This window comes from Flavobacterium sufflavum (assembly GCF_004016525.1).
Lineage (GTDB): Bacteria > Bacteroidota > Bacteroidia > Flavobacteriales > Flavobacteriaceae > Flavobacterium > Flavobacterium sufflavum.
This window is the reverse complement of the sequence record NZ_SACJ01000002.1, coordinates 115,344-173,014: the sequence shown is the minus strand read 5'-3', so window position 1 is coordinate 173,014 and position 57,671 is coordinate 115,344. Positions and strand designations below refer to the sequence as shown.

General features: G+C 35.5%; 49 protein-coding genes and 2 tRNA genes (2 of these 51 cut by a window edge). 23 read left to right on the top strand and 28 right to left on the bottom strand.

Features of this window, described 5'->3' with window-relative positions:
• The 4 genes from EOD40_RS03690 to EOD40_RS03675 all read left to right on the top strand — a co-directional run.
• On the top strand, nucleotides 1-191 hold the final stretch of the coding sequence (locus tag EOD40_RS03690) for a patatin-like phospholipase family protein (protein ID WP_128193556.1). 595 nt of this gene lie to the left of the window's left edge; 191 of the gene's 786 nt are visible here — the last part of the coding sequence; the start codon falls outside the window, past its left edge; its stop codon occupies nucleotides 189-191.
• Nucleotides 192-252: 61 nt separating this feature from the next.
• Complete coding sequence (pyrH, locus tag EOD40_RS03685) at nucleotides 253-960, top strand: UMP kinase (protein ID WP_128193555.1); 708 nt, start codon at nucleotides 253-255, stop codon at nucleotides 958-960.
• A 72-nt stretch (nucleotides 961-1,032) separates the two neighbouring features.
• Nucleotides 1,033-1,596 (top strand): ribosome recycling factor, encoded by a 564-nt coding sequence (gene frr, locus EOD40_RS03680; RefSeq protein WP_128193554.1) that lies wholly within the window; start codon nucleotides 1,033-1,035, stop codon nucleotides 1,594-1,596.
• A 114-nt stretch (nucleotides 1,597-1,710) separates the two neighbouring features.
• Entirely contained in the window at nucleotides 1,711-4,203 is a 2,493-nt protein-coding gene (locus tag EOD40_RS03675; RefSeq protein WP_128193553.1) for a DUF5686 family protein, read from the top strand.
• Nucleotides 4,204-4,317: 114 nt separating this feature from the next.
• Here EOD40_RS03675 and EOD40_RS03670 read toward each other — a convergent pair whose 3' ends face one another.
• The 5 genes from EOD40_RS03670 to EOD40_RS03650 all read right to left on the bottom strand — a co-directional run bounded on the left by EOD40_RS03670 (nucleotide 4,318) and on the right by EOD40_RS03650 (nucleotide 10,768).
• On the bottom strand, nucleotides 4,318-6,588 hold the full coding sequence (locus EOD40_RS03670) for a cation:proton antiporter (protein ID WP_128193552.1): 2,271 nt from the start codon (nucleotides 6,586-6,588) through the stop codon (nucleotides 4,318-4,320).
• Between the two features lie 111 nt (nucleotides 6,589-6,699).
• Nucleotides 6,700-7,419, bottom strand: a complete 720-nt coding sequence (locus tag EOD40_RS03665; RefSeq protein WP_128193551.1) for a LytR/AlgR family response regulator transcription factor — start codon at nucleotides 7,417-7,419, stop codon at nucleotides 6,700-6,702.
• The gene (locus tag EOD40_RS03660) at nucleotides 7,385-8,143 is read right to left on the bottom strand and encodes a sensor histidine kinase (RefSeq protein WP_128193550.1); all 759 of its coding nucleotides are present in this window, start codon (nucleotides 8,141-8,143) and stop codon (nucleotides 7,385-7,387) included. The genes EOD40_RS03665 and EOD40_RS03660 overlap by 35 nt, the downstream gene beginning before the upstream one ends.
• A 21-nt stretch (nucleotides 8,144-8,164) precedes the next feature.
• On the bottom strand, nucleotides 8,165-8,494 hold the full coding sequence (locus tag EOD40_RS03655; protein WP_128193549.1) for a DMT family transporter: 330 nt from the start codon (nucleotides 8,492-8,494) through the stop codon (nucleotides 8,165-8,167).
• Between the two features lie 3 nt (nucleotides 8,495-8,497).
• The gene (locus EOD40_RS03650; RefSeq protein WP_128193937.1) at nucleotides 8,498-10,768 is read right to left on the bottom strand and encodes a cation:proton antiporter domain-containing protein; all 2,271 of its coding nucleotides are present in this window, start codon (nucleotides 10,766-10,768) and stop codon (nucleotides 8,498-8,500) included.
• A 193-nt stretch (nucleotides 10,769-10,961) separates the two neighbouring features.
• Here EOD40_RS03650 and EOD40_RS03645 point away from each other — a divergent pair, with 193 nt between their 5' ends.
• The 8 genes from EOD40_RS03645 to rpoN all read left to right on the top strand — a co-directional run bounded on the left by EOD40_RS03645 (nucleotide 10,962) and on the right by rpoN (nucleotide 22,710).
• Nucleotides 10,962-13,385 (top strand): efflux RND transporter permease subunit, encoded by a 2,424-nt coding sequence (locus EOD40_RS03645; RefSeq protein ID WP_128193548.1) that lies wholly within the window; start codon nucleotides 10,962-10,964, stop codon nucleotides 13,383-13,385.
• A 16-nt stretch (nucleotides 13,386-13,401) separates the two neighbouring features.
• Nucleotides 13,402-14,238: a mechanosensitive ion channel family protein gene (locus EOD40_RS03640; protein ID WP_231129575.1), complete on the top strand. Its 837-nt coding sequence runs from the start codon at nucleotides 13,402-13,404 to the stop codon at nucleotides 14,236-14,238.
• Between the two features lie 413 nt (nucleotides 14,239-14,651).
• The gene (locus EOD40_RS03635) at nucleotides 14,652-15,512 is read left to right on the top strand and encodes an MORN repeat-containing protein (protein ID WP_128193547.1); all 861 of its coding nucleotides are present in this window, start codon (nucleotides 14,652-14,654) and stop codon (nucleotides 15,510-15,512) included.
• A 216-nt stretch (nucleotides 15,513-15,728) separates the two neighbouring features.
• Entirely contained in the window at nucleotides 15,729-18,347 is a 2,619-nt protein-coding gene (locus tag EOD40_RS03630) for an MGH1-like glycoside hydrolase domain-containing protein (RefSeq protein ID WP_128193546.1), read from the top strand.
• 138 nt (nucleotides 18,348-18,485) lie between these two features.
• Complete coding sequence (locus tag EOD40_RS03625; protein WP_128193545.1) at nucleotides 18,486-18,731, top strand: DUF2281 domain-containing protein; 246 nt, start codon at nucleotides 18,486-18,488, stop codon at nucleotides 18,729-18,731.
• Nucleotides 18,731-19,009, top strand: a complete 279-nt coding sequence (locus EOD40_RS03620) for a type II toxin-antitoxin system RelE/ParE family toxin (protein WP_128193544.1) — start codon at nucleotides 18,731-18,733, stop codon at nucleotides 19,007-19,009. The genes EOD40_RS03625 and EOD40_RS03620 overlap by 1 nt, the downstream gene beginning before the upstream one ends.
• A 712-nt stretch (nucleotides 19,010-19,721) precedes the next feature.
• Nucleotides 19,722-21,155 carry an asparagine--tRNA ligase gene (asnS, locus tag EOD40_RS03615; RefSeq protein WP_128193543.1) on the top strand — a complete coding sequence of 478 codons (1,434 nt, stop codon included), beginning with the start codon at nucleotides 19,722-19,724 and terminating at the stop codon, nucleotides 21,153-21,155.
• Nucleotides 21,156-21,249: 94 nt separating this feature from the next.
• Nucleotides 21,250-22,710: an RNA polymerase factor sigma-54 gene (gene rpoN / locus EOD40_RS03610; protein WP_128193542.1), complete on the top strand. Its 1,461-nt coding sequence runs from the start codon at nucleotides 21,250-21,252 to the stop codon at nucleotides 22,708-22,710.
• Between the two features lie 77 nt (nucleotides 22,711-22,787).
• On the opposite strand, the gene EOD40_RS03605 is transcribed toward rpoN, so the two are convergent.
• Both EOD40_RS03605 and EOD40_RS03600 read right to left on the bottom strand, forming a co-directional pair.
• A complete protein-coding gene (locus EOD40_RS03605) occupies nucleotides 22,788-23,225 on the bottom strand; it encodes a YMGG-like glycine zipper-containing protein (RefSeq protein WP_128193541.1) in 438 nt (145 codons plus the stop codon).
• A 124-nt stretch (nucleotides 23,226-23,349) separates the two neighbouring features.
• Entirely contained in the window at nucleotides 23,350-23,940 is a 591-nt protein-coding gene (locus EOD40_RS03600; RefSeq protein WP_128193540.1) for a thymidine kinase, read from the bottom strand.
• 216 nt (nucleotides 23,941-24,156) lie between these two features.
• Between EOD40_RS03600 and EOD40_RS03595 the strand changes: the two genes are divergently transcribed.
• The 7 genes from EOD40_RS03595 to EOD40_RS03565 all read left to right on the top strand — a co-directional run bounded on the left by EOD40_RS03595 (nucleotide 24,157) and on the right by EOD40_RS03565 (nucleotide 30,978).
• Nucleotides 24,157-25,188 (top strand): hypothetical protein, encoded by a 1,032-nt coding sequence (locus EOD40_RS03595; protein ID WP_128193539.1) that lies wholly within the window; start codon nucleotides 24,157-24,159, stop codon nucleotides 25,186-25,188.
• Between the two features lie 45 nt (nucleotides 25,189-25,233).
• A complete protein-coding gene (gene rsmI / locus EOD40_RS03590) occupies nucleotides 25,234-25,950 on the top strand; it encodes a 16S rRNA (cytidine(1402)-2'-O)-methyltransferase (RefSeq protein WP_128193538.1) in 717 nt (238 codons plus the stop codon).
• 12 nt (nucleotides 25,951-25,962) lie between these two features.
• Nucleotides 25,963-26,307, top strand: coding sequence for a HopJ type III effector protein (locus EOD40_RS03585; protein WP_128193537.1), 345 nt, complete (start codon nucleotides 25,963-25,965; stop codon nucleotides 26,305-26,307).
• 73 nt (nucleotides 26,308-26,380) lie between these two features.
• Nucleotides 26,381-28,069, top strand: coding sequence for a single-stranded-DNA-specific exonuclease RecJ (recJ, locus tag EOD40_RS03580; protein WP_128193536.1), 1,689 nt, complete (start codon nucleotides 26,381-26,383; stop codon nucleotides 28,067-28,069).
• On the top strand, nucleotides 28,069-29,352 hold the full coding sequence (locus EOD40_RS03575) for an MFS transporter (protein WP_128193535.1): 1,284 nt from the start codon (nucleotides 28,069-28,071) through the stop codon (nucleotides 29,350-29,352). The genes recJ and EOD40_RS03575 overlap by 1 nt, the downstream gene beginning before the upstream one ends.
• Before the next feature lie 131 nt (nucleotides 29,353-29,483).
• Nucleotides 29,484-30,530 carry a glycosyltransferase family 9 protein gene (locus EOD40_RS03570; protein ID WP_128193534.1) on the top strand — a complete coding sequence of 349 codons (1,047 nt, stop codon included), beginning with the start codon at nucleotides 29,484-29,486 and terminating at the stop codon, nucleotides 30,528-30,530.
• 91 nt (nucleotides 30,531-30,621) lie between these two features.
• A complete protein-coding gene (locus EOD40_RS03565) occupies nucleotides 30,622-30,978 on the top strand; it encodes a hypothetical protein (protein WP_128193533.1) in 357 nt (118 codons plus the stop codon).
• Here the strand turns inward: EOD40_RS03565 and EOD40_RS03560 are convergent.
• From EOD40_RS03560 to EOD40_RS03550, 3 genes are all read right to left on the bottom strand, one after another.
• Nucleotides 30,975-31,718: a UDP-2,3-diacylglucosamine diphosphatase gene (locus EOD40_RS03560; RefSeq protein ID WP_128193532.1), complete on the bottom strand. Its 744-nt coding sequence runs from the start codon at nucleotides 31,716-31,718 to the stop codon at nucleotides 30,975-30,977. The two genes, EOD40_RS03565 and EOD40_RS03560, sit on opposite strands and share 4 nt — an antisense overlap.
• Nucleotides 31,719-31,767: 49 nt before the next feature.
• Nucleotides 31,768-32,220 (bottom strand): 6-pyruvoyl trahydropterin synthase family protein, encoded by a 453-nt coding sequence (locus EOD40_RS03555; protein WP_071184587.1) that lies wholly within the window; start codon nucleotides 32,218-32,220, stop codon nucleotides 31,768-31,770.
• A 169-nt stretch (nucleotides 32,221-32,389) separates the two neighbouring features.
• Nucleotides 32,390-33,157 carry an enoyl-CoA hydratase/isomerase family protein gene (locus tag EOD40_RS03550; RefSeq protein ID WP_128193531.1) on the bottom strand — a complete coding sequence of 256 codons (768 nt, stop codon included), beginning with the start codon at nucleotides 33,155-33,157 and terminating at the stop codon, nucleotides 32,390-32,392.
• A gap of 101 nt (nucleotides 33,158-33,258) precedes the next feature.
• Here EOD40_RS03550 and EOD40_RS03545 point away from each other — a divergent pair.
• Nucleotides 33,259-33,332 (top strand) — tRNA-Ala (locus tag EOD40_RS03545).
• Nucleotides 33,333-33,405: 73 nt separating this feature from the next.
• On the opposite strand, the gene EOD40_RS03540 is transcribed toward EOD40_RS03545, so the two are convergent.
• The 5 genes from EOD40_RS03540 to mtgA form a co-directional block, all read right to left on the bottom strand.
• Nucleotides 33,406-35,892, bottom strand: coding sequence for a glycoside hydrolase family 31 protein (locus EOD40_RS03540; protein WP_128193530.1), 2,487 nt, complete (start codon nucleotides 35,890-35,892; stop codon nucleotides 33,406-33,408).
• A 108-nt stretch (nucleotides 35,893-36,000) separates the two neighbouring features.
• Entirely contained in the window at nucleotides 36,001-40,005 is a 4,005-nt protein-coding gene (locus tag EOD40_RS03535; protein WP_128193529.1) for a hybrid sensor histidine kinase/response regulator transcription factor, read from the bottom strand.
• A gap of 79 nt (nucleotides 40,006-40,084) precedes the next feature.
• The gene (locus EOD40_RS03530; RefSeq protein WP_128193528.1) at nucleotides 40,085-41,149 is read right to left on the bottom strand and encodes a formylglycine-generating enzyme family protein; all 1,065 of its coding nucleotides are present in this window, start codon (nucleotides 41,147-41,149) and stop codon (nucleotides 40,085-40,087) included.
• Nucleotides 41,150-41,164: 15 nt separating this feature from the next.
• The gene (locus EOD40_RS03525; protein WP_128193527.1) at nucleotides 41,165-42,118 is read right to left on the bottom strand and encodes a lipid A deacylase LpxR family protein; all 954 of its coding nucleotides are present in this window, start codon (nucleotides 42,116-42,118) and stop codon (nucleotides 41,165-41,167) included.
• A complete protein-coding gene (mtgA, locus tag EOD40_RS03520) occupies nucleotides 42,119-42,862 on the bottom strand; it encodes a monofunctional biosynthetic peptidoglycan transglycosylase (RefSeq protein ID WP_128193526.1) in 744 nt (247 codons plus the stop codon).
• Nucleotides 42,863-43,093: 231 nt separating this feature from the next.
• Between mtgA and EOD40_RS03515 the strand changes: the two genes are divergently transcribed.
• The gene (locus EOD40_RS03515; RefSeq protein WP_231129574.1) at nucleotides 43,094-44,947 is read left to right on the top strand and encodes a S9 family peptidase; all 1,854 of its coding nucleotides are present in this window, start codon (nucleotides 43,094-43,096) and stop codon (nucleotides 44,945-44,947) included.
• 64 nt (nucleotides 44,948-45,011) lie between these two features.
• On the opposite strand, the gene accC is transcribed toward EOD40_RS03515, so the two are convergent.
• From accC to pdxA, 6 genes are all read right to left on the bottom strand, one after another.
• Nucleotides 45,012-46,358, bottom strand: coding sequence for an acetyl-CoA carboxylase biotin carboxylase subunit (gene accC, locus EOD40_RS03510; protein WP_128193524.1), 1,347 nt, complete (start codon nucleotides 46,356-46,358; stop codon nucleotides 45,012-45,014).
• A 120-nt stretch (nucleotides 46,359-46,478) separates the two neighbouring features.
• Nucleotides 46,479-46,961, bottom strand: a complete 483-nt coding sequence (gene accB, locus EOD40_RS03505; protein ID WP_128193523.1) for an acetyl-CoA carboxylase biotin carboxyl carrier protein — start codon at nucleotides 46,959-46,961, stop codon at nucleotides 46,479-46,481.
• 24 nt (nucleotides 46,962-46,985) lie between these two features.
• Nucleotides 46,986-47,984, bottom strand: coding sequence for a beta-ketoacyl-ACP synthase III (locus tag EOD40_RS03500; protein WP_128193522.1), 999 nt, complete (start codon nucleotides 47,982-47,984; stop codon nucleotides 46,986-46,988).
• Between the two features lie 174 nt (nucleotides 47,985-48,158).
• The gene (gene rpmF, locus EOD40_RS03495) at nucleotides 48,159-48,356 is read right to left on the bottom strand and encodes a 50S ribosomal protein L32 (protein WP_035659528.1); all 198 of its coding nucleotides are present in this window, start codon (nucleotides 48,354-48,356) and stop codon (nucleotides 48,159-48,161) included.
• A gap of 9 nt (nucleotides 48,357-48,365) precedes the next feature.
• Complete coding sequence (locus EOD40_RS03490) at nucleotides 48,366-48,908, bottom strand: YceD family protein (RefSeq protein ID WP_128193521.1); 543 nt, start codon at nucleotides 48,906-48,908, stop codon at nucleotides 48,366-48,368.
• 90 nt (nucleotides 48,909-48,998) lie between these two features.
• On the bottom strand, nucleotides 48,999-50,042 hold the full coding sequence (gene pdxA, locus EOD40_RS03485) for a 4-hydroxythreonine-4-phosphate dehydrogenase PdxA (protein WP_128193520.1): 1,044 nt from the start codon (nucleotides 50,040-50,042) through the stop codon (nucleotides 48,999-49,001).
• A 56-nt stretch (nucleotides 50,043-50,098) separates the two neighbouring features.
• Here pdxA and EOD40_RS03480 point away from each other — a divergent pair, with 56 nt between their 5' ends.
• Complete coding sequence (locus EOD40_RS03480; RefSeq protein ID WP_128193519.1) at nucleotides 50,099-50,689, top strand: riboflavin synthase; 591 nt, start codon at nucleotides 50,099-50,101, stop codon at nucleotides 50,687-50,689.
• 28 nt (nucleotides 50,690-50,717) lie between these two features.
• Here the strand turns inward: EOD40_RS03480 and EOD40_RS03475 are convergent, their stop codons facing one another.
• From EOD40_RS03475 to mce, 3 genes are all read right to left on the bottom strand, one after another.
• A complete protein-coding gene (locus EOD40_RS03475) occupies nucleotides 50,718-50,936 on the bottom strand; it encodes a hypothetical protein (protein WP_128193518.1) in 219 nt (72 codons plus the stop codon).
• Between the two features lie 166 nt (nucleotides 50,937-51,102).
• Nucleotides 51,103-51,176 (bottom strand) — tRNA-Ile (locus EOD40_RS03470).
• Between the two features lie 140 nt (nucleotides 51,177-51,316).
• Nucleotides 51,317-51,715 (bottom strand): methylmalonyl-CoA epimerase, encoded by a 399-nt coding sequence (mce, locus tag EOD40_RS03465; RefSeq protein ID WP_128193517.1) that lies wholly within the window; start codon nucleotides 51,713-51,715, stop codon nucleotides 51,317-51,319.
• A 145-nt stretch (nucleotides 51,716-51,860) separates the two neighbouring features.
• Here mce and EOD40_RS03460 point away from each other — a divergent pair, with 145 nt between their 5' ends.
• The gene (locus tag EOD40_RS03460; protein ID WP_128193516.1) at nucleotides 51,861-53,522 is read left to right on the top strand and encodes an Ig-like domain-containing protein; all 1,662 of its coding nucleotides are present in this window, start codon (nucleotides 51,861-51,863) and stop codon (nucleotides 53,520-53,522) included.
• On the opposite strand, the gene EOD40_RS03455 is transcribed toward EOD40_RS03460, so the two are convergent.
• From EOD40_RS03455 to EOD40_RS03440, 4 genes are all read right to left on the bottom strand, one after another.
• Nucleotides 53,519-54,283 carry an amidohydrolase gene (locus EOD40_RS03455; protein WP_128193515.1) on the bottom strand — a complete coding sequence of 255 codons (765 nt, stop codon included), beginning with the start codon at nucleotides 54,281-54,283 and terminating at the stop codon, nucleotides 53,519-53,521. The two genes, EOD40_RS03460 and EOD40_RS03455, sit on opposite strands and share 4 nt — an antisense overlap.
• Before the next feature lie 117 nt (nucleotides 54,284-54,400).
• Nucleotides 54,401-55,147: a succinate dehydrogenase/fumarate reductase iron-sulfur subunit gene (locus EOD40_RS03450; RefSeq protein ID WP_128193514.1), complete on the bottom strand. Its 747-nt coding sequence runs from the start codon at nucleotides 55,145-55,147 to the stop codon at nucleotides 54,401-54,403.
• Between the two features lie 51 nt (nucleotides 55,148-55,198).
• A complete protein-coding gene (locus EOD40_RS03445; protein WP_128193513.1) occupies nucleotides 55,199-57,199 on the bottom strand; it encodes a fumarate reductase/succinate dehydrogenase flavoprotein subunit in 2,001 nt (666 codons plus the stop codon).
• Nucleotides 57,200-57,211: 12 nt separating this feature from the next.
• Nucleotides 57,212-57,671: the 3' portion of a succinate dehydrogenase cytochrome b subunit gene (locus tag EOD40_RS03440; RefSeq protein WP_128193512.1), read on the bottom strand. Its footprint extends 206 nt past the window's final position; 460 of the gene's 666 nt are visible here — the last part of the coding sequence; its start codon lies beyond the right edge, outside the window — the gene reads right to left on this strand; the stop codon is at nucleotides 57,212-57,214.

Genomic DNA, 57,671 nt, shown 5'->3' with positions numbered 1-57,671 from the left:
CTAGGGCTTTTGACATACTTTCAGAAAATTCGAATGTTGCTAAATTCATTCAATGCGACTGGATAATTCAACCCAAAGAACTTAGCATTTATAGCACCTTTGAAACCAATAAAATCAAAATGGATGCTATTTTCAATTTGGGCTATCAGGCGGCAAAATACAGTTACGAAAACAAAATTTATAAAATTTAAGTCGTCCTATTTCAGAAAAAAAGAATATCCCTATATTTGCACCAATCAACGCAACAAACACATGAAATACAAAAGAATTCTTCTAAAATTAAGCGGAGAAGCTTTAATGGGAGATCGTCAATATGGAATAGATCCTGAACGATTAGCTGAATATGCTGAAGAAATCAAAAAAGTTCACGCCAAAGGAGTAGAAATTGCCATCGTAATAGGTGGAGGAAACATCTTTAGAGGAGTTGCAGGAGCAAGCAGCGGAATGGATAGAGTACAAGGAGATTATATGGGAATGCTTGCTACGGTTATTAACGGAATGGCATTACAGGGAGCTCTTGAAGATAAAGGCATGAAAACGCGTTTGCAAACAGCCTTAAAAATGGAATCTATTGCTGAACCTTATATCAAAAGAAGAGCCGACAGACACCTTGAAAAAGGAAGAATCGTAATCTTTGGAGCAGGAACAGGAAATCCTTATTTCACTACTGATACAGCCGCTGTTTTACGTGGAATTGAAATCAATGCCGATGTAATCCTAAAAGGAACCCGCGTAGACGGTGTGTATGATTCAGATCCGGAAAAAAATGCTTCGGCAGTAAAATTTGACTTTATCTCATTTGATGATGTCATCAAAAAAGGACTAAATGTAATGGACACTACCGCTTTTACATTAAGTCAGGAAAACAAATTACCTATCCTAATTTTTGATATGAACCAAAGCGGAAATCTGGAAAGAATCTGCGATGGAGAAAACGTAGGAACTGTAGTAAATATATAAATAGCAGATAGCAGTTTACAGATAACAGGAAATCTGAAATCTGAAATCTGAAATCTAAAATCTGAAATAAAAATGACTGAAGAAATTGATTTTATATTAGATAGCACACAGGAATCTATGGAAGGTTCTATTGCTCACCTTGAAAAAGAGTTTCTAAATATTCGTGCCGGAAAAGCATCTCCTGCTATGTTAGGAAGTGTTTTTGTAGATTATTACGGTTCGTCAACAGCTCTTAACCAGGTGGCAAAAATCAGCACTCCTGATGCCAGAACGATTACTTTGCAACCTTTTGAAAAAAACATGTTGCAAACCATTGAAAAAGCCATTATGATTGCTAATCTTGGGTTTAACCCAATGAACAATGGAGATCTAATCATTATTAGTGTTCCGCCTTTGACAGAAGACCGTCGCCGTGAATTAGCTAAACAAGCTAAATCAGAGGCTGAAGACGCTAAAATCGGGATTAGAAATGCCCGAAAAGAAGCCAACACTGATATTAAAAAGTTAGAAAAAGAAGGAACTTCGGAAGACATTTGTAAAAGCGCCGAAGAAGAAGTTCAAAATCTGACTAATACTTTTATCAAAAAAGTAGATGAACTTCTTTCTCAAAAAGAAGCTGAAATAATGAAAGTATAACTTTCAAAAAGCACATTCAAAAATCCGTCTTATTAAAATAATGGGACGGATTTTTTATTCTTACTTTTGCCATACCAAATTGAGTTTAGCAGCGTTTTGATTCAAACAGCAACCATGAAGCATCTCTTTCTATTTTTCTTTTTCACGCTTTCGCTTCAGGCTCAATTTCGCATCACAGGCATTGTAAAAGAAAACAGTTCAAACAAAGCCCTACCATTTGCTACAATCACCACAAACAATGGCATTAATAGCATTACTGATGTAGATGGAAAATTCAACATCAACTCAAGCAAGCCAATTTCTTTTTTTTATGTTTCTTACATTGGTTTCAGCAAAATAAAAATCGATGTTCAAAAAAACAATCAGTTTTTCAATCTGAAACTGACTCAAACAACCAACAATCTGAACGAAGTTGTAATTGCTACCGAAAACGCAGCTTTATCAATTATCAAAAAAACAATTGCCCTCAAAGACAATAATAATCCTCAAAAAAGACTTCATAGTTTTTCGTTTAAAAACTATAATAAATTAATTGTTTCGGCTAATCCCGATTCTATTTCAGGAAAAATAGACTCTGTTTTCATTAGGAAATACAAGCAAGGGACATTGTATAAAATTGACTCAACCAATTATAAATTTAAAAACACGGTAAGCAAACGCCACTTATTTCAAACCGAAAAAATATCCCAATATCAATTTAGTGACAACAAACTAAAGGAAACTATTTTGGGAACAAAAATGGCAGGATTAAAACAGCCGCTGTACGAAATCATTGCCTTCAACCTGCAATCTTTTTCTATTTACGACCCAAAATACGAACTCTTCGAAACCAAATACAACAGCCCAATAGCTGATGATGCTACCAAAGAATACAACTATAAACTACTGGATACCGTAGCCATTAACGGCAGGAGTTCCTATATGATTTACTTTAAAAACAAAAAGAAAAGTAAAGCCAAAGGACTCGAAGGCATCTTGTACATTGACCAAAGCAATTTTGCCATTTCTAAAGCCATTATGCGCATTAGAGGATTACTCAACATCAGCGGAACCCATGAGTTTGAATACTTTCCCGAAGAAAACATCTGGTTCCCGGCGCATAAAACCTTCCAGATTATAAAAGGTCAAAATGACGATGATATCACTATTTTTGGCGGTACCATTCAATTTGATGGCGATATGGAACAAGATTTCAGCTCCAGGAAAAAGCAGCCTTCGGATTATATTTATTTGCGTTCTGAAAGTCATATTTTTGATATTCAAAAAAACAGCCTTCCTATTGAAAACCCTTCTTTTGCTGTCGAAATTGAGAAAAATGCCTTCAACAAAGACGAATCTTTTTGGGAAAGCTATCGAAAAGACAACTTTGATATTCGCTCTAAAAAAACATATAGTGAGCTGGACAGCATAGCTATTAGAAAGAAGATTGCCAATCGTGTTCGCATTGGAAAAAAAATCATCAACGGCTATTTACCAATTGGTTTTTTCGACATGGATTTGCGAAAAATTTTTAGCTACAACAACTACGAAGGTTTCCGCTTGGGATTAGGTGGTGTAACCAATGAAATTCTTTCTAAAAATTTCAGAATTGAAGGCTACTATGCTTATGGCACTAAAGACGGAATGTTTAAAGGGAGTATTGGCACTGCAGCAAGAATCAGCCAGCAAGCCAACTCATGGCTTGGAATTTCTTATACTGATGATGTTCGGGAAATTGCGAGTACTTCTTTTGCAATAGAAAAAAAGCCGTTTAAAATATACGATCCCAGACCCATCAACATCAGTACATTTTACAATTATGTGAGCTGGAAAAGCTATTTTGAAACCAATCAGATTCCAAAAACAGAAAGTATCTGGGAAATAGCCCATTCTGAAATCCAACCTAAATTTGATTACGCTTTCAATAAAAACAATAAATTGTACACCAATTATACCATGACAACCGCTATGGTTTCGCTGCAATGGAGTCCTTTTAGTGATTTTATGCAAACACCAACAGGGCAAATTGAGATTGAGAAACGCTTTCCTAAATTCAGCTTTCAATACACCCAATCTCTGGGCAGCTTATGGAACAACGATTTTAATTTTAGCAAGTTTGACTTCAAGACCGAATATGAAAAAAAATATCTAAATGGTCAAAAAACTTCCTTGCTTTTCCAGGCCGGCTATGCTCTGGGCGATGTTCCATTGACGCATTTGTATAATAGTTCGCCTAACAATATCACCAAAGAAACGATTATTCAAAGAATTACTTTTGGCGGAAAAAACAGTTTTGAAACCATGTATTTCAATGAATTTTTCTCCAGCAAATATGCTTTCTTCCAATTCAAGCACGCCTTTAACAGAGTAACAATATTCAAAAAAATAAAACCTTCTTTAGTTTTAGTTTCCCGAATGGCCTGGGGAGATTTAGACCATCCTGAAGAACATGTGGGAATCAATTTCAAAACCCTGAACAATGGTTATTTCGAATCGGGAATCGAATTGAATCAAATTTTTAATGGCTTAGGATTAACTACTTTTTTCCGTTACGGACCAAATCAATTACCCAAATTTGAAGACAATATTGCCATCAAGCTAAGTTATGTTTTGAATTTAGGATTTTAAAATCAAAAGCTAAATTAAATAACCGCAAATTCACAAATTATTAAAAGACATAAATAATTTGCGAATTTGCGGTTATTTTAAACTTTTGTAAGCTTAGGGTTCCTCTTTATTATTTTAAGGTTTTATAATCAAAACAGATGAAACATCCACCAGCCAATCTGTGTCAGCCTCTATAATATGTTTCCAGCTTTCTAAACTTATAATCATCAGATTCTGACTTTGTAAAAACTCTTTTCTAATGGTTCTGTCATTCATAATCATAATGTGATTTGGAGCAATTTGTTCAATAGAACGAATCGTTTCTTCAATATCGCGGGTCTTTTTCACTTCTCCAACAGCATCCAAAACCGTTATTTGAGAACCGTTATTATTGATTAATTTTTTAGCATACTCAATCAGGAAAGCATCTTCCTTGCTGAAAATAGGCATAAAAACCTGATCAATATCCTCTAAATCCTTGTCAATAAAAATCCCGACAGGCATTTTACTTTTGGCAATAATATGACGTGTTCTTTCATCAAAAGGGGAATTCTCAAACAGCCCTTCTTTTCCAGTAAACTTATCTATCAATCGGTCAGGATTCACAATTTGGGTAGTAAAACCAAGAATACGACCCAAGAAAGTTTCGTCAAAGATAGAGCGTCCCAATCCTACCAATAACAAATCGTATTCACCCTGATTAGCCGTATCAATAATATCGGTATCAATATCGTTAGTTACTTTAAAAACACTCAGCACTTCCTGATTAAGATGTTGTGATTCTTTAAGAATAGGCGCCAGCATTTTTCGTTCATGATCTTTTACATCAAAAGAATGTATCTCAGAACTTAACGAACAGTGCATCGCAGCAACAATAGAACTATCAGCTTGTTTTTTAACCAGGCTATTAGCAATCTTCAACAATTTCTTTCCTTTATCGGGAGTAGAAAACGAAAACAAAATCTTGTATTTGCTTTTATTACCAATTTCCAGCGGAACCGCCGTTGTCTTATCTTTAAAAATGAAGTTAAGAAAATCCAGGGCCGGTCCTGTCATAAAAGTGGTTACCAAGGCCATAATTACCATCATAGTGAAAATTTCGGTAGATAAAACACCTAAATCATAACCAATATTTAAAACTACCAATTCCATTAAACCACGGGTATTCATCAAAGCACCAATAGCCAAACTGTCTTTCCAGCTTTGTCCCACAAATTTGGCAGCCAAAGCACTTCCGAAGAATTTCCCAACTACCGCAACGGCTATAATCAACCCTGTAACTTTCCATAAATACGGATCATTCAACAAACCTATTTGGGTACGCAAACCTGTAAATACAAAAAACAAAGGCAGCAAAACAATAATAGAAACATCTTCTACTTTTTCGATAAAAATATTTCTGAACTTATTGTTTTCCGGCATAATCGCTCCGGCTAAGAATGCTCCAAACAAAGCGTGAATCCCTATTAATTCGGAAGCATAAGCAGAGAATAAAAGAGTCAAAAAGAAAATAGCAACTACAGGTTTATTCAAACTCTCACGGGTTGAATTCAAATCGCCCACACGTTTTAAAAACGGACGAACTATTTTCAACATGATAATCACATACAAAACGGCCATACCAATTACATATAACGAACTGGCAAACGAACCCGCTTTTACAATAGCAATTACTACTGCCAGAATACACCAGGCCGTGATATCATCAGCAGCTGCACAGGTTATAGCAATGGTTCCAAGTTTTGTTTTTTGCATTTCACGTTCCTGAACAATTCGAGCCAAAACAGGAAATGCCGTAATACTCATTGCGATTCCCATGAACAATCCAAAAGAAGAAAATTCAACACCCATTGGTGCAAAAATTGGATAAATGAAAAAAGCCAACGTTAATCCTAAGGCAAACGGGATGACAATACTGGCATGACTAATTACGACTGCATCATGGGCTTTGTTTTTAAGCACCTTCAAGTCTAATTCCATTCCGATGACGAACATGAAAAATATCAATCCAATCTGGCTTAAAAACTGCAAATTCCCCAAAGACTCTTTTGGAAATAAAGCGGCTGAAAATTCAGGAAAATACATCCCGACCAATGAGGGTCCTAAAACAATTCCGGCAATCATTTCTCCAATTACTGAAGGCTGTCCAATTTTCCTAAAAAGCCAGCCAAACAAACGCGCCACTAAAATAATAGTAACAATTTGGGCTAATAAAATAGCTAAGGGATGTTGTAAATTTTCGACCATAGAATGCAGAAAGTCATTCCAATGATCGCTTTCTATTTCTCTATGAACAATTTGACGACCTATTTCAAGCGAAGCTCCCTGGGAAATTACCCAATAGATTAACGCTGTGAAACCACCAATAACAGAAACATAAAACAAAGAATTTTTAATACTAGTCATACGCCATTTTTTAAATTTATTGGCAAATATCAGAAGTGATTTTTAAGCAAAAAAAGAAATTTAAACCTAATTTTTAATCTATGTAACAAGAGGGAAAAACTTTGTAATAAGTTATATTTTTATCTTTTTCAAAAAGTCGGCGCGATAGGTTTCACTCAGGCTAAGACTGGTGTTTTTATCATTTTCATCTAAATGATGCAGTACAATTTCGTTATGATTGAAAAACTTTATCGCTTTTAAAGACACTATTTCTTTCTTGTTGATGCGACAAAAATCAGCTTCTGGTAATTCATTCAAAAGCGTATCAAATTTAACATTTTTCAAATTCAAAAAACTGCCATCGGTCAAAAGTACCGTTTTATCACGGCTGTCGCCCAAAGCGGTTTTGATGTATAGAATTTGATTAAAATACAACAAACTCTTTCCCTTATCGGTATTGAAATGAAAAAATCTTTTAGCACTAGCAGCATTCTCGAAACGCTCAAAAGCTTTAGAAATGGCTTTTTGCAAACGTTCTAATTTTACCGGTTTTGTAATATAATCGACTGCATCAATAGTAAAAGCATCGGCTGCATAATCTTTGTATGCTGTACAAAAAACAACTAATTTGTCCTTTAACAAACCAGCCAGATGCAAGCCGTCAATTCCGGGCATTTCGATATCTGAGATTAATAAATCAAAGTCGAGATTTGGAATTTCAGTCAGCAGTTTTTCAGGATTATTAAACGTTTTTACGATTTCTACTTCAGGAATTTGTTCGCAAAGCATTTTCAGGTACGTTAATCCCGGTAACTCATCATCTAGAAGTAAACATTTCAGTTTTGTATTCAAGTAAGTTAATCTTTAAGTGGGCTATATAAATATCGTTTTCTACAAACCTATCGAGCTTGAAATTGTTTTTATAAATAATTCGCAAACGATTCTCTAAAGTGGCGTTTCCAATACCGCTTTTTTCTTTTTTTAATACTTTTTTATCCGAAATCTTATTCGAAACCGTCATAGCAAAAGCATTGTCCTTAAACTCAAAAATAACCGAGATAAAAGCGTCCGGATTTTGCAAATCGGCGTGTTTGAAAGCATTTTCAATCAAATCAATAGAAATTAACGGCGCTAATAAAGGCTCTAAATACAATTTATCCTCTACATCGATATTCTTTTTTATCTTCAGTTCAAAAAGCGGGCTGATTTTAATTTTGTTGATTTCGATTAAATTCAGTGCAAAATCAATTTCTTCCTTAGCTGTGACAAATTTCTTCTTGCTCTCGTACAAAATATAATCCAGCACATTGGCCAATTTATCTAAAGCAAAATAGGTTTGATAAGCATGAGATTGAATCGAATTCAAAATATTCTTAAAAAGATGCGGATTTAATTTGGACTCTAAAGTTTCTAACTGCAAATCATTGACTTTCATTTCCAACGCATAAAAATTCTTATCAACCTCATTCTTCGCTTTTCTGACTTGTACTAATTGGTAAACCATAAAACCAATAATAACAACCAAAAGTAAGATGATGATTAAAAAGATATACGTAATGTTATTGCTTTCCTGCATGATACTAAGCTAGTAAATTCATTAATGGCTCGACACAAACTTTAATCCGATGATAGAGGCAATCAACGTCATTATAAAAAACAACCTCCAAAAACTAGCCGGTTCTTTAAACACCAAAATCCCAACAAGAACGGTACCTACAGCACCTATTCCCGTCCAAACCGCATAAGCAGTTCCAATGGGTAATTCCTGAGTGGCTTTATATAAAAAAAACATACTCGCTGTTAAACTCAATAAAAAACCAAGCATCCAATAAGCTGATTCCACTCCTGCTGTTTCTCTGGCTTTGCCAAGACAAGAAGCAAAAGCTACTTCAAACAAACCGCCTATTATCAACAAAATCCAACTCATAATCTATGCCTTAATTATTAAAACTGATGAAACATCCACAAGCCAAGCCTTATTAGCATCAATAATGCATTTCCAACTTTCCAGACTGATTAACATTAAATCCTGTTGTTTTAAAAAAGCAGCTTTCAGTTCTTTATCTGAAATTACATTGATGTTATTAGGAAATTTTTGCAACAAAACCGATACTGCACTTTGAATCACAAAATTGTTTTTCAACAGACCATTCATGTCTAAAATATTAATTTTAGAATTGTTGTTGTAAATCATCTTCTGAACGTAATCAATCAAATCAGCGTCATCCGATTTTAGAATTGGCACAAAAACCTGATTCAATTCTTCAAAATCATTGTCTATTAAAATTCCTAAAGGAGTTTTAGTCCTGGCAACAATTTGTCTTGTTCTTTCATCAAAAGGCGAATTTTCAAACAAACCTTCTTTCCCTTTGAATTTATCTATCAAGCGATCGGGATTGATAATTCGGGTAGTAAAACCGAGCACTTTACCCAGCAAACTTCCCTCAAAAATAGACTTGCCTACTCCTACTAAAAGCAAATCGTAATCTCCATTATTAGCAACATCAGCAATCTCGGTTTCGATATCATTGGTTACTTTAAAAACGGTAAGCAACTTTACGCCTAAATGATCAGACTCATCAAAAATAGGTTCAAAAGTCTCTTTTTCGATTTCTTCCATATTAAACGAATGCAATTCATCGCTTTGGGACAGGTGCATCGCGGTAATGACCGAAGTCTTTTTTTGTTTTTTAGTCAAACTATTGGCCAAACGCAGTAAAGATTTTCCTTTTTCATTGCTTCCAAAAGAAATCAAGATTCGGTATTTATCTTCCTCAATTGCCTCAACTGACTCTGCATGACTCTTATTTTTGAAAATAAATCCAAGTAAATCCAAAGCGGGTCCTGTCATAAAAGTGGTTACCAAAGCCATAATAACCATCATGGTAAAAACTTCGGGAGTCAATACTTTTAACTCTAAACCAATGTTCAACACAATCAATTCCATCAAACCACGGGTATTCATCAAGGCACCAATAGTTAAACTATCATGCCAATTCTGTCCCACAAATCGGGCGGCCAGCGCACTGCCTAAAAACTTACCTATCACGGCTACTGCAATAATTCCACCGGTAACTTTCCACAAATAAGCATCATTAATCAAACCTACCTGTGTGTTCAAACCCGTAAAAACAAAAAATAACGGCAGTAATAATATCACCGAGACGTCTTCTACTTTTTCGATAAATATCATTCGGAATTTAGCAATATCGGGCATGATGGCTCCCATCATAAAACCACCAAATAACGCATGAATCCCAATAACCTCGGTAGCATAAGACGAAATAATCAGCAATAAAAAGAAAATAGCCATAACAGGTTTTCCTATATTTTCTTTTTCGGCATACAAATCACCTATTCGTTTCAGGAAGGGTTTTACAATAAAAAGCATCGCTAAAACATACATCAAAGCCAGCGAAATCACATATAACGAACCTACAAAATCGCCCGCTTTTACAATGGCAATTACCACCGCCAGCAAGCACCAGGCGGTAATATCATCGGCAGCAGCGCAGGTAATAACAATAGCACCTAAGCGGGTTTTATGAATCCCTCTTTCCTGCACAATGCGAGCCAGAACAGGAAAAGCCGTAATACTCATGGCAATACCCATAAATAAACTGAAAGAAAGAAATTCGACACCTGAAGGGGCAAACTGATTATACACAAAATAAGACAAACCAATTCCCATAGAAAAAGGAATGATAATACTGGCATGACTAATTACAATAGCCTCACTTGCCTTATTTCTCAAGACTTTTATATCGAGTTCCATCCCAATGACAAACATGAAGAGAATCAAACCTATCTGGCTCAAAAACTTTAAATTCCCAAGAGATTTCACCGGAAATAATGCCGCTGAAAATTCAGGAAAATACATTCCTACCAAAGAAGGCCCGAGGACAATTCCTGCTATGATTTCCCCAATTACTGTTGGCTGACCAATTTTTTTAAAAAACCAACCAAAAATGCGGGCCACCAAAATAATCATGACTATCTGTGCCAGAAGAATAGCCAAAGGATCCTGAAGATTATGTAACATCGAATTTACAAAATCAGTAAACGAATCATTGGCTGCATGAGCAACAAGGTTAGCTTTTTTTAATTCGAGTAACTTTCCCCGTCCGATAATCCAATAAATCAATACTGAAAAACCTCCCGTTACCCCTAAATAAAACAAAGTATTCTTATATTTTTTCAAAACCATAGCTCAAAATCAATTGATTTAAATTTTACACAAAGATGCTAAATTCTTTCATAGTATTCACATTCCCAAAATTAACTTTCAACCTGTAAAAACAAAACCAAAAAACCCTAAAATTAATTTAAAATTTACAAATAAACCGCTCCTTTACTGTGGTTTTTAATACATTTGCAGCCTTTAAACATCAATTATGATCAAGTGGTTTAGTTTAGGATTTTGGGAGTTAATTGCTCGCGTTGTTCTTCGAAATAAAATTTTAATGTTGTCGATTATTGTGGCGATAACTGTCTTTCTGAGTATGCAATGGAAATACATCCATTTCACTTTTACGGAAGCCAATATGTTACCTGATGATAATATTGCCAATGTAGAATATAATGCGTTCCTGAATAAATTTGGCGAAGAAGGAAATCTGATCATCATTGGTGTGAAAGACAAAACTTTTTTTACTCCAAAAGCTTTTAAAGCCTGGAATAATTTAATGAACGGTCTTAAAAAAGACAAAGCCATCGATTTAGTAGTTTCCATAAACGATTTAAAAAAACTTCAAAAAAACGATTCGCTTCAAAAATTTGAATTGGTTCCTTTTGTTGACCAAAGCAAAACCGTAGACAAAGCCTATTTAGAAAATATCCAGAAACAGCTTTTTAACGACATGCCTTTTTACGAAGGATTGTTGTTTAATAAAAAATCCGGAAGCATTCGTTCTGCCGTTTACATGGACAAGAAAATTGTAAACACTAAAGCCCGTAAAGAATACATTCTGGAAAAATTAGTTCCGGCTATAGAGAAATTTGAAAAAGAAACCAATATCGATTTGCGCGTTTCGGGTATGCCTTACATCCGAACCCTTAATGCCAAAACCATTACCGACGAAATAAGTCTTTTTATTGGAGCTTCATTATTAGTAACTTCATTATTATTCTTCTTCTTTTTCAGAAGTTTCAGAGCCACTTTAATTTCGATTATCATTGTGATTATTGGTGTAATGTGGTCGTTTGGTGTTTTAGGATTATTGAATTACGAAATCACCGTTTTAACAGCTCTAGTTCCTTCGTTGATTATTGTTATTGGGATTCCAAACTGCATTTTCCTTACCAATAAATACCATCAGGAATACAAAGTACATCGCAATAAAGTCAAAGCTTTACAAAGGGTAACTACCAAAATTGGAATGGCAACATTGATGACTAATGTTACCACAGCCATTGGTTTTTTCACCTTCATTTCATCAAATAACAAATTACTGATAGAATTTGGAAACGTGACTTCCATCAACATTATGTTGTTATTCTTTTTGTGCATTGTAGTAATACCTATTTTCCATAGTTATATTCCCGCACCAAAAGACCGCCACATTGAACATTTAGACAGGGGCTCGGTAAAAAGATTCATGGATTGGATTCTTCACAATGTGAAACACAGCCGTTTTTCTATCTATGTTGTCGCTATTTCGCTTCTTGTTATCAGTATCATCGGAATTTACAAAATGCGTATTTCCGGCAGTTTAATTGAAGACATGCCTAAAAAAGAAGCATTTTTCCAGGATATCGTTTTCTTCGAAAATGAATTCGACGGCGTAATGCCATTAGAGATTATGATTGACACCAAACACAAAAAAGGCGTAATGAAACTATCAACGCTAAAACGAATGGACGAATTTGAACAGGCTATCAATGAAATCCCTGAGTTATCTAAACCTATCTCGATTGTCAATTTGGTAAAATATTCAAAACAGGCTTACTATAACGGAAATCCGGAATATTACGAATTACCAACTTCTCAGGAACAAGGTTTTATCTTGACGTATGCTAAAAATGCCACCAAGAATTCCAAAGAAAATCTGATGAAAAGTTATGTGGATTCTACAGGCCAATTTGCCAGAATTACAACTTTTATGCGAGATGACAATGGAGGAGCTATCCAAAAAATTGAAGCTGAAGTCCGCAAAGAAGCCGATAAAATATTTCCACCGAATCGTTACAAGGTAACCATCACAGGAAAAGCATTGGTTTTCCAAAAAGGAACAGGTTATTTACTGGACAACTTGCTTTCGTCACTGGTTTTTGCCTTTTTCTTAACGGCACTTTTAATCGGATTTATGTTCCGTTCGTTCAAAATGATTTTGGTTTCCATCATTCCAAATTTATTACCATTATTGCTAACCGCAGGAATTATGGGCTTTTTAGACATTCCGTTAAAACCATCAACAATATTGGTATTCGGAATCGCGTTTGGACTTTCGGTAGACGATACTGTTCGATTCCTTGCACAATACCGCGAAGAATTAAAGAAAAACAACTGGAAAATCCGCAAGTCGGTTTACGCTACTTTTAACGATGCCGGTTTGAGTATGTTTTATACTTCTATCGTATTGTTCTTTGGATTTTCGGTATTCATGTTGTCTAGTTTTGGTGGAACCATCGCCCTTGGCGGATTGATTTCATTGACTTTATTATTCGGAATGCTGTCTAATTTAATGTTACTGCCTGCTTTGGTTTTAACCCTAAACAAAACATTGGCAAACGAACAGGAATTTATCGAACCAAAAATTGACATCATCGAACACAGCGATGAAGAAATCGATGCTTTGAAAAAAACGAAATTATTATAAAGGAAAAACAATTAAAATGTTAATAGATCAACAAGTTACACTAGTAAATAAGTACATAGAAAAATCAATCGATTTTGGTTTTGAATACGCACCCAAATTAGTAGGTGGAATTATAGTTCTGGTAATTGGTTTATGGTTTACTAAATTAGTTACCAAAGGAGTCGGGAAATCATTAGAAAAATCAAAAATCGATCAATCCCTGATTCCGTTTTTAAGAAGCTTAACAAACATCACCCTAAAAGTTTTAGTTGCCATCACCGTAATGGGAATGATAGGTATCCAAATGACTTCGTTTGTCGCTATTCTGGGAGCGGCAGGTTTGGCCGTAGGTATGGCATTATCAGGCACACTTCAAAATTTTGCCGGTGGTGTAATTATCCTGATTCTAAAACCGTTTAAAATAGGCGATACTATCGAAGCTCAGGGATTTTCGGGAACAGTAAAGGAGATTACTATTTTTTCAACATTACTCAACACTGCCGATAAAAAATTAGTCATAATCCCTAACGGACCACTTTCAACAGGTGCTCTGACTAATTTCTCTGCCGAATCGACACGAAGAGTGGACTGGACATTTGGAATTTCCTATGGCGATGATGTAGAAAATTTCAAAAAAGCCCTTAATGATTTTATTGCCGCAGACAGTCGAATTTTAAAAGAGCCTGCTCCTTTTATAGGACTTTCGGCTCTTGCAGCCACCTCTGTTAATTTTACCGTAAGAGTATGGGTTAAAAGTCCCGATTATTGGAGCGTATTCTTTGACATGAATGAAAAAGTATATACTAAATTTTCAGACTACAACCTCAACATTCCTTTCCCTCAAACGGATACTCAAACCAAAAACACCAAATAAGAACTATTTTAAAATTCTTATTCATCATACAAACTTCCCTCTTAAATTAAGACGGGAAGTTTTTTTTAAAAACCATTATTATCTTATTAATTTAAGAAAAAAAGGCTCAATCAGCTGTAGCTTTTAACTAATCATTACTGTTCTCTACAAACATTTCGCTCCGCTGGAGCTATAAACCCGCCAAATGTTTTTCACTAAAAACATTACGCCACTCTGTGGCTCAGTTGAACATAAATTACAACCCGATTAAGCTCCGTTAGGAGAGAAATGTTTGTAGAAGTTATAGTTCATTAGAATCGAAGCTCCGTAAGAGCGGGCTATTTTTGCGTAGCCTATTAAAATAGCTTTTTCTTACAAGTTATTTTATAAATCAATATATTTGAAATAGATTAAAACTATAAATCTAATTCCAAATGACCAAAAAATTAATTTTTCTATTTCTATTAATTGGCATTATTTGCAATGCGCAAAACACAACAAATGAAAAAAAAGCACTAACTACAACTGAAAAAGACTCCATCTTAATTTGTCCGTTCCCTAATAATTGTGGATACTACAAAGGAGCTATTCTAAACGGCAAAGCCAATGGAAAAGGAAAAGCAAATCTAAAACAAGGTATAGCTAAAGGAGAATGGAAAGACAACCAATTAAATGGCAAAGGAAAATTTAGTGATATTGATGGAAATATATATGTTGGCAAATGGATAGATGGTTTACTAAATGGGCAAGGTCGTAAAACATTCAAAAATGGTATTAAATATGTTGGAGAATGGAAAAACCAAAAATTTAATGGACAAGGAACCTTAACTTTTACAGATAAAACAAAATACACAGGTCAATTTATAAATGATAAATTTAATGGGCAAGGAACACTTAAAACTCCAGAGGGAACGATTTATGAAGGTGAATGGAAAGAGGACAAAGAAAATGGAGCTGGCAGTTTAACTTATGCTAATGGAGCAAAATACATTGGTCAATTTGTAAATCGTAAATTTAATGGCAAAGGAACAATGAAATTTCCAAATGGAGACCATTATACTGGTGAATGGAAAGATAATTACAGAACAGGACAAGGCACTTATATTTGGCCAAATGGCGATAAATACATTGGTGCTTTTATAAACAACAAACAAAACGGTCAGGGAACTATGTTTTATGCCAACGGAGAAAAATTTGTTGGCGAATGGAAAGACATGAAAGAATTTAATGGAATCCTTTATAAAAGCAATGGAGAAAAAAAATCCAGCTATCGTGATGGTGTTTTAATACAATAAAACCATACTACTTCATCAAAAAAATCACTCCTTTTTTTTCGAAAAGCAAAAAGATTCTTCACAATACAAACAATTAGACAATACTTCTTCATCAAATGGGCAGTTGTGGAAAAAAATCTTATTTTTACTAATGACCGTATAGAAAATCACATTGAAAATGAGTTTTTAAAAAACAGGTCTTAGCATTAATAATACCACTAACTAGCACACAAAAACATGGGGAATACCAATTCAGAAACAGAAAGACTGGCTGTTGCTAACAACTATAAAAATTGGAAAAAATGGGGGCCTTATTTGGCCGAAAGACAATGGGGAACCGTTCGCGAAGATTACAGCGAGCACGGAGAAGCTTGGGAATTTATCGACCACGACAAGGCGCGTAGCAATGCCTACCGATGGGGAGAAGAAGGAATCGGAGGTTTTTGTGATTCCCGTGAGATTTTATGCCTGGCTCCTGCCTTTTGGAATGGCAAGGATCCAATTTTAAAAGAACGCTTGTTTGGACTTACCAATAATCAGGGAAATCATGGCGAAGACGTGAAAGAACTCTATTTTCATCAGCTTTCCACACCTACCCACACTTATAACAAATACCTCTATAAATATCCTCAAAACGAATTTCCTTATAGTGATTTGGTTAACAACAATAGGAAAAGCCGGGAAGAAACCGAATTTGAACTACTGGACAGCAACGCCTTTAAAGACAATGCCTATTTTGATTGTTATATCGAGTATGCCAAAGCCGGTATTGATGATATCCTGATGAAAGTTACCGTGGTCAATAGAGGAGCAAATGACGCCAGTATCCACGTCTTACCTCATTTTTGGTTTCGCAATTTCTGGAAACACAACAACAGGCATCCGCGACCTAATATGGAGTCAGTGGGTGATAATGTGATACTTTCCAAAAGCAGTAGAAACGGAGACTATTATTTCTATCATGAACATGGCGAACAGCTATTTTGTGAAAACGAAACCAATAACGAACGAATTTATAAGTTTGACAACGAATACGAATACGTTAAAGACGGAATTAACAATCATGTTATAAACGGAGATTCTTCTGTAAACCCTAACAAAATTGGAACTAAAGCAGCTATTTGGTACAAGCTAGATTTAAAAGCCGGCGAAGAAAAAAGCATTAATCTGCGCCTGAGCAATGTTGCACTAGAAAATCCCTGGGCCGATTTTGAAACACTATTTAACCAAAGAAAACAGGAATGTGAAGCTTTTTATAACGAAACCATAAACGAAAAAATACCCGAAGCACATCGAGCGATTGCAAAAAGTGCTTTTTCAGGATTGTTGTGGACCAAGCAATTCTATTATTTCAATATCCACAAATGGCTATTTGGTGGTACCGAAGAAACACCGGCAAACAGAAGCAATCCGCGAAATTTTAGCTGGCAACATCTTAATAATCGTCACGTTATTTCCATGCCCGACAAATGGGAATATCCCTGGTATGCTGCCTGGGATTTGGCATTTCACATGGCTTCGTTTGTAGAAATCGATCCTTGTTTTGCTAAGCAACAACTGCTGTTAGTTTTACAGGAAAGTTATATGCACCCTAATGGTCAGATTCCTGCTTACGAGTGGAATTTTAGCGATGTAAATCCTCCTGTTCATTCCTGGGCAGTTTGGCATGTTTACGAAAAAGACAAAGTTCGCACTGGCAAAGCCGATACCCCATTCCTGGAAAAAGCATTCCAAAAACTCCTCATCAATTTTACCTGGTGGGTAAACCAAAAAGATACCAGCGGCACCGACTTATTTGAAGGTGGATTTTTAGGATTGGATAACATTGGGGTTTTCGACCGCAATCACATGCCGGAAGGAATCAAGAAAATGCAACAGGCCGATGCAACGAGTTGGATGGCTATGTTCTCGTTAAATATGCTCCGCATGTCGCTCGAACTGGCAAAAACCAACAAAATCTACGAAGAAGTATCTGCTAAGTTTTTCAGACACTTTTTGAATATTGCCTGGGCTATGCACCATATTGGTAAAAAAGATATTTCACTTTGGGACGACGAAGACAATTTCTATTATGATGTTGTCGAAATGTCAAATGGAAAAACCGACCGTCTAAGAGTTCGCTCTTTGGTGGGTGTTATTCCAATGTTTGCTGTCGAAATCATGCATAAAGATCTATTTGATGAATTAAAGGATTTTAGACGAAGAGCCAACGAAATTATAAGAACACGTCCTGATCTTGCTTCGTTAATTTCTAATTTAGAAAAAGCCAACGAGGAAGGGAATTTTCTATTCTCGATTATGCGTGGTTTTAGGTTAGAGAATCTATTAAAACGCTTACTGGATGAAAAAGAGTTTTTATCCGAGTTTGGAATTCGTTCGCTTTCTAAGTTCCACAAAGACCACCCGTTTGTATTTAATGGTTCGCACCAAATCCAGTATGAACCCGGAGAAAGCCGTTCGGCTATGTTTGGCGGAAATTCGAACTGGCGAGGCCCTATCTGGATGCCATTGAATTATATGATTATTCAATCCCTGCGCAAGTATTATACTTTTTATGGGCCAACTTACATCTACGAATTCCCAACGGGTTCCGGAAATAAATTGAATCTAAAACAAATTGCAAACGAACTGAGCAAACGATTGATAAAACTTTTTGAAAGAAACGAAGAAGGCAAATTTCAATACCATGCCGATGACAATGAAAAGCATTTTGCAAAAGACGAGCATTTTAAAAACGAACACTTCTTCTATGAATTTTTTGATGGTGACACCGGTAAAGGACTTGGTGCTTCTCATCAAACGGGATGGACGGCGCTTATTGCTAATTTGATTTTGGAATTAGAGAATAATAGTTAAATTGTTATTTGAGAAATAAAGTTAGAGATACAAACATTCTCTACTCTAAACTAAAAAAGCATCCAAAATCTCAATTAATGATTTTTGGGTGCTTTTTTGTATCTTTGTGTAGCTTCTTGCTACTTAAAATACTTAAAAATGAAGACGATAACTCCTTTAGAAGTAACTAAAAAGATAAATGCTCTTCCTGCATCACTCTTGCAAGAAGTGGATAAATACATCGATTTTCTCACTTATAAATATTCCGATTGGGCAGAACAATTATCTGAAGAACAAATTCAGCTCATTGAAAAAGGAGTAAAAGACATCGAAGAAAATAGACTTATCTCTCACAAAGAAGCCAAAGAAAGAATTAAAAATTACATCCAAAACAAGTCGGTTTAATGGAAGTAGTTTGGACAGAAACTGCTTTGGAAACATTCTTTAAAGTAGTCGATTATTTATTTGATCATTGGTCAAATAAGGAAATTGAAACTTTTGAAAAAAACGTTGACCAACTCATTGAAAGACTAGCTTCTTTTAATCAAATATGTCCAGAATCTAAACTATTTGGTTATCGAAAATGTATTGTTGACGAACATAATTCCCTTATTTACCACATCGCGAACGACAAGCTACTCTTGATTACTTTTATCGACAATAGAAGCCAACATTCGTTTTAAAGATTCCAATAACGCAGGTTTATAACATTCGTTAATCCAAATATTTATCTGTCCCCAGAACAATTAACAAATATTAAGGTAGGATTTCTTACGGAGATTTCTCCTTCGTCGGAATTGACAAGCTTAGGGTTAATGTACTTTATAAACTTTCACATTGCAAATTAAATATCCCGTACCTACGGCACTCAAACAAATTATCGTCAATTGTGGATGGATTAAAATCCATCCCTACAATATGTGCCGAGCCTACGGCTCTTTGACATCCTTCTATAAAATAAATTGAATTTCTACACCCGATTTACACAAAAAAGTTCCGTAGGAACGACACATATTGTAGCCCCGAAATTTATTTCGGGGAAATTGTTGATACGCATTAGAAAGTCCAGTAGGGACGATACATAAATCTTTAATTAATAGATTAAAACTCTGTGAATCTTTGTGTTTCCTTTGAGCATCTTTGTGAAATAACTCATCCCAATGCTTTTTTGATATTAAACGATAATTCCACTACACCCTAGCCCCGATAGCAATGGAAATCCTTAATGTTTTTTCTTTAAAAACATTAAGATTGAAATGGATAGCGGGAAATTGCTACAAAAATCAGCAATAGCAACTCCCGATTGCTTTGTTAGCGGCAATGGCATTTCCAAACAAATCCTTTATATTTGCAATACGAACAAGAGCGAATTTTAAAATCAACTCTATACATAAAATGAGGCATACAAAAGTTAAAGACTTACTAAATAGTACCACGACGCTTCAGGAAGTAAATGCAAAAGGTTGGGTGAGAACTTTTAGAAACAACCAATTTATTGCTTTGAATGATGGCTCGACCATCAACAACATACAATGTGTAGTCGATTTTGAGAATACTCCTGACGAAATACTAAAAAGAATTACTACCGGAGCCGCGGTTTCGGTAACTGGAAATTTGGTAGAAAGCAAAGGTGCTGGTCAAAAATATGAAATTAAGGTAGCGAAGTTAGAAATCTTAGGAGACTCAGACCCGGAGAAATTCCCAATGCAACCCAAAAAACACTCGTTGGAATTCCTGCGTGAAAATGCACATTTGCGTGTAAGAACCAATTCTTTTGGTGCGATTATGCGTATCCGTTCGGTATTGTCATTTGCAGTGCACAACTATTTTCAACAAAAAGGTTTTGTGTACGTCAATACACCAATCATCACTGGAGCTGATGCTGAAGGAGCCGGAGAAATGTTTCAGGTAACTTCATTGCCTTTGGATAATTTGCCAAAAACAGAAGAAGGAACTATCGATTATAAAAAAGATTTCTTTGGAAAACATACTAATTTAACGGTTTCTGGACAACTGGAAGGGGAAACTTTTGCAATGGCTTTGGGACAGATTTATACTTTTGGACCTACGTTTAGAGCCGAAAATTCCAATACTTCCCGCCATTTGGCCGAATTCTGGATGATTGAACCGGAAGTGGCTTTTAATGATTTGGATGCCAATATGGATTTGGCCGAAGATTTTATTCAATATGTAATTAAATATGCTTTGGACAATTGTGGAGACGATTTGAAGTTTTTAGAAGGAAGACTTTTAGAAGAAGAAAAATCAAAACCACAGGCAGAAAGAAGCGAAATGACTTTACTTGAGAAACTGAATTTTGTTTTAGAAAACAATTTCAAACGTGTTTCTTATACCGAAGCCATTGATATTTTAAGAGAATCCACTCCAAATAAAAAGAAAAAATTCAGCTATATCATCAACGAATGGGGCGCCGATTTACAATCGGAACACGAGCGTTACTTGGTAGAAAAACACTTTAAATGTCCGGTAATTTTATTTGATTACCCGGCAAATATTAAAGCGTTTTATATGCGTTTGAATGAAGACGGAAAAACCGTTCGTGCAATGGATATCCTTTTCCCGGGAATTGGAGAAATTGTGGGCGGATCTCAAAGAGAAGAGCGCTTTGATGTTTTGGTCGAAAAAATGAAAGCCTTAGGAATTGACGAAAAAGAATTATCATGGTATTTAGATACCAGAAGATTCGGTAGCGCCGTTCACTCAGGTTTCGGGCTTGGATTTGAAAGATTAGTGCTTTTTGTAACGGGAATGACCAATATTCGTGACGTAATTCCGTTTCCTAGAACACCGGGAAGTGCAGAGTTTTAAAAAAGTTAGAAATTAGAAGTTAAAGGTTAGAAGTAATGAGTTAAGCAACAAACCTCAACTCATAACCCATAACACATAACCCACAACTAGAAATATGCTAAAGCAATTCTTAAATTTAAAATTATCACAGAAATTATCTCCACAGCAAATTCAGCTGATGAAGTTAATTCAATTGCCTACGCAAGCCTTTGAACAACGTCTTTTAGAAGAAATGAATGAAAATCCAGCCTTAGAAACTGGAAAGGATGAAGAGGAATACGAAAAAGACGAGTTTGAAAACGACGATTATGATGATTATGATGACTCCGAAAGTATTGATGCTGACGACATCAATATCGACGAATATTTAAGTGACGACGACACTCCTGATTACAAAACCCAGGCCAACAATTACAGTGACGACGACGAATCGCGCGAATCGCCACTAGCGGCACCTATTAGTTTTCATCAGGATTTAATCAATCAGCTCAATACCTTTATCCTAAACGATCACGAAAGGGAAATTGCCGAATTTCTTGTAGGAAGCATTGACGACATGGGTTACATCCGCAGGAGTATTCCCGATTTAGTAGACGACATGGCTTTTACCCAGGCCATTTATACCGATGAATACATGGTAGAGCGTATGTTGCAGGTCATTCATCAATTAGAGCCTTCGGGTGTGGGCGCCCGCGATCTACAAGAATGTCTTTTATTGCAATTAAAGCACAAAACCCCGACAGACTCGGTTGAATTAGCTGCAGATATTATCGAAAATCAGTTTGACGCTTTTACCAAAAAACATTATGACAAACTCATTCAGAAATACAACATTTCGAATGAACAACTTAAAAAAGCGATTTACGAAATAGAAAAACTGAATCCAAAACCAGGAGGAGGTTTTACCGGAAACAATAGAGTAACCGAAAATGTAGTCCCTGATTTTGCCATTCGAATTATTGATAATGAATTAGAATTAAGCCTGAACGGAAGAAATGCGCCTTCGTTACACGTTTCTAAGGATTATCAGGAAATGATGCAAACCTATAAGGCTTCAAGAGACAAGTCAAATTCTCAAAAAGAAGCGGTTCAATTTATAAAACAAAAACTGGATTCGGCCAAATGGTTTATCGATGCCATCAAACAACGTCAAGAAACACTGTTCGTAACTATGAATGCCATTATGCATTATCAGGAGGAATATTTCCTTGATGGTGATGAAACCAAGTTAAAACCGATGATTCTAAAAGATATTGCCGATATTGTAGGCCTAGATATTTCGACTGTTTCGCGTGTGGCTAACAGTAAATATGTAGAAACTCCTTATGGCACAAAACTGATTAAGGAATTTTTCTCGGAAGCAATGAAAAACGATCAGGGAGAAGATGTCTCAACTTTGGAAATCAAAAAAATACTTCAGAATATTATCGAAGAAGAAGACAAGAAAAAACCACTTCCCGACGATCAGCTAGCCGAATTATTAAAAGACAAAGGCTATCCTATTGCCCGAAGAACCATAGCTAAATACCGCGAACAACTGGATATTCCGGTAGCAAGGATGCGAAAGAAAATATAACTGTCATTAGTTTCGAAAACAAGAAAGGCTGTTTCATGAATTTGAAACAGCCTTTCTCTTTTTATAAAATAAAATCTTTATTCTTTTTTCTTACTATCAATAATAGCTCCGGTACCTGCACCAACGCCTGCACCTGCCAAACCACCAATAATAGCACCTTCACCTTTTTTCTTACTGATTATAGCTCCGGTTGCTGCACCTACTCCGGCACCAATAACCGCGCCTTTAGCCGTATTACTCCATTTCTTTTTCTCAGCTGGGGCTGCTGCCGGAGCCGCTGTAGTTTTATTCACCACAACTACCTGTTTCTCTTTGCTGGCTGCTTCTTGTTTAGCCATTTCTATTTTCATAGAATCAATAGCTTTTTGTTTGACCATTTCCATTTTCATAGAATCGATACTGGCCTGTTTTATAGAATCAACACTTGCCTGGCTGTCATTTATTACTCCTGAAGTTTCTGCTTTTTTACAAGAAACAATCATTAAAGAAGCTAACAATACATAAATATATTTCATGACTTATAATTTTAAAAATTAATACTATACAAATATACGACCAAGAGTATTCAATCCGTTTTATATGATTCTCTTAATTTATTACAGAATTTAAATTTGGGCTTTAACCAAGGAACAAAAAATCTTACTCTTCCTGATTTTTTTGCATCGCATCAAAATAAGCTGCTCTGCTTAAAGGCTCGTATTCTTCAGTCTCCCCTAACAACACCAGTTTATCATTAGCTGTTTTTCTAAAACTATAATGCGCTAAATTGCCCGTTCTAGTACATACGGCATGAACCTTAGTCACATACTCAGCTGTTGCCATCAGCGCAGGCATAGGACCGAAAGGATTTCCCTTGAAATCCATATCTAATCCGGCCACGATAACACGGATGCCCTGGTTAGCCAAATCATTACAAACTCTCACAATTTCGTCGTCAAAAAACTGGGCTTCATCAATCCCAACCACATCACAACCCTGCGCCAGAATAGCAATATTAGCTGCAGCAGGAACCGGTGTAGATCGGATTTCATTGGCATCGTGAGAAACCACCATATCCTGATGATAGCGGGTATCGACCTCGGGTTTAAAAATTTCTATTTTTTGCTTGGCAAATTGTGCTCTTTTTAATCGGCGAATCAATTCTTCAGTTTTACCCGAAAACATCGAACCGCAAATAACTTCAATCCAACCAAATTGCTCTTTATGATTTACTGTATTTTCGAGAAACATTTTGTATTTTTCTAACTTAAAAAATGAATAGTTTTTATTACTTTGTAAACTTATAAATCGGCTTAAGATTTTATACTTTTACACTTTCTCAAAAGTAGAAAATTTTTAGCAATTCGAGGATTTATGAATGCTTTATTAAAAGTAAACGTTCAAATCCTTCTCTGTTCAATAAACAAAAAAGACATTCGCCAAAATACATACTATAATTTAACTATTATGAAAAAAAGATTAGAAGCCGATTTAATTAGCATTGCTCACAGAATTTTACAACTCAAGGATAAATCTGACATTAATCAATTGTATTTGGAAACCCAAAAACTATACGAAAAACTGTCTGTTTTAAAATTTATAGAAGAGAATTATGCTGATGCAAAACCTACAATTGGCAACTACAGCGAAATTGAAAAAGAGATCGAAAACATCTACGACAAAGAAGCTTCTCAAACAGTTGAAACTGAAATAACAGAAATTAACTTAACCCCGGAAACTGAAATTGTCGAAACATCAGAAGAAGCACAAGAAACAGTTTTTCCGGAAACCGAAATAGAAAACCCGGATGACGAAATTCCTTCTGAAGAAATAATTTCTATTGAAGAAGCTGAGATGGAAAATAACGATACCGAATTCCATGAACAAGAACCTGAATTTGAAATTGAGGAAGAAGAAGAAATCGAGGAGGAAACAGAAGAAAAAACAGCAGACGAAGCAGTAGAAATCCCTGAATTCAAAGCTGCATTTGAACTTGACAAAGAAACTGAAACTGAAATAGAAGAAGTAGAAGAAGCTAAAAAACCTGAAGCTGTTCAAATCTCATTTGAAGATTTATTAGGATTAAGCTATAACGAACCTGAATTTGTAAAAGTAGACGAGGTAGCTGCTCCTCCTGCTAAAGATATTGTTTTTGAAAAAATAGAAGAAGTTGAAAAAGAAATTGAAGAAACAGAAACTCCACTACAAAAAGAGATAGAAACTACTGAAAAATCTAGCCCAAAAACAGTTTCCCTAAATGAAAAATTCTCAAAAGGAATAGATATCGACTTAAATGATCGCATTGCATTTGTAAAACATCTTTTTGGCAACAGTAACGAAGATTACAACCGTGTGATGAATCAGTTAATTACCTATGATAATTTTTACGAAACAAAGAGCTTCATAGACGAAATGGTAAAACCAGATTACAATAACTGGGAAGGAAAAGAAGAATACGAAGAACGTTTTATGGAAATAATCGAAAAAAAATTCCTTTAAAAACACACAAACAGTAAATCACTGTTTAAAGTTTTAAAATTACTTATGTCAAAATTATATATCGTTCCCACGCCCATTGGAAATCTCGAAGACATGACTTTTAGAGCCATTAGAATTCTAAAAGAAGCCGACTTGATTCTTGCCGAGGACACACGTACCAGCGGAAAACTCTTAAAGCATTTTGAGATTAGCACCCACATGCACAGTCATCATATGCACAATGAGCACAAAACCATCGAAAATGTAATTTCGAGATTAAAAGCTGGCGAAAACATTGCACTCATTTCGGATGCTGGTACACCAGCCATTTCCGATCCCGGCTTTCTGTTAACGCGTGCCTGTGTCGAAAACGGAATTGCCGTAGAATGTCTTCCGGGAGCAACGGCTTTTGTTCCCGCCTTGGTTAATAGCGGTTTGCCAAATGACAAATTTGTTTTCGAAGGTTTTTTACCCGAAAAAAAAGGACGTCAAACCCGATATTTAGAACTGGCCGAAGAAACCAGAACAATGATTCTGTATGTTTCTCCGCATAAATTAGTCAAAACACTGGCTGAATTTGTGACTTATTTTGGCGAAGACCGACAAATATGTGTTTCCAGAGAACTCTCTAAATTACACGAAGAAAACCGCCGGGGAACAGCAAAAGAAGTTTTAGCTCACTTTGAAAAAACAGCTCCCCGAGGCGAAATTGTGGTTGTGGTTGCTGGAAAAACAATCACTAAAGAAGCCAAGAAAAATAAATTTCAAAAAGACGAAGAATAACAATTATACAAAATGAATATAGCATCTTTTATCTCAAAATTAAAACAAACACCAGAAGCAATAACTTTTCCTGAAACTATAGCAGTAATCGAAGAAAATTACCTTTTTACTCCAACAGCTTTCCAAAATGGAAATACTCATAATCCTGCAGGAACCAATTCAGGATCTTGTAAACTATTTGCTTTTGCCAAATTGCAAAACTTATCCCAAGCCGAGACCTTAGCTTGTTTTGGCGCTTTTTATCGCGACGAAGTATTGGGAGATCCTGAAGGAACCAATCACCAAAATATCCGAAACTTTATGGTTCACGGTTGGAACGGAATCCAGTTTGAAGGAGAAGCTTTGGCTTCAGAATAAATTATTTAAAATTTTGATTAAACGTTTTTTCATTTCAAAAATCTAAAATCAACATTCTAAAATCTAAAATCAAATGCGTTGGACTCTTAAACCCAAACCTTCGGAAGACAAAATCAAACATTTGGCGCAAGCCCTGAATGTAGAAGACTTTGTAGCCCAATTATTAGTACAACGCGGCATTGAAACTTTTGAAGAGGCCAAACATTTTTTTCGTCCTTCGTTAGAACATTTGCATGATCCTTATCTGATGAAAGATATGGAAAAGGCAATTGACCGGATTGAAAACGCCATCGAAAACCAGGAACGCATTCTTGTTTTCGGTGATTATGATGTGGATGGAACTACAGCCGTTTCACTCGTTTCTTCGTACTTAAAAAGTTTTTATCCCAATGCGGCCACTTATATTCCGGATCGTTATGACGAAGGTTATGGCGTATCCTTCAAAGGAATTGACTTTGCTGACGACAATGGTTTTTCGTTAATTATTGCCCTGGATTGCGGTATTAAATCGATTGATCATGTGGCTTATGCCAAAGAACGAAACATCGATTTCATCATTTGCGATCACCACCGTCCTGGAGAAACTTTACCAGAAGCCGTTGCTGTTCTCGACCCAAAAAGAAGCGATTGCAACTACCCTTATGATGAATTATGCGGTTGTGGAATTGGTTTTAAACTTATTCAGGCTTTAGGCGCCAATAGAAATCAAAACATCGAAGATTTAGCACCTTATCTTGATTTGGTTGCCACCGCCATTGCTGCCGATATTGTCCCGATGACTGGTGAAAACAGAGTATTGGCCTATTTTGGTTTACAGGTCATTAACAACAATCCAAGACCGGGAATCAAAGCTTTGGTTCATCAGGTGAAAAAACAAAAATTAGACATTACCGATGTTGTTTTTATAATTGCTCCCAGAATCAACGCTGCTGGGCGTATCAAACATGGCAATCATGCTGTGGAATTGTTAAGCGAATTTAACTTTGAACAAGCCCAACAATTTGCTTCCGAAATAGAGCAATACAACTCCGATCGAAAAGATTTAGACAAACACATTACTAAAGAAGCTTTTCAGCAAATTGAAGAAAACCAAGAACAAAAACGTTTTACAACTGTTGTTTTTCAGGAAGATTGGCACAAAGGCGTAATCGGGATTGTAGCTTCCCGGTTAATCGAAACTTATTATCGTCCCACCTTGGTTTTTACCAAAAGTGGCGATAAATATGCAGCTTCGGCCCGTTCGGTAAAAGGATTTGATGTTTATAATGCACTGGAAGCCTGTTCGGAACATTTGGAGCAATTTGGAGGACACATGTATGCCGCAGGAATGACCCTGAAAGCCGAAAATTATGCTGTTTTCAAAGAAGCTTTTGAGAAACAAGTACAAAAAACGATTCATCCCGATATGCTCGTTCCCGAAATAGAAATTGATGCTGAAATAAATTTTTCAGACATTACACCAAAACTCACCCGAATTTTGAAACAATTCGAACCTTTTGGACCTATGAATATGACACCCGTTTTTTTAACCAAAAATGTAATTGATACAGGTTATGCCAAAAAATTGGGTTCAGAAGACGAACATTTGAAACTATTTGTAAAACAAAAGAACTCCGAAGGCATTGCCGCAATAGGTTTTGGATTAGGAAACAAAATCGATTTGACTACAAATCAAAAAACATTTCAAGCTGCGTATTGCATTGATGAAAATGAATGGAATGGCAAAGTTTCAACCCAATTACGATTAAAAAGCATTCAATAATGACTTCAAAAAAAATACACAAAAAAGACCCATACGCAGCCTTGCGTTACAAAGAATTCAATACTTTTTTATTCCTGCGATTTGCTATGGTTTTTGCCTGGTCCATGCAATTTATCGTTATCGAATGGGAAGTTTACAGCATTACCAAAGATGCTCTTTCACTGGGAATCATCGGACTAATGGAAGTAATCCCAGCTGTTTCACTAGCCTTATTTGCAGGACATATTGTTGATCAAAAAGAGAAGAAAGGATTATTGATGAAATGTATCTTTGGCTTTTCAGTAATTAGTTTTGGTCTTTTCTTACTGACCTGGCCAGTTGTAGTTGAAGGTTTTTCTAAACAAATCATATTATATTCCATCTATTTTCTTGTATTTTTAGGTGGATTAGTAAGAGCCTTTCTTGGGCCAACTATTTTTTCTCTTTTATCTTTAATTGTGCCAAAAAAAGTTTATCCCAATGCCGCTACCTGGAGCAGTACGGTTTGGCAAATTGGCTCCGTTGTAGGTCCGGCTGTTGCAGGATTTTCAATTACTTTAATGGGAGTTCACTGGTCTTTATGCTTGGTTTTTGCCTGTTCGATAATGGCTTTGCTGGCCTTGTCCCAAATAAGTGAAAAACCAATTTTAAATCCAAAAATTGGCGAACCCGTAATGCAAAGCTTATCCGAAGGAATCAAATTTGTTTTTAACAATAAAACCGTTTTGGGAGCCATTACACTGGATATGGTTGCAGTTCTCTTTGGAGGTGCCGTAGCCTTATTACCTATTTTTGCTCAGGATATTCTAAAAGTTGGACCACAAGGTTTTGGTTTCTTAAGAGCTGCACCTGCTGTCGGAGCTTTCATGACCATGTTAATTACTGCTTATGTTCCTTTGAGCAAAAATGCCGGAATGAAATTATTAGGAGCCATTTTTGGTTTCGGAGTCTGTATTATTACTTTCGGTTTATCTACGCTGTTTTGGATTTCTCTTTTTGCTTTATTTTTCAGTGGTGTTTTCGATGGAATTTCGGTGGTAATACGTCAAACCATTTTACAAATTAAAACTCCCGACAACATGCGTGGAAGAGTTTCGGCTGTAAACTCGATGTTTGTAGGTTCTTCAAATGAGTTAGGTGCTTTTGAAAGTGGATTAACTGCCCGATTGATGGGAACGGTAACCGCCGTTGTTTTTGGCGGAAGCATGACACTTTTAGTTGTTTTAACAACCGGAATTATCTCTCCGTCTTTTAGAAAATTAGATTTGACTAAAGATATCGAGGAACATGAAAAACAAGATTAAAAACGACATTAAACAAATGATGTAATTTTCTTAAAAAACTAATTATTGTTTGCGCAAAAAATAACACTTAACGATAATTTAATTTTATTCTGTTTTTTTATACTAATTTCACACTTTTTTAAAGAAATAATATGAGCTTCAAATCGGAAATTAATGTTGTAAGAAGAAAAATTACACATGGCCTGACTAAAAACATTGGAAGTAATAAATTGGATAAAAACCATAATCCAAATTCGAAGATAAACTTCAAAAATGTTTTAATCAGCCGTCCAAACCACCGTTTGGGTAATTTGTTATTGATAACTCCTCTTGTTCAGGAAATCAACTCCGTTTTTCCTGATTGCAAGATTGATTTATTTGTAAAAGGAAATTTGGCTCCCATCATTTTCGAAAATTATCCTTCGGTAGAGAATTATATTATTTTACCTCGAAAGCCTTTTGAAAACCTCATTAAATATTTTCGAGTTTGGTTTAAAATAAAAGAAAAGAAATACGACTTAGTCATCAATATCGATAAAGCTTCTTCTTCAGGACGTTTGTCTACTCAGTTTGCGAATGCTAAATTCAAGTTTTTTGGAGAAGAAAACGAAGAAATTGTTCAGCAATATCCTGACTACAATCACATGGCCAAATATCCTGTTTATGAATTACGCCATTATTTAAACCAACTTGGTTATCCTGACCAACAGAAAGCAGTTCCCACAATAAACATTAAATTAAGCGAGAAAGAACTTCAAGATGCAAAATCGGTATTGGATCAATTAGTACCGAATGACAAAAAAACAATTGCCATTTTTACATTTGCAACCGGAGCCAAATGCTATTCTCCTGAATGGTGGAATCCTGTTTATGAAAAATTGGTCGCTACTTTCCCTGACTATAATATTGTCGAAGTTTTACCAGTAGAAAATGTTTCTCAAATTAATTTTGCGGCACCTTCTTTTTATAGTAAGGATGTACGTGAAATAGCTGCTTTTATTGCTAACACCAGTATTTTTATTGGAGCCGATAGCGGAATTATGCATCTTGCCTGCGCTTCTCAAACACCCGTTTTAGGTTTGTTTTCAGTAACTGTTCCGGAAAAATACGAACCTTATGGCAACGGCAGTCTGGCAATTAACACCAACACTACCAATTTAGAATCCATGATTAACATTATTAAAAGTAAACTTACTTAACAATAAATGCTTGTCGGGTTTATTTTTTATTAATTATTATTTAGAATTAATATAAATAATAATTATATTTGTTTCATACATATAAGATATTATGGAACAAATACAACAAATCTATATCAACAGTCTTGGCATCGCTTTTTACTGGGAAAAGCAAGAAGGAATTATTCCAAACAGGATTCAATTAATTTTTAAGGAAATTGGATTGTTTTTTACCGTTTCTGAACTAAACGAATTTGAATATTTAATCGACGAAAGTATTGCCAAAAATAGTTGTTGTGAAGACTGTACCTTAAAAAACAGTAACTGCAAATTTTTATTAAAAACACCTTTGTACCAACTCGACTTGTCAGTTTCTACAAGCGAATTAAAGTACCTGAAAGATTTAGTTAACGGAACTTTATTCAGAATAAAAATGGAAAGCTACTTAAATGGAGAAGGGAAAAATTAATTTTCGAATGTTTTAATTTCGAATTTTTCTCCATCAAAAACACCATAAGTAAAATACGAAATCCAATCGCCTAAATTGACATAATCAGAGTTTTCGCCAACTGAATGAATCATAGGTAAATGACGGTGACCAAAAACCAAATAATTATAATGTTTAGTTTCTAATTTTCGCTTGGCATACAAAATCAGCCATTCGTTCTCTTCTCCTAAGAATTTAACATCCGATTCTCCTGAAATCAGCTTGTTTTTTACCGAAAGATACTGAGCCAAACGTACTCCAATATCTGGATGAAGCCATCTGAAAAGCCATTTAGAAAACGGATTTGTAAACACTTTTTTCATGCGTTTGTATCCTAAATCACCAGGACCTTTTCCGTCTCCATGACCTATAAGGAATGTTTTTCCATTAAAAGTAAATTCCTGATTATCGTGATAGACCGGAATATTCAATTCTTTTTCTAAATAATCATCCATCCACAAATCGTGATTTCCAACGAAGAAATAAATCGGGATTCCGCTGTCGCGAATTTCAGCCAACTTTCCTAAAACACGTACAAAACCCTTTGGAACTACAGTTTTGTATTCGAACCAAAAATCGAATAAATCACCTAAAAGAAAAATGGCTTCAGCATCTTTTTTCACTTCGTCAAGCCAGGCAACGAATTTCTGTTCTCTGGGAAAACTCGATTCGGCTGTTGGCGCTCCAAAATGTTGATCGGAAGCAAAATATACTTTTTTCATTTAGATAAAGTTGTAAAACTTGGGATTTGGAATTTAAAAATTGGAATTTCTACAGATTATCACTTGCAAACCATTCAGCAAACGAAGATTCTGTTTCCTGCAATTTTAAGGAGAAAAGCGTGATTCTTTCAGGTAATCTTCTGATTATTCTTTCAGCAAAATCAACTACCATATTTTCACTGGTAGGCTGATAATCCACTAAAATTACGTGATGTCCACGATTTTTTAATTCTTGAGCCAACTCAACGTGCGGAGTGGTTTCGTTAAAAACAGTCGCATGATCAAACTGATCTACAATTTCTTCTTTGACGATTTTTTTCAAATCCGAAAAATCGATTACCATTCCGAATTTAACATCATTACGGTTTGTAATTGGTTTACCAATAACCGTTACAGACAATTTATAACTATGACCATGTACATTTTTACATTTTCCGTCGTAGCCGTATAAGGCATGACCTGTTTCGAAACTAAATTGTTTTGTAATTCTGATATTACTCATCGTGGATTTATTTTGACTGCAAATTTAATGAATTGATATGAGAAATGACTTGAAAATTGTTCGTTTGAAATTTCGTCGATTTTAGCCCCGGTAGAAGCGGCATCCTTTTATCTCTTTCTCAAAAAGAGATAAAAGATACAGCGGATGACGGGAATAGCTCCTGAAAAAATTATTTTTTGAATTGGGTTAAAGCTTTTTTAGTGAAATCAGACAACACCAATTGCCCTGAAATCGCTGCTCTTTCCAACAAAAGTGATTCCCATTTTTCAGTTCCTTCCCAAATTACTTTCTTCATTTCCAATAAAGCATCAGGATTATAGGAAGCTAATTTGGAGCTGAAATCAGCAATGGCAGCATCTAATAATTCTGGAGTTTCCAGCACCTCAACATACAATCCTTTTTGTTGTGCCCAAGCCGCCGATTTCCATTCGTGAGCTGCCAAGGTCATTTCGGTCATAGCCGTTTTCCCTATTTTTCTACTCACGGCAGGTTCAATGACAAAAGGACCAATTCCTATAGCTAATTCGGATAATTTTATCGAGGCATTTGCCGTTGCAAAAACATAATCACAAGCTGCTGCAATGCCTACTCCTCCTCCAACCGCTTTTCCGTGAATACGCCCAATAATTAGCTTAGGACAGCGACGCATAGCATTAATTAAATGAGCAAAACCTGAAAAAAATTCCAATCCTTCTTCTTCATTTGAAACAGCCAAAAGCTCATCAAAAGAAGCACCGGCGCAAAAAGCAGTCGTTCCTTTACTCTTTAAAATAATCACTTTAACAGTATCATTAATACTTAAATTATTAATTTCTAAAGTCAACAAATCCAGTAATGAACGCGGAAAAGAGTTGCTTGCCGGATGTCCAAACTCAACCGTAGCAATATTATTTTCAATAGTGGTAATTAATGAGCCATTAGAACTTTGCATATCCATTGAATAGTTTTTAGGTAAAGTTAAAAATATTCGACAGAAACAATACTTTTTTCAAAAGTTGTTTTTTGAATCCCATAAAATGTTATATTTGCCCCTGCAATGGGGGATTAGCTCATTTGGCTAGAGCGCTACGCTGGCAGCGTAGAGGCGACCGGTTCGAATCCGGTATTCTCCACAAAAAAAGTCTTAAACAATAATTGTTTAAGACTTTTTTATTTACTTCTATTCAGGAATCTATATTTAGTTATTTACAGTTTCACCGATTTTTCTTTTCCATCATAAGATATTATTTTATCAAAATTAGTACTGCTAGTCATTCCAGTTCCTTTTTGCTTACCTACAAGAACAATATTAAACGTTCTGTTTTTTATCATACCGTTGAAGTTTCCTTTTCTTTTTCCAACAGTTAATGTTTTGGTTTGCTCATTCCATTTAAAAGTTATTGTAGAATAGGCTCCTTTTTCATAATTGTAATTGTCGTTTTCATCTTCGTATAAAGTGAATTCGCCATTAGCTCCGGGATAAACACGTATTTCTAAGTTATCCCATTTTTTTTCTGTAGCATATTGCACTTTTGGACCAAAAGGAATGATACTTCCTGATTTAATGTACAAAGGAATTTCATCGATAGTTGTTGCTTTTTCAATTTCCTGACCACCATTAATTTTCTCATTTGTCCAGAAATCATACCACGCAGTTCCTTCCGGCAAATACACTTTTGTTGATTTTGCTTGAGTGAAAGTAACAGCTTGGGCTTTAGCTCCGTTAGCATCATTATCTTTATTCCAACCTGTTTCTTCATTTGATTTTACAATAGTTTCAGGAGTATATTGAGCATTGACAACTGGCGCCACCAATATTGATTTACCAAATAGATACTCATTGTTCATGTCTACAACTTTCTTATCATTAAAATCCATCACCAAAGCGCGCATCATAGTGGATTGATTATTTGTAATATCCCAAGAAGCAGAATAAATATAGGGCAACAATGAATAACGCAAATCAATTGTTTTGGCTATCGCATCGTAGATTGTTTCGCCTTTTTTTCCAAAATTATAAATCTCTCTTGGAATATCTGTACCATGTGAACGCATCATAGGAGTAAATGCGCCAAACTGAAGCCAGCGAACATACAATTCCTGAAAGGATGGATTCTTAGTTCCGTCGCCCCATCCTCTTTTATAAGCACCTGCAAAAAAACCTCCAATATCCGTATTCCAATACGGAATGGCACTCATAGAAAAGTTTAGACCAGCCGGTATCTGATTACGCAACGATTGCCAAGATGAATTCACATCGCCCGACCAAGTATTGGCTCCGTAACGTTGTTGTCCGGCAAATGCCGAGCGGGTAAGTATAAATACACGCTTATCAGCACTTGCCGCGCGTTGGTGTTCTGAAACGCCTCCTACCGTCATCAATGGAAAAGCATTACGAACTTTTCGAAATGAACCTAAATAAGTTTTAATATCAAAATCTGAAGGCTTGAAATCCATGTGATCAGGTTCTGATGAATCCATCCACCAACCATCTATTCCCACAGAAAAAAGACCTTTATCCAAATGCTTCCAATAAATCTCGCGAGCTTCAGGATTGTACGGATCATAAGGTTGAACGCCTGATGGATAGTCACGGTTTGGCGGCCATGATTCCACTCCAGATTGGGGCCAGGTACCAAAATTCAAAAGCATACCTTTCGGTTGCATTTCTCGGAATTGTTTGGTTTCTGGTCCAAATGAACTCCAAATAGAAATAATCACGTGTGCATTCATGTTGTGAATATCATCCACCATTTTCTTTGGGTTAGGAAATTCTGGGTTGAGAAATTCCATGGCATTCCATTGGTAATTATTACCCCAATATTGCCAATCCTGAATGATCCCATCGAGTGGAACACCCAGTTCACGGTATTTGCTCACTACGCCTACCAGTTCATTTTGGCTTTTATAGCGTTCTTTACTTTGCCAATAACCAAATGTCCATAATGGAAACATTGGAGCTTGTCCGGTAAGTTCACGCATACCGGCAATAGATCCGTCAATATTTCCACCAATCATAAAGTAATAATCAATGCAATCACCAACCTCTGATTTGAAGGAAGCACTTTCTGGTTTATCTTCAAAAACTGTTGGCGAATAATTATCCCAGAACAATCCGTAGCCTTTTGTAGAAACAAGGTAAGGAACATAATCATCAACGTTGCCTTGTACCATATTTATTCTTGCGTTACGCAACGATAATTTGCCTCGCTGTTGTTGTCCCAGACCATAAATAGCCTCGTCTTTATCTAGTGTAAACAATTGATTGATGCTATAGGTTTTAGATCCTGCATCATCAAAATCAGTAAACTTTGATCCTGATGCTGCCTCACTTAAAAGTGCTGCTCCTGCAACTGTGTAATAAGATATGTTACCCGATTTTAAATTAACATCAACTTTTAATTTTTCGCTTTTTAACGAAAGAACATCTCCTTTTTGTTGGATTGTAAATTTTGTCACCTGTGGTTTTTTGGTAACGGATAGACTTTCTTTTTTGAAAGCAACTCCTCCGGGTGATTTTAAAATACGAACGATACTTGGACTGTAAAACTGGACCTCAACATCCATCGACTGAAGTTTGCTTTTTACACCTAAAGCCGTTTTTTGATAATTTTGAGCTGCTAATGACGAAAAAGAAAACAGCGCAAGCAACAGAATGTACTGGCAGTTTCTACTCAGAAATGCATTTTTCATTTGGTTTAATTTAAGTTAATCAATAAGAACCAAAACTATTTATATTCACTTAAAGGAATGGGTACAATATGTTGTTTTCATTGGTACATTTCGTTGTTTATTCCTTTACTACGACTCATTATCAGCATTTTTTTCATTTTGAGCATACTTTGAGGGGCTCACTCCAAAAGCTTCCTTAAAATATTTACTGAAATATTTCTGCGTATTAAAACCCACTTTTTCGGCAACTTCGGCTACGGGATATTGCCCCTGTATTAAAAGTTGTGCAGCACGTTTCAATCGAATGGAACGGATAAATTCCGAAGGAGCAAGTCCGGTTATGGATTGCATTTTTTTATACAAAACCGTTCGATCCATTCCCAAATCCTGGCTAAACTGCTGAACGGAATAATCGGGATTATCCATGTTTTTTTCCATGTAGCCAAGTGCTTTTTCGATTAATTGTTCGTCAATTGAAGTAATGGTAATCTCTTTTGGATTCACCTCTAATTTTTTCGAAAATGCTGATTGTCGTTGATTTTTTTGTGCAATCAATTTCTCTATTCGAAGTAACAATATTTCCAGATTAAACGGCTTAGCCAAATATTCATCGGCTCCGGATTGATATCCTGTCATTTTGAGTTCTTCGGATGTGCGAGCGGTCAATAATATCACCGGAATATGCGAAGTTTGTACGTTTGATTTTATGCGTTTGCATAATTCAAAACCGTCGACTTTTGGCATCATCACATCACTTATTATCAAATCGGGAGATTTTGACAAAGCCAAAACTTCTCCTTCTTCACCATCAGCAGCTTCAAAAACTTCGTATTTATGAGACAATTCGGTTACCAGAAAACGTCTTAAATCATCATTGTCTTCCACTACTAAAAGGGTCTCTTTTTTTGATGTTGTTGCAATAATTTGATTATCGATTGTGTCTTCATCAGTAGCAACAAAAGTTTCTGAATCTGTTTTTTGAGGAACAAGATTTGTTGGAATTGTAACCAAAAATATCGTTTCTACATTAGGTTCACTTTCCACCGTTACATCTCCTGAATGCAATTCCACATATTCTTTTACCAAATGCAATCCAATACCACTTCCTCCCTGAGTTGTTGAAGCCTGATAAAAACGGTTGAATACATTAGGTAAATCCTTTTCTGAAATTCCCGAACCCGAATCCATAACTTCAAGCTTAACAAAATCCAAATTTTGATTCTCTATTGCTTGGGAAAGTCTCATTGTAATTGTTCCTCCTGGAGGAGTAAACTTGAAAGCATTCGACAACAGGTTATTGATTACCTTATATAATTTATCATTATCAAAATACATGAACAACTCTGACTTTTCGGATTGTATCGATAAATCAATCTGTTTTTCCTGAGCCAGTTTACCAAATAAATCTTCGAATTGCTTTACAAAATCTACCAAATCGCCAAAAGTCAGATTGAGTTTTTCGCCCGAGATTTCCAATCGTCTAAAATCCAATAATTGATTTACCAAATGCTGCAAGTTTAACGCATGACGGTGAACTAATTTAATTCTTGATTCTAGAGCATTCTCTTTTATTTCCTTCAAGATGGATTCCAGCGGAGTAATAATCAACGTAAGCGGAGTACGGAATTCATGGCTGACATTAGTAAAGAAATTAAACTTCATTTGGTTCAGCTTTTCTTCATTTTTACGCATTAATTGCTGATTAGTCCATTTTTTATAATACGATAACGACAAATAAAGCAACAACAAGACAATTGCCAAATACAAAATATAAGCGATTAGTGTTTTCCAAAAAGGCGGATTAACAACAATAGTGATTTCGGCATAGTCCTTCGACCATTCCCTGCTATTGCTGGCTGCTTTTACTTTCAGCACATAAGTTCCTGGAGCCAAATTAGTATAGGAAGCACTCCCAGTTCCATTTTGCGCCACTATTTCACGCCAATTATCATCAATACCTTCCAAACGATAACGATAATAAGTTTGCGTAGGATTGACATAATTCAATGCCGAAAAATCAATAGTTATAAAGTTCTGATTGTAATTTAAAGTAATACTTTTAGTTGTAGCAATCGCATTTTTCAATATGATATTGTCATCATAGGATTCTCCCGATTTAACTTTAGTTCCAAAAAGCATCAAACCAGTAAACAATGGCTTTTGCAATTGTTTGAATGACCAAGGTTTTTGCAAATCGATGCTATTAAAACCGTTAACACCGCCCATTAACAGCTGTCCATTACTCGATGCAAAAATTGCGGAAGCTGTAAACTCATTCTCAATCACTCCATCATAATGGTTGAAATTAGCAATCGAAAAACGAAGTTTTTTTCCTTTATTATTAACCGAAATTCGCGAAACACCTCCCGCGGTGGTAACCCAAATTAGTCCTTGCCTGTCTTCTACAATTCCTTTAATGCTGTTATTCACCAATCCGTCATCTGTAAAAAGAGTATGCAATTCTGCATTTAATGGTTGCCAAACACTTAATCCATCTTGGGTTCCAATCCATACAATCCCACGACTGTCCTTGAAAACAGCTGTATATTGTTGATTTTCATTCTTCAAAAGTTCTTTCAGTGGCTGACTGATTTTATTCTTTTTATAATTATAAGCAAACAATCCAGCATTACTTCTTCCCAAAAAAGATTGGGTATCAAAAGCAATCAATTGAGAAACGGAACGTAATTGTTCGCCATTCAATGCCAATTGCAATGACTTAAAATTTCCACTCACAGGACTAAAAACAGCCAATCCATCGGATGTTGCAATTAAAAATTGTCCATCCGGTTTTTCCGCAATGTAACGACAATTTCCGCCGAGATGATCAATATGTTTAAGCTGATTGTTTTGCAAACAATAGACTCCTTTATTTCGTGTGCATATCCAAATCCGATTTTGGGAATCTTTTGTCATCGAAAGACAATCTACATCCTTTGGAAATCCCGGAAAAGTAGAAAGTTTAGAAGTTTCGGACGAATAACTGTACAGTCCATTTTTGGTTCCAACCAAAATTGTATTTTGTGTCGTTTGCTCAAAACAAGTGACATCAATATCTTTTAATTGTGTTCCAAAAAACGTTTTACCAACATTCTTAAATTTGAATCGGTCGGGATGGTAATACAACAATCCATGATTGAATGTGCCAATCCATAGTCCGCCCTGCGAATCGTTATAAAGTGTACTCGCTTCGGTATTTACTGCGGTCCCATCAACCAATTTGAATGATGGAATCAATTGTTTTTCTTTTAGGTTTTTATCAATAAACCACAATCCGATGGCACAACTCACCCATAAATTGCCTTTACTGTCAACAGAAATCGTATTGAGCCAATAGTCAGTTTGAAGTATTTTTGTATGTGTTCGCTTTTTAATATCATAAGCTAACATAATACCGCCTCCTCCATTTCGTATCTGATACAATGAATTCTCCGACTGAACCACCATCAGCGTGTTGCCATATTGAGTTGGATTTTGATCAGACAAAGAATTGGTTTTATACAACTCTTTGGCCGTCTTCAAATCATAACAAACTATCAATCCATGTCTATAGAACAGAAAAAGTTGTTGCTTAATAACAGCTATATCATAAAGTTGGTCTTTTATTCCATTGGGAGTCGAAACATTTTTAAGAAAAACAGCAGTCTTTCTATTTTTGGCATTTCGAAATAATAGCTTATCTGAAGACGTAAGCACCCAATAATTCTGATATACATCAACAAAAAAGTCGGCAATGGATTCCCGAATTCCCATTTTAAATAAAATGCTATCCGGTTTCGACACAAAACGCTCTTGTTTTATATCAATACCCATCAACTTTCCTTTGTCTTTTATCCAGACATATTCTTTATCCACATAGCCGTGGTGAAATCCTGAATAGCCGGTTAATCGGGAAATGTTATTGCCTTTTAGATGTAAATATTTAAAGGATGTTCCATCATAAATATTGGTTACACCTTCGGTAGTGATTACCATTCGACCATCCTGAAGTTGCAAAATGGTACGAACCCTGTTTTCTGAAAGTCCATTTTTAGAATCGATAGATGTAAATACGAAAGACTGCTGCGCATTTAGAGATACACAAAAACACAAAAACAATCCAAGTAAAATATATCGACAAAAATTGCTATTCATAATTGCTATTAATGTGTACAAAATCCAAAACGGAAATAGTCAATAACGAAACTACAAAAAAACCGTATTACAATTTCGATTATTTTCCTTGAAGCATTCTCAAATCAACAACCGTTCTAAAACCCACATGATTGGAACTCGAACCTTCAGCCATTCCCATTCGGGCTGAAATCCTGAAACTGGAACAATAGGATTCATTACATAAAAAAGAACCTCCTTTTATGACTCTTTCCTTTTCACACAGATTATTCGGATTATAGGCTTCGACAGCTCCTTGCGGATTAATAGCTGTTTCTCCTTTCGAAAACAACTCCTGATAATAATTCACATTGTACCAATCCTGAGTATATTCCCAAACATTTCCAGATAAATCATAAATTCCTAAAGAATTTGGAGCAAATGATTTTACAGCAGCCAAAAAAGCATAACCGTCCTGATTACTATTATAATTAGGGAAATTGCCCTGCCAGGTATTGGCTTCTTTAGCTATTTTTGACTTATCATCTCCCCAGGTATAAATGCTGTTTTTCAAATTTCCCATAGCTGCCAATTCCCATTCGGCTTCCGTGGGCAATCTACGCTTCGCCCATTTGCAATAAGCCTGAGCATCTTCATACGAAATATGCACCACCGGATAATTGTCTTTTCCTATTATATTGGAATTTTTCCCTTCGGGATGGCGCCAATTGGCTCCCATAACCCATTTCCACCATTGTCTAAAATCGGTATAATCGGTAACATTTTTCACTTTATCATTAAAAACCAACGAACCTGGTTGCAATAAAGAATCGGCTGGTTTAGGCGTTCCTTCGGGTAAAGTTTTTTTGAATTCTTCCCAAATAATTGGTCTTTCGGCAGTGGTTACATAATGGGTTTCATCTACAAATTTTTTAAAACTGGCATTCGTAACTTCGGAGATATCCATAAAGAAACCATCAACAGCAACACTGTGTGCCGGTTTCTCATGTTCGAGTGCTAATTTATCGTTTGTTTTTGCTCCTTGTGTAAAGGTATTTCCCGGCACCCAAACCATATTGGGAGGAGTAACAACATTTTTCGGTTGTTCTTTGATAATTTGCTCTTTGTTATTGCAAGCACAAAACAAGACTATAATCAAACCGAAAAGCATTTTATATTTTTTCATTATTTAATATTTCAATTATTTAAAAATATATGAAATCGCTATAGAACCATAAAAATAACCGATATTTCTATAGTAGTTTAATTCTTTTCCCCGGTAAACAAATGCATAAGAAAGATTCAGATTGTTTTTTCGATATCTCAAACCTGCTTCTCCATTAAATCGAAATGGTCTTATATCAAAAGTCACAGGGCTATTATCATTAAAAAGACTTCCCTGTATAGTCGCATCATAAATTTGATAATTAAAAGAAGGTGCCATATAAAAGTAAAACTCACTCTCCAATGGACTTGCATCTGCTTTTAATGAAGCACCATAAAAATTGGAATCTGAAAGAGAGACTAATTTTTTTATCCCAATTCTGCTAACAAAACCAGTTGACAAAGAAGTAAATATTGTTCCTAGTTTAGCTTCCGATTGCCATTGAAAATCGATTCTTCGACTCTTTATTCCGCTAAAAAGAGGTTTAGCAAATAGGGCATAAATTTGTACTCCCAGAGTATTTTTAATTTGGTAATCCCATTCTTCAAAAGCCGTATAATGAAACAAACGGTGTGTCCCCGATTGTACTTCGGCTGCAAAAGAATTTGGACCAACATAACCTAGCTGAATATACTTTTTGAAAACAGCCTGATTTGTATAAAAATTAGTATTCCCGAATTCGCCAAAAAGATAGCCCGCAAATGGTCTGTCGAACATTTCTTCTTTACTATTCTTATAAATAAATCTGGGACTGTACATATATTGTCCAGCTCTTATTTCATTGATTTTTTTCAGAAGCTGTGGTTTATTCTTTTTAGACAAATAGCGGTAAAAAACTTCTAAACCGTTGGTATAATACTGATCGTTTTTAGAAGAAGTGTACAAATCATTATCAGTAACAATACCTATTTCAACACTGGAATTCTGACCCGAAACAGCAACAGAAAACAGCAACAACAAATTGATAAAAAGTACTGTTTTTGATTGCATCTAATACTCAATTTTCCCTATTGTACGCATGACACGCATAATTTTATCTTTTCTTCGATTGATATAAGAAGACGAACTGGTAGCGGTATATTTTCGGGGATTAGGCAAAATAGCGGCAATTCCGGCCGCTTGTTTTTTAGTTAAATTGGCAGCATCTTTTCGGTACCAATGTTCAGCTGCGGCCTGCGCTCCATAGACTCCATCACCCATTTCGATACTATTGAGATAAACTTCCATAATGCGTTCTTTCCCCCAAATCAGTTCAATCAAAACCGTAAAATAAGCTTCTAAAGCTTTCCTGATATAACTTCGTCCCTGCCACAGAAAAACATTTTTTGCTGTTTGCTGTGAAATGGTACTTCCGCCTTTTATTTTGCGGCCTCTTTCATTGTTTTTATAGGCTTTTTGCATAGCCCTAAAATCAAAACCATTATGCGTTAAAAACAAACCATCTTCACTCGCAATAACTGCTTTTTGTAAATTAACCGAAATATTATCTAAAGGCTCCCAATCATGACTAAAATAAACTGGCTTACCTGCCATCTTATTTTCGATAGCACGAATAACCATCAAAGGGGTAACTGGTACGGGAACAAATTTAAAAAAGACCACTAAAAACAAAGAAATACCAATAAACCATAAAATCATTTTAAACAGAATTATCCTCAATTGAGCCATAAAACCATGAGATTGTTTTTTTGCGGGTCTTTTGCTTGCTGAATTTGAAGTAATTTTTGTTGCCATTTATTGTATATGCTCTTAATACTTTTCCTTAAACGTTTTAAAAACTCTAACTCTTAAAATCTGTTAGAATTTTACACGAAGTAAAATTACTTTTTTTAGCTAATCATCCAATAATTTTATTCTTATTTCTAAGCTGTTTAAAATTAAACTGAAAAATCAGCTACTGACTTAAGAGAGAAGAGAAATAAGCAATTTTAAATTAACTATTTTTATACTCCTTAAATAATGACAATGACTCAAAATAAAATGACAGCCGACTTGCTATGGCAATTAGGACGAATAACAGCACTGGGAATATCCAAAGACAAAAAAAATATTGTTTACAAAGTAAATACACCTTCGATTGAAGAGAACAAACAAAACACTAAACATTACTTTATTCCAATAGACGGTGGAAAACCAAGCGAAATTGAAGACCCAAATACTATTTTAACCAATAAAAATCTATCACCCGATGGCAAATACCTGCTTTCCCATCAAGAAGTAAAATTACAGAATGTTTTAGGTAAAGATTTTTATCCTGAATTAGAAAAAGCCGAAGTACAAATCTATGATTCCTTAAATTACCGCCACTGGGATACTTGGAATGAAGGCAAATTCAACCATGTTTTTTATAAAGAGAATAAAGATGATGCTCCGCAAACGGACATTATGGAAAACGAACTTTTTGACTGTCCGCAGAAACCGTTTGGCGGTGATGAAGATTACATTTGGTCACCGGATGGCAAGAGCATTCTTTACGTATCCAAGAAAAAATTTGGCACTGAATATGCCATTTCTACCAATAGCAATATTTTTCAGTATGACTTAGAAACTGCAAAAACTATTAATCTTACTGAAGATAATTTAGGTTATGATGTTGCACCACAATTTTCTGCTTCGGGAATTCTTGCCTGGTTACAGATGCAACGTGATGGTTATGAAGCCGACAAAAATGACATCATTGTTAGTTCCCAAGGAATAAAAATAAACCTGACTGCTCATTGGGATGGAACTGTCGATAGTTTTCTTTGGAGTGAAGACAGCCAAAAAATTTATTTTATTGCTCCAATTGATGGTACCAAACAATTATTTGAAGTTCATTTTCCTGAACTTACAAAGACACAACCTCAAGTACAACAAATTACCGATGGCTACTTTGACATTGTTAAACTCATTGGTTTTAATGACAACAAAATCATAGTTGCCAGAGAAGATACTAATTATGCTGCTGAAATTTTCTCTTATGATTTGGTTGAAAAAAATTGGCAACAATTAACCAATATCAATACCGAAACCTATCAATCATTAGCTTTAAGCAACGCCGAAAAAAGATATGTAACCACTACCGACGGCAAAAAAATGCTGGTTTGGGTTATTTTTCCGCCTAATTTTGATGCTTCAAAAAAATATCCCACCTTATTGTATTGTCAAGGTGGGCCACAAAGTGCCTTGACACAGTTTTATTCTTACCGATGGAATTTTCAATTAATGGCTGCCAACGATTACATTATTGTAGCACCTAACCGTCGTGGGATGCCAGGACATGGAGTAGAGTGGAACGAACAAATCAGCAAGGATTGGGGTGGACAAGTAATGGACGATTATCTTTCGGCTATTGATGATATATCCCATGAACCTTATGTAGACACCAATCGTCTGGGATGTATTGGTGCGAGCTACGGCGGTTATTCGGTATTTTATTTAGCTGGAATTCACCGTAATCGTTTCAAAACATTTATTGCTCATGATGGCGTTTTCAACACTAAAAGTATGTTTGGAACTACCGAAGAAATATTCTTCAACAACTGGGATTTTGGTGGTGCATATTGGGAAAAGGACAATGCCGTTGCTCAAAAAGCATACAACGAATTCAACCCGATGAATTTTGTAGAAAAGTGGAATACACCAATTTTAATTATCCAGGGAGGGAAAGATTTTCGTGTGCCTATAGGTCAGGCTCAGGAAGCTTTTCAGGCAGCGCAATTACGCAGAATTAAAAGTCGTTTTCTGTATTTCCCAGAAGAAAACCACTGGGTTCTCAATCCACAAAATGCACAAGTATGGCAAAGAGAATTCTTTAAATGGTTGAAAGAAACTTTATAATTCCGTACTAAATAGAAACAAAAAAACCTCACTTTTCAGTGAGGTTTGAATTAAATATAAACTTTTATTCTGGTTCGTTCATTTTGAAAGTATCCATAAAAGCAGTGGTATAATCACCCGCTATATAACGAGGATCATCCATCAATTGTCTATGGAAAGGAATTGTAGTTTTGATACCTTCAATAACAAATTCGTCTAATGCTCTTCTCATTTTACTAATTGCTTCTTCACGAGATTGAGCAGTAGTAATCAATTTAGCAATCATCGAATCGTAATTTGGTGGAATAGTATAACCCGAATATACGTGAGTATCTAAACGTACACCGTGACCACCCGGCATGTGTAATGTAGTAATTTTTCCTGGCGAAGGTCTAAAATCATTGTATGGATCTTCGGCGTTGATACGACATTCGATAGCGTGTAATTGTGGTAAATAGTTTTTACCTGAAATTGGAATTCCAGCTGCTACCATAATTTGCTCACGAATCAAATCGTAATCAATTACTTGTTCTGTAATAGGATGTTCAACCTGGATACGCGTATTCATTTCCATAAAATAGAAATTACGGTGTTTATCCACTAAAAACTCAACTGTTCCAGCACCTTCATATTTAATATATTCGGCTGCTTTTACTGCTGCTTCTCCCATTTTCTGACGCAATTCGTCAGTCATGAATGGAGAAGGAGTTTCTTCGGTTAATTTTTGATGACGTCTTTGTACTGAACAATCTCTTTCAGAAAGATGACAAGCTTTACCGTAAGCATCACCAACAACCTGGATTTCGATATGACGTGGTTCTTCAATTAATTTCTCCATGTACATTCCGTCATTTCCAAAAGCAGCAGCTGCTTCCTGACGTGCACTTTCCCAAGCTTTATGAAGATCTTCTTCTTTCCAGATGGCACGCATTCCTTTTCCACCACCACCGGCAGTAGCTTTCATCATAACAGGATATCCTATTTCTTTAGCTACTATTTGTGCTTGCTCAAAAGATTCTAAAATTCCTTCAGAACCTGGAACACAAGGAACACCAGCTTCAATCATAGTTGATTTTGCAGAAGCTTTATCTCCCATTCTGTCAATCATTTCAGGTGCAGCTCCAATGAACTTAATACCGTGTTCTTGACAAATTTTTGAAAATTTAGAATTTTCAGAAAGGAATCCGTATCCCGGATGAATTGCGTCAGCATTTGTGATTTCGGCTGCAGCAATAATATTTGACATTTTCAAATAGGACAAGTTGCTTGGTGCTGGTCCGATACAAACCGCTTCGTCAGCAAACTTTACATGCAAACTTTCTGCATCGGCAGTAGAGTAAACAGCAACTGTTTTAATTCCCATTTCTTTGCATGTTCTAATTACACGAAGTGCAATTTCTCCTCTATTTGCAATTAATATTTTTTTAAACATCTTTTAAAAGTTAGAAGTTAGAAGTTAGAAGTTAGAAGTCAAGAATGCAATTCATTTGAATCTGAATGTTAATTAAGGTTCAAATCTGCAATCTAAAATCTGCAATCTAAAATCTTAAATTTATGATGGATCTACTAAGAATAATGGTTGATCAAATTCAACTGGTGACATATCGTCAACTAAAATTTTAACGATTTTTCCAGAAACCTCAGATTCGATTTCGTTAAATAATTTCATTGCTTCAACAACACAAAGCACATCACCTTTAGCAATAGAACTTCCAACTTCTACAAACATTGGTTTGTCTGGAGAAGGTTTTCTGTAGAAAGTACCAATCATAGGCGATTTGATAGTGATATATTTTGCATCATCAGCTGCAGGTGCTGCTGCAACTGGTGCTGCCGCTGCTGGAGCCGCAGGTGCTGCTATAATCTGTTGCACTGGTGCCTGAGCTGGCAATTGTTGCACATAAGTAGGCTCTGGAGCACTGGTTTCCAATGTAGTTCTAATGGTAATTTTAACATCATCCATTTCTAACTTTACCTCGGCAACACCAGAATTAGATACAAATTTGATTAGGTTCTGAATTTCTTTTAAATCCATAATATTTGTGATTTTAGTTTAAATTTATTGTTTGTTATATGCCCATTTCAGATAAATAGAACCCCAAGTGAATCCTCCTCCAAATGCAGCAAAAATAATGGTATCTCCTTTTTTAAACAAATGTTCGAAATCATTTAAGACTAGAGGTAAGGTCGCCGATGTAGTATTTCCATATCTTTCGATATTCATTAAGACCTTAGAATCCTCCAGATTCATTCTATGCGCAGTAGCATCAATGATACGTTTATTTGCCTGATGTGGCACTAAAAAGTTAACATCTTCATTAGTAAGATTGTTTCTTTTTAAAATTTGTTCACTTGCATCAGCCATATTGGTTACAGCATATTTAAATACTGTTTTACCGTCTTGTCTTATGCTGTGTCTTTTTTCTTCAACGGTTTGAATCGTTGTTGGATGAAGAGATCCACCTGCGTCAATTTTCAAGAAATCACGACCTACACCATCACTTCTTAAATATTCATCCTGCAATCCTAAACCTTCATAATTTGGTTCGAATAATACTGCTCCTGCACCATCACCAAAAATAATACATGTTGTTCTATCAGTATAATCAACAATAGAAGACATTTTATCGGCTCCAATTAATAATACTTTTTTGTATCTTCCTGATTGTATGTAAGCTGCCGCTGTAGACATTCCGTATAAAAAGCTGGAACAGGCTGCTTGCAAATCATAAGCAAAAGCATTTACAGCACCTATTTGGGTCGCAACATAAGCTCCTGTTGCTGAAACTTGCATATCCGGAGTTGCTGTTGCCATCAAAACCAAATCAATTTCCAAAGGATCTATTTTTGCCTTAGCAATTAAATCTTCAGCTGCTTTTATTGCTAAATAAGAGGTTCCTTTATCAGCATCTTTTAAAATCCTTCTTTCTTTTATTCCTGTACGCGAAGTAATCCATTCGTCGTTTGTGTCCACCATTGTTTCAAGAACCTGGTTTGAAAGCACAAAATCTGGAACATAAGCTCCAACTGCAGTAATTGCGGCCGTAATTTTATTCATTTTATTCGGATATTTTCCCTCCTGTAACTACACAAAAGGAAACGTTTAAAAAGGGGTTAAAAATACAAAAAAAATCTAAACCCTTTATCTTTAAAAACTTCTTATTTAACTAAAATTACAAACAACAAAAAACTCTCACAATGTGAGAGTTCTCGTATTATCTATAAAAACATATTATGCAAAAGTAGCTTCTGACTTATCAATAACCACTTGTCCTCTATAGTACATTTTCCCTTCATGCCAGTAAGCTCTGTGGTACAAATGCGCCTCTCCTGTAATAGGACAAGTAGCGATTTGTGCTACTGTAGCTTTATAATGTGTTCTTCTCTTGTCTCTTCTTGTTTTCGAGGTTTTTCTTTTAGGATGTGCCATTTTACTATATTATTTATCCGTTAATAGTTGCTTTAATTTGTCCCAACGCGGGTCTATATTCTCTTCTTTATTCTCTTCTTCATCTACTTCTTTTACCTGCAATTCATTCAGTTTATCCAAAACTTCCGTCTTTAAACTTCCGTCCTTAACCCCTGGATGAACTCGTTTTAAAGGCACCGAAAGCGCAATCATTTCATAGATATACTGCGCTATATCTATTTCAAATTCACCAAAAGGCAAAATCAACAACTCTTCATTATCATTATTAAACACTTCACCAAAACGAACTATCAATTTCATTTTACCTTTAATCGGCAAATCAAAATCTTCTCCCGTCAAGTCGCAAGGAACATTAACTGTCCCTTTGTGCTTAAACTCTAACTCAAGCATATTGCTTTTCTTATCTAAAACTACAGTCACTTTGATATCCGAATTTTGAAATTCGTCATATTCAAAGTTCTCAAAGAACGCATTACTTATTTGATACTCAAAATGATGTTTCCCTAGCTTTAAGCCTACGAAAGGAATTAAAAATTCTTTTGTCCTATTCATTTCAACAAAATTTTGCCCGTAACTTCGGGAGTGCAAAGATATAAAATTATTATAAATCCAATAACGTTATTAATCTTTTTTTATCTACATTTATTTTTCCCTAACTTTTAATGGCTTTTCGGTCATTTCTTCATATTGAATCCTTGAACGATAGACATCTACAGCCAAATATACAGCTTCTTTAAACGAATTAAAATCTGCAATTCCTTTACCCGCGATATCATAAGCCGTACCGTGATCCGGCGAAGTCCTAACCTTACTCAATCCTGCCGTAAAATTCACTCCTTTTCCAAAAGACAAAGTCTTAAACGGTACCAATCCCTGATCATGATAAGTCGCAATAACAGCATCAAACTTTTCATAATGACCACTTCCAAAAAAACCATCCGCTGCAAAAGGACCAAAAACCATTGTTCCTTTATCAAATATTTTTTTCAAAACCGGCTTTATCAATTCCTCATCTTCTTTCCCAATAACCCCTCCGTCACCACAGTGAGGATTCAATCCTAAAACAGCAATCTTTGGATTACCTATACTAAAATCACGAATCAAAGACCGCCTTACCGTCTCTATCTTTTTAACAATCAAATCTTCAGTCAAGCGGGAAGCCACCTCATTAATAGGCACATGATCTGTCAACAAACCTACCCTCAAATTATCCTGCACCATAAACATCAAAGCATCCCCTTCTAATTCCTGATCCAAATAATCTGTATGCCCCGGAAATTTAAAATCCTCCGATTGTATATTGTATTTATTTATTGGAGCAGTCACCAAAACATCCACCAATCCTTCTTTCAAAGCTTTGGTAGCAGCAACAAAAGATTTAATAGCATACTCCCCTACTTTATCATCATTTACACCTAAATTCAAATCAACCCCTTCTTTCCAAACATTCAGCACATTGATCTTTCCATGAACCAGCTGATCCAACTTATCAATCCCATGTAAAACAACAGCAGACTCTAAATTTCTTTTTATAAAAGACAAAATCTTCACATTAGCAAAAACAACAGGCGTACACAACTCTAACATTCGAGAATCTTCAAATGTCTTTAAAACAACCTCGCTTCCAATACCATTCAAATCTCCAATTGAAATTCCTACGATAATATTTTCTGCTTTTTTAATCATATCCACAAGTTTTTATTGCTAATTTTGAAGTGCAAATTTAGTAAAATAAAACAAGAATGTTTACAGGAATAATAGAAACCCTTGGAACCATCCAAGAAATAAAAAAAGACAAGGACAATATCCATATAACGATTAACTCTTCAATTACAAACGAACTCAAAATAGACCAAAGTGTAGCACATAATGGAATTTGCCTGACTGTAGTAGCTACAAAAGACAACAACTACACCGTAACCGCAATTGACGAAACCATAAAAAAAACCAATTTAGGAGAATGGCAAGAAGGAGACTTAGTCAATCTGGAAAGAGCCATGAAATTAGGAGATCGCTTAGACGGCCATATTGTTCAAGGACACATAGACCAAACCGGAATCTGTATTGCAATCTCAGAAGCCAACGGAAGCTGGATTTACACCTTTGAATACGATGACAAACTCAACAACCTGACCATCGAAAAAGGCTCCATAACTGTTAACGGAGTAAGTCTAACCGTTGTAAACTCTCAAAAAAACCAATTTAGCGTAGCCATAATCCCTTACACACTCGAACACACTAATTTTAAAAATTTCAAAGTGGGTTCAAAAATCAATCTGGAATTTGATGTTATCGGCAAATACATATCACGATTATACGCCAACAAAATTTAAAGAAACAAACACCAAAAGAAACGCTCGATTATATCGAGCGTTTCTTTTTTTTCATAGAAATATAAATTTTATAAAACCCAAATGACAAACCTACAACAAACAACACCAAAAAGCCATCGCCTATAGGCAAACCTGGAGGAGGAGGAACAGGACTAGCTGGAACAGGCACCACAGGACCAGCAAAAACAACAGCCCCCCAAAAAAAGAAGAAAAAAATACAATAAATATTATTTAATATTTTTCTCATAAAAGTAAAATCCATTTTTTTAAAACCTGTATAACTAACAATCAATTTTAAATCTCCATTTTCCAAAACCATTAGTCATAAAAAAACAAAGATATAGCATTTAAATGAATTTAACACAAAAGCAAAACCCTTTAAAACGTTAATTTTAAAGGGTTTTCATCGATTGTGGTCCCACCTGGGCTCGAACCAGGGACCACCTGATTATGAGTCAGGTGCTCTAACCAGCTGAGCTATAGGACCAGTTAAGAGGCTGCAATATTACCACTATTTTTTGGTTGTTCCAAATATTTTTTACTTAGTTTTTAAGCCATCATTCATATTAAAAATTTCCTGACAGAAAACTACTGATTACTAACACAATAAAACTCCAACAAAATAAGCTAAATACTTTGACACAATTCAATCAAAACGCCATTAGTACTTTTAGGATGCAAAAAAACCACTAACTTATTATCGGCTCCTTTTTTTGGAATTTCATTCAAAACTAAAAAACCTTCTTCTTTTAATCTTTGGACCTCTTCCTGAATATTTTCAACCTCAAACGCAATATGATGAATTCCTTCTCCTTTTTTTTCTAAAAATTTAGCAATTGGACTATCAGAATTAGTTGCTGCTAAAAGTTCAATTTTACTGGTCTCACTTTTGAAAAAAGAAGTCAAAACACCTTCACTTTCTACTTCTTCCGTTTTATAATTAGAAACACCTAACAATTTTTCGAACAAAGCATTCGATGCTACAATATCCTTTACCGCAATTCCTATGTGATCAATCTTTTTCATCCAATTTCTGAATTTTAAACACAATAAAGCACAAAACTATTTCTAAAGATAATTATTCTACTACTTCACTCCCTTAATAATTCTATAAAAAGTTTTAATTCCAGTAATTATAATCGTTATTTTGTACTTCTAAATTCTAAATTGTATGTTGAAAGACAAATTAAAATACATTTCTATACTACTAATAATAATCATGGTAAGCTGTGCCAAAAGAGGCAGTATCACCGGCGGACTAAAGGATACTATCGCCCCTAGTCTAAAAATGAGTTTCCCTGAAAATTTCAGCAGCAATTTTAAAGAAAAACAAATTAAATTAGAGTTTGACGAAATTGTAATTCTTAAAACCTTAAGTAAACAATTAGTGATTTCGCCTCCTATGAAATACGAACCTCTAATTATCCCCACGACTGCCAGCAAATATATTACCATAAAAATAAAAGACACTCTTAAACCCAACACAACCTATAGTTTTAATTTTGGACAAAGCATAACCGACAATAACGAAGGAAACCCTTTGAACCAATTTAAATATGTTTTTTCCACAGGCAGTTATATCGACTCTTTAGCCCTTGGTGGAAAAGTAAAATACGCTTACGAAAAGGAAGCAGAATCCTTTATATCTGTAATGCTTTATGAAGTGAATGACACTTTTAATGACTCCGTTATTTACAAAGAAAGTCCAAGATACATCACAAACACTTTAGACAGTCTGAAAACGTTTCGTTTAGAGAATTTAAAAGCAGGAAAATATTTTTTAGTTGCTTTAAAAGATCTTAACAAAAACAATAAATTCGACCCTAAAACTGAAAAAATAGGATTCATAAAAGATTTTATCAGCATCCCGAACGACACCTTATACGAAATAGAACTTTTCAAAGAAACAAGCGCTTTTAAGGCATTCAAGCCAACTCAAGAGTCAGCGAACAAACTATTTATGGGTTACGAAGGAGATTTAACCGAAACAAATTCAAGACCTAAAATCACCTTAAAAAACAACAACGAAATACTGAGCAGTATAGTCACCAAGCTTCCTAAAAAAGATTCGCTCCAAATTTGGTTCAAACCCCTAAAAACCGATTCTTTAAAAATAGCGATAACTCATGATAAATTTGAAAAAACTTTCACGCTTAAAACCAAAAACCAAAAAAAGGACAGTTTAACTATCAGCTCAATAAATCCGGCCAGCTTTAAAGATCGCTTTGCATTAGAATCTTCAAGACCTCTAGTTAAATTTGACGAAACAAAAATCAAATTAATAGACGGAGATTCGACTGCCATAAAATTCACCAAAAGCTATGATGAATTCAACCAAAAATTATATTTGGATTTCAAAAAAGAGCCTGCAAAAAAATACAGTTTCACCTTGCTGCCTGGCGCTTTGACTGATTTTTACGAACAGACAAATGACACTTTAAACTACCAAATTAGCACCAAAGAACTGGAAGATTATGGGAATTTGAAAGTGAAATTAGAGAATGTAAAATCATATCCTATCATTGTCGAATTGCTAAAATCAACCGGAGAAACTGTCGCTAGCCAATACATAGAAAAAGAAACCAGTACAATAGATTTTAATCTTTTAGATCCCGCTCAATTTTCACTTCGTGCCATCTATGACACTAACAAAAATAACCAATACGATCCCGGAAATTATTTACAGAAAAAATATGCCGAAGAAGTAGTTTATTTATCAGGAGAAATTGATGTGAGAACCAACTGGGACGTAGAACAAACTTTCGATTTAAGTATTCCTTATACGCCTCCTCCTAAAAAAGATGATAAAAACAAAAAGAAGAAAAATAATTAAAGTAATTTAAACGAATCCCGATCATTCAGAAAACCCAACTTCTGTCTGGCTGCAATCATTTTTTGTTTATCTAATTCAACCAGAAAAACATTTTCTGATTCTGTTGGAGCAGCCAAATAATCCCCCAGACAATCCAGTAGCTGAGAATGTCCTGGATAATTATGTCCATTAGCGTCAACTCCAATTCTATTGACACCAATAGTATAACTCATATTTTCTATGGCACGGGCTTTAAGAAGCGCATCCCAGGCATTTATTCTTTTTTCCGGCCAACTCGCCACATACAGCAGTAAATCGTAATTTTCTACATTTCTGGAAAATACCGGAAAGCGTAAATCATAACACACCATTGGACAAATTTTCCAGCCCAGATAATCCACAATTAATTTTTGATTTCCTGCCGTATACACTTTGTCTTCCCCTGCCAATGTAAATAAATGCTTTTTATCGTAAAACTGAATTTCTCCCGAAGGAAACGCAAACAACATTCTGTTATAAAAATTACCTGATTCTTCAATAACCAAACTTCCTGTTATAGCCGTTTTTTTGGCTTTCGCCAAAGACTGCATCCATAACACAGTTTCGCCTTGCATTGTTTCAGCAACAGGGCTAGGATTCATTGTAAAGCCTGTAGAAAACATTTCAGGAAGAACAACCAAATCAATAGACTCATTGATTCCATTAATTTTTTCTTCGAAAGAATCTCGGTTAGCTTTAGAATTTTCCCAAACTAAATCTGACTGTATTAAGGCTATTTTCATAAAAAAAAGTTATTTCACAAAGATACACAAAGTTAACACAGAGATTCGCAAAGTTTGTCCCAACAAAAAAGCGCATTCAAATCAATGAATGCGCTTCTGCAATATATTTGGAAAATATTATCCTTTGATACTTGCTGACATGTACTCTCTGTTCATACGAGCAATGTTTTCAAGAGAAATTCCTTTTGGACATTCAACTTCACAAGCTCCTGTGTTAGTACAGTTACCAAAACCTTCGTCATCCATTTGGCTTACCATGTTCAATACACGATCAACCGCTTCTACCTGACCTTGTGGCAATAGAGCAAACTGAGAAACTTTAGCAGCAACGAATAACATAGCCGATGAGTTTTTACAAGTAGCTACACAAGCTCCACATCCAATACAAGTGGCAGCATCAAAAGCAGCATCAGCATCTTTTTTATTTACTGGAATTGTATTTGCATCGATAGTGTTTCCTGAAGTATTTACCGAGATAAATCCTCCTGCGTGTTGGATTCTGTCAAAAGAACTTCTGTCAACAACTAAATCTTTAACTACTGGGAAAGCAGCTGCACGGAATGGCTCAATAGTGATAGTATCACCATCTTTAAACATACGCATGTGCAATTGACAAGTTGTAACTCCTCTGTCTGGTCCGTGAGCTTCTCCATTGATGAATAAAGAACACATTCCGCAAATTCCTTCGCGACAATCGTGATCAAAAGCTACTGGCTCTTCACCAGCATTGATTTGTTGTTCGTTGAATACGTCAAGCATTTCAAGGAATGACATATCAGGTTCAATTCCGTCGATTTTATAATCGACCATCGCTCCTTTATCTTGGGCGTTTTTTTGACGCCATATTTTTAATGTAAGTTTCATTTTTATAAGGTATTAAGCATTATGAATAAGTATCAAGACTTTCTCAGAATACTATTTATAACTTCTTTGAACTAGTTTTATGTTTTCGTAATTCAATGGTTCTTTGTGTAATACTGCATCACTTGGTTTTCCTTTGTATTCCCAAGCAGCAACATAAGCAAAGTTATCATCATCACGAAGTGCTTCTCCTTCTTCTGTTTGATATTCCTCACGGAAGTGACCTCCACAAGATTCGTTACGGTGTAAAGCATCCTTAGCAAACAATTCTCCTAATTCTAAGAAATCGGCAACACGAATTGCTTTTTCTAATTCTTGGTTGAATCCTTTATCAGTTCCAGGTACTCTTACATCTTTATAAAACTCTTCACGTAAAGCAGCGATTTCAACAATAGCTTCATTTAATCCTTTTTCGTTACGAGCCATACCTACTTTATCCCACATAATTTTACCTAATTTTTTGTGGAAATAGTCAACTGAATGCGTTCCTTTATTATTGACAAAGTTAGCAATCAATTCTTTTACTGATTTCTCAGCTTCCTCAAACTCAGGTCTGTCTGTAGAAATAGGTCCCATTTTGATATCCGGAGCTAAATAATCTCCAATTGTATAAGGCAATACGAAATATCCGTCAGCCAAACCTTGCATCAAAGCAGAAGCCCCTAAACGGTTAGCTCCGTGGTCAGAGAAGTTAGATTCTCCGATAGAGAAACAACCAGGAATTGTAGTCATCAAGTTATAATCAACCCAAGTTCCTCCCATTGTATAGTGAACCGCAGGGTAAATCATCATTGGAGTTGTATACGGATCCTCGTCTACAATTTTATAATACATTTGGAACAAGTTCCCGTATTTACTTTTTACAATATCAGTACCTAATTTAGTTACCAAAGCTTTGTCATTAGCATCTAAACCTTTTACATAAGCAGCTTCAGTACCATAACGTTGAATAGCAGCAGCAAAGTCTAAATAAACCGCTTCTCCTGTTTTGTTAACACCAAAACCAGCATCACATCTTTCTTTAGCAGCACGAGAAGCTACGTCACGAGGTACCAAATTACCAAAAGCAGGGTATCTTCTTTCTAAGAAATAATCTCTATCAGCTTCAGCTAAATCAGTTGCTTTTTTCTTTCCTTCACGAATAGCTTGAGCATCTTCTAATTTTGCAGGAACCCAGATACGTCCGTCATTACGTAACGATTCTGACATCAAAGTCAATTTAGACTGATGATCTCCTGAAACCGGAATACAAGTTGGGTGAATTTGAGTATAACAAGGGTTTGCGAAGAAAGCTCCTTTTTTGTGGATTTTCCAGGCAGCAGTAGCATTAGAACCCATTGCATTAGTTGATAAGAAAAAAACGTTTCCGTAACCTCCAGAACCAATAACTACAGCGTGAGCTGAATGTCTTTCGATTTCTCCGGTGATTAAGTTACGAGCAATAATTCCTCTTGCTTTACCATCAATAATTACTAATTCAAGCATTTCGTGACGGTTGTACATTTTGATTTTTCCACGACCAATTTGACGGTTCATTGCAGAATAAGCTCCTAGCAATAATTGTTGTCCTGTTTGACCTTGTGCGTAAAATGTACGAGAAACCAAAGTTCCTCCAAATGAACGGTTGTCCAATAATCCACCATATTCACGAGCCAATGGCACCCCTTGAGCCACACATTGGTCAATAATATTAGCAGAAACTTCAGCCAAACGATAAACGTTTGCCTCACGGGCACGGTAATCTCCTCCTTTTACAGTGTCATAAAACAATCTGTGTACTGAGTCACCGTCTCCTTTATAATTTTTTGCCGCATTGATTCCCCCTTGTGCTGCAATAGAGTGCGCACGACGAGGTGAATCCTGAAAACAAAATGCTTTTACGTTATATCCTAATTCTGCTAAAGTAGCAGCTGCAGAACCTCCAGCTAATCCTGTTCCAACAACGATAATATCTAAATTACGTTTGTTAGCAGGGTTTACTAAATTAATATGATCTTTATAATTTGTCCATTTGTCCGCAATTGGACCATTTGGAATTTTTGAATCTAATGCCATTATAATTGAATATTAATGATTGAAATGATGAAATAATGCAATAAACACGAATCCTAAAGGAACGATAACAGAAAACCATAATCCGAAACCTTTCATTCCTTTTGTGTATTTATTGTTTTGTCCTACTGATTGAAAAGAAGAACTGAATCCGTGACGTAAGTGTAAAGACAACAATACAAATGATAAACTGTATAAACCAGTACGAACAGGATTTTCGAATTTTTCCACTAATTCAGGAAAATATCTTGTCTCATCTGCAGGATTGAATTCAACATACTTATAAATCATTTCCGGAAACCAGAAATCATAAAAGTGTAATGCTAAGAAAGCTAAAATAACAGAACCTGAAATGATCATGTTACGTGAAGCCCAACTTGCATTTGCAGCTCCATTGTAGCTAGCATATCCTATTGGTCTCGCTTTTCTGTTTTGAATATCCAATACAAATCCCATGATAAAGTGAAAAACCACA

Bases quoted from the DNA above. Each gene is read 5' to 3' on its own strand.
- pyrH (WP_128193555.1), top strand. From the start codon at position 253: ATGAAATACAAAAGAATTCTTCTAAAATTAAGCGGAGAAGCTTTAATG.
- pdxA (WP_128193520.1), bottom strand. From the start codon at position 50,042: ATGATTAAAAAAGCAGAAAATATTATCGTAGGAATTTCAATTGGAGAT.
- recJ (WP_128193536.1), top strand. From the start codon at position 26,381: ATGCGTTGGACTCTTAAACCCAAACCTTCGGAAGACAAAATCAAACAT.
- EOD40_RS03675 (WP_128193553.1), top strand. From the start codon at position 1,711: ATGAAGCATCTCTTTCTATTTTTCTTTTTCACGCTTTCGCTTCAGGCT.
- rsmI (WP_128193538.1), top strand. From the start codon at position 25,234: ATGTCAAAATTATATATCGTTCCCACGCCCATTGGAAATCTCGAAGAC.
- EOD40_RS03575 (WP_128193535.1), top strand. From the start codon at position 28,069: ATGACTTCAAAAAAAATACACAAAAAAGACCCATACGCAGCCTTGCGT.
- EOD40_RS03645 (WP_128193548.1), top strand. From the start codon at position 10,962: ATGATCAAGTGGTTTAGTTTAGGATTTTGGGAGTTAATTGCTCGCGTT.
- EOD40_RS03540 (WP_128193530.1), bottom strand. From the start codon at position 35,892: ATGAAAAATGCATTTCTGAGTAGAAACTGCCAGTACATTCTGTTGCTT.
- EOD40_RS03535 (WP_128193529.1), bottom strand. From the start codon at position 40,005: ATGAATAGCAATTTTTGTCGATATATTTTACTTGGATTGTTTTTGTGT.
- EOD40_RS03660 (WP_128193550.1), bottom strand. From the start codon at position 8,143: ATGCAGGAAAGCAATAACATTACGTATATCTTTTTAATCATCATCTTA.
- EOD40_RS03515 (WP_231129574.1), top strand. From the start codon at position 43,094: ATGACTCAAAATAAAATGACAGCCGACTTGCTATGGCAATTAGGACGA.
- EOD40_RS03630 (WP_128193546.1), top strand. From the start codon at position 15,729: ATGGGGAATACCAATTCAGAAACAGAAAGACTGGCTGTTGCTAACAAC.
- EOD40_RS03640 (WP_231129575.1), top strand. From the start codon at position 13,402: ATGTTAATAGATCAACAAGTTACACTAGTAAATAAGTACATAGAAAAA.
- EOD40_RS03475 (WP_128193518.1), bottom strand. From the start codon at position 50,936: ATGAGAAAAATATTAAATAATATTTATTGTATTTTTTTCTTCTTTTTT.
- EOD40_RS03670 (WP_128193552.1), bottom strand. From the start codon at position 6,588: ATGACTAGTATTAAAAATTCTTTGTTTTATGTTTCTGTTATTGGTGGT.
- EOD40_RS03450 (WP_128193514.1), bottom strand. From the start codon at position 55,147: ATGAAACTTACATTAAAAATATGGCGTCAAAAAAACGCCCAAGATAAA.
- mtgA (WP_128193526.1), bottom strand. From the start codon at position 42,862: ATGGCAACAAAAATTACTTCAAATTCAGCAAGCAAAAGACCCGCAAAA.
- EOD40_RS03455 (WP_128193515.1), bottom strand. From the start codon at position 54,283: ATGAAAATAGCCTTAATACAGTCAGATTTAGTTTGGGAAAATTCTAAA.
- asnS (WP_128193543.1), top strand. From the start codon at position 19,722: ATGAGGCATACAAAAGTTAAAGACTTACTAAATAGTACCACGACGCTT.
- rpmF (WP_035659528.1), bottom strand. From the start codon at position 48,356: ATGGCACATCCTAAAAGAAAAACCTCGAAAACAAGAAGAGACAAGAGA.
- EOD40_RS03620 (WP_128193544.1), top strand. From the start codon at position 18,731: ATGGAAGTAGTTTGGACAGAAACTGCTTTGGAAACATTCTTTAAAGTA.
- EOD40_RS03600 (WP_128193540.1), bottom strand. From the start codon at position 23,940: ATGTTTCTCGAAAATACAGTAAATCATAAAGAGCAATTTGGTTGGATT.
- EOD40_RS03570 (WP_128193534.1), top strand. From the start codon at position 29,484: ATGAGCTTCAAATCGGAAATTAATGTTGTAAGAAGAAAAATTACACAT.
- EOD40_RS03550 (WP_128193531.1), bottom strand. From the start codon at position 33,157: ATGGATATGCAAAGTTCTAATGGCTCATTAATTACCACTATTGAAAAT.
- EOD40_RS03635 (WP_128193547.1), top strand. From the start codon at position 14,652: ATGACCAAAAAATTAATTTTTCTATTTCTATTAATTGGCATTATTTGC.
- mce (WP_128193517.1), bottom strand. From the start codon at position 51,715: ATGAAAAAGATTGATCACATAGGAATTGCGGTAAAGGATATTGTAGCA.
- EOD40_RS03555 (WP_071184587.1), bottom strand. From the start codon at position 32,220: ATGAGTAATATCAGAATTACAAAACAATTTAGTTTCGAAACAGGTCAT.
- EOD40_RS03500 (WP_128193522.1), bottom strand. From the start codon at position 47,984: ATGAATAAAATTACGGCCGCAATTACTGCAGTTGGAGCTTATGTTCCA.
- EOD40_RS03530 (WP_128193528.1), bottom strand. From the start codon at position 41,149: ATGAAAAAATATAAAATGCTTTTCGGTTTGATTATAGTCTTGTTTTGT.
- EOD40_RS03445 (WP_128193513.1), bottom strand. From the start codon at position 57,199: ATGGCATTAGATTCAAAAATTCCAAATGGTCCAATTGCGGACAAATGG.
- EOD40_RS03525 (WP_128193527.1), bottom strand. From the start codon at position 42,118: ATGCAATCAAAAACAGTACTTTTTATCAATTTGTTGTTGCTGTTTTCT.
- rpoN (WP_128193542.1), top strand. From the start codon at position 21,250: ATGCTAAAGCAATTCTTAAATTTAAAATTATCACAGAAATTATCTCCA.
- EOD40_RS03625 (WP_128193545.1), top strand. From the start codon at position 18,486: ATGAAGACGATAACTCCTTTAGAAGTAACTAAAAAGATAAATGCTCTT.
- EOD40_RS03490 (WP_128193521.1), bottom strand. From the start codon at position 48,908: ATGAATAGGACAAAAGAATTTTTAATTCCTTTCGTAGGCTTAAAGCTA.
- frr (WP_128193554.1), top strand. From the start codon at position 1,033: ATGACTGAAGAAATTGATTTTATATTAGATAGCACACAGGAATCTATG.
- EOD40_RS03565 (WP_128193533.1), top strand. From the start codon at position 30,622: ATGGAACAAATACAACAAATCTATATCAACAGTCTTGGCATCGCTTTT.
- EOD40_RS03595 (WP_128193539.1), top strand. From the start codon at position 24,157: ATGAAAAAAAGATTAGAAGCCGATTTAATTAGCATTGCTCACAGAATT.
- accB (WP_128193523.1), bottom strand. From the start codon at position 46,961: ATGGATTTAAAAGAAATTCAGAACCTAATCAAATTTGTATCTAATTCT.
- EOD40_RS03585 (WP_128193537.1), top strand. From the start codon at position 25,963: ATGAATATAGCATCTTTTATCTCAAAATTAAAACAAACACCAGAAGCA.
- accC (WP_128193524.1), bottom strand. From the start codon at position 46,358: ATGTTTAAAAAAATATTAATTGCAAATAGAGGAGAAATTGCACTTCGT.
- EOD40_RS03560 (WP_128193532.1), bottom strand. From the start codon at position 31,718: ATGAAAAAAGTATATTTTGCTTCCGATCAACATTTTGGAGCGCCAACA.
- EOD40_RS03480 (WP_128193519.1), top strand. From the start codon at position 50,099: ATGTTTACAGGAATAATAGAAACCCTTGGAACCATCCAAGAAATAAAA.
- EOD40_RS03460 (WP_128193516.1), top strand. From the start codon at position 51,861: ATGTTGAAAGACAAATTAAAATACATTTCTATACTACTAATAATAATC.
- EOD40_RS03655 (WP_128193549.1), bottom strand. From the start codon at position 8,494: ATGAGTTGGATTTTGTTGATAATAGGCGGTTTGTTTGAAGTAGCTTTT.
- EOD40_RS03605 (WP_128193541.1), bottom strand. From the start codon at position 23,225: ATGAAATATATTTATGTATTGTTAGCTTCTTTAATGATTGTTTCTTGT.